General features: G+C 61.9%; 58 protein-coding genes, 3 tRNA genes and 1 pseudogene. 31 read left to right on the top strand and 31 right to left on the bottom strand.

Annotated features, from left to right (window positions below):
• The 4 genes from Q0R02_RS11280 to Q0R02_RS13835 all read left to right on the top strand — a co-directional run.
• Positions 1-222: TrbG/VirB9 family P-type conjugative transfer protein (locus Q0R02_RS11280; protein ID WP_293883570.1), on the top strand; the 222-nt coding region annotated here is incomplete at its 5' end.
• The gene (locus Q0R02_RS11275) at positions 219-1,511 is read left to right on the top strand and encodes a TrbI/VirB10 family protein (RefSeq protein ID WP_293883568.1); all 1,293 of its coding nucleotides are present in this window, start codon (positions 219-221) and stop codon (positions 1,509-1,511) included. The genes Q0R02_RS11280 and Q0R02_RS11275, both read left to right, overlap by 4 nt.
• A 9-nt stretch (positions 1,512-1,520) precedes the next feature.
• Positions 1,521-1,757: a DUF2274 domain-containing protein gene (locus Q0R02_RS11270; RefSeq protein ID WP_293883566.1), complete on the top strand. Its 237-nt coding sequence runs from the start codon at positions 1,521-1,523 to the stop codon at positions 1,755-1,757.
• Between the two features lie 118 nt (positions 1,758-1,875).
• A complete protein-coding gene (locus tag Q0R02_RS13835; RefSeq protein WP_367271462.1) occupies positions 1,876-2,001 on the top strand; it encodes a helix-turn-helix transcriptional regulator in 126 nt (41 codons plus the stop codon).
• Positions 2,002-2,378: 377 nt separating this feature from the next.
• Here the strand turns inward: Q0R02_RS13835 and Q0R02_RS11260 are convergent.
• The 3 genes from Q0R02_RS11260 to Q0R02_RS11250 form a co-directional block, all read right to left on the bottom strand.
• A tRNA-Thr gene (locus Q0R02_RS11260) sits at positions 2,379-2,454 on the bottom strand.
• Positions 2,455-2,478: 24 nt separating this feature from the next.
• The gene (locus Q0R02_RS11255; RefSeq protein WP_293883564.1) at positions 2,479-3,345 is read right to left on the bottom strand and encodes a hypothetical protein; all 867 of its coding nucleotides are present in this window, start codon (positions 3,343-3,345) and stop codon (positions 2,479-2,481) included.
• Complete coding sequence (locus tag Q0R02_RS11250; RefSeq protein ID WP_293883562.1) at positions 3,342-4,658, bottom strand: replication-associated recombination protein A; 1,317 nt, start codon at positions 4,656-4,658, stop codon at positions 3,342-3,344. The genes Q0R02_RS11255 and Q0R02_RS11250 overlap by 4 nt, the downstream gene beginning before the upstream one ends.
• Positions 4,659-4,831: 173 nt before the next feature.
• On the opposite strand from Q0R02_RS11250, the gene Q0R02_RS11245 reads away from it, so the two are divergent.
• Both Q0R02_RS11245 and Q0R02_RS11240 read left to right on the top strand, forming a co-directional pair.
• Positions 4,832-5,359 (top strand): PadR family transcriptional regulator, encoded by a 528-nt coding sequence (locus Q0R02_RS11245; protein ID WP_293883578.1) that lies wholly within the window; start codon positions 4,832-4,834, stop codon positions 5,357-5,359.
• Positions 5,359-5,682, top strand: coding sequence for a DUF2218 domain-containing protein (locus tag Q0R02_RS11240; protein WP_293883560.1), 324 nt, complete (start codon positions 5,359-5,361; stop codon positions 5,680-5,682). The genes Q0R02_RS11245 and Q0R02_RS11240 overlap by 1 nt, the downstream gene beginning before the upstream one ends.
• A gap of 130 nt (positions 5,683-5,812) precedes the next feature.
• On the opposite strand, the gene Q0R02_RS11235 is transcribed toward Q0R02_RS11240, so the two are convergent.
• From Q0R02_RS11235 to rplJ, 8 genes are all read right to left on the bottom strand, one after another.
• Positions 5,813-6,994, bottom strand: a complete 1,182-nt coding sequence (locus Q0R02_RS11235) for a glycosyltransferase family 1 protein (protein ID WP_293883558.1) — start codon at positions 6,992-6,994, stop codon at positions 5,813-5,815.
• 49 nt (positions 6,995-7,043) lie between these two features.
• Positions 7,044-7,736, bottom strand: coding sequence for an endonuclease/exonuclease/phosphatase family protein (locus Q0R02_RS11230; RefSeq protein WP_293883556.1), 693 nt, complete (start codon positions 7,734-7,736; stop codon positions 7,044-7,046).
• A gap of 45 nt (positions 7,737-7,781) precedes the next feature.
• On the bottom strand, positions 7,782-8,558 hold the full coding sequence (locus Q0R02_RS11225) for a sulfite exporter TauE/SafE family protein (RefSeq protein WP_293883554.1): 777 nt from the start codon (positions 8,556-8,558) through the stop codon (positions 7,782-7,784).
• Positions 8,559-8,758: 200 nt separating this feature from the next.
• Complete coding sequence (gene rpoC, locus Q0R02_RS11220) at positions 8,759-13,024, bottom strand: DNA-directed RNA polymerase subunit beta' (RefSeq protein WP_293883552.1); 4,266 nt, start codon at positions 13,022-13,024, stop codon at positions 8,759-8,761.
• A 161-nt stretch (positions 13,025-13,185) separates the two neighbouring features.
• Positions 13,186-17,337: a DNA-directed RNA polymerase subunit beta gene (rpoB, locus tag Q0R02_RS11215; RefSeq protein WP_293883550.1), complete on the bottom strand. Its 4,152-nt coding sequence runs from the start codon at positions 17,335-17,337 to the stop codon at positions 13,186-13,188.
• A 362-nt stretch (positions 17,338-17,699) separates the two neighbouring features.
• Positions 17,700-18,383, bottom strand: coding sequence for a 5'-methylthioadenosine/S-adenosylhomocysteine nucleosidase (locus Q0R02_RS11210; RefSeq protein WP_293883548.1), 684 nt, complete (start codon positions 18,381-18,383; stop codon positions 17,700-17,702).
• A 207-nt stretch (positions 18,384-18,590) separates the two neighbouring features.
• The gene (gene rplL / locus Q0R02_RS11205; RefSeq protein ID WP_293883546.1) at positions 18,591-18,962 is read right to left on the bottom strand and encodes a 50S ribosomal protein L7/L12; all 372 of its coding nucleotides are present in this window, start codon (positions 18,960-18,962) and stop codon (positions 18,591-18,593) included.
• Between the two features lie 46 nt (positions 18,963-19,008).
• Entirely contained in the window at positions 19,009-19,524 is a 516-nt protein-coding gene (gene rplJ / locus Q0R02_RS11200) for a 50S ribosomal protein L10 (protein ID WP_293883544.1), read from the bottom strand.
• Positions 19,525-20,088: 564 nt separating this feature from the next.
• Here rplJ and Q0R02_RS11195 point away from each other — a divergent pair.
• Complete coding sequence (locus tag Q0R02_RS11195) at positions 20,089-20,667, top strand: hypothetical protein (RefSeq protein ID WP_293883542.1); 579 nt, start codon at positions 20,089-20,091, stop codon at positions 20,665-20,667.
• Positions 20,668-20,907: 240 nt separating this feature from the next.
• Here the strand turns inward: Q0R02_RS11195 and rplA are convergent, their stop codons facing one another.
• The 7 genes from rplA to Q0R02_RS11160 form a co-directional block, all read right to left on the bottom strand.
• Positions 20,908-21,600 carry a 50S ribosomal protein L1 gene (rplA, locus tag Q0R02_RS11190; protein ID WP_293883540.1) on the bottom strand — a complete coding sequence of 231 codons (693 nt, stop codon included), beginning with the start codon at positions 21,598-21,600 and terminating at the stop codon, positions 20,908-20,910.
• A 4-nt stretch (positions 21,601-21,604) separates the two neighbouring features.
• A complete protein-coding gene (gene rplK, locus Q0R02_RS11185; protein WP_293883538.1) occupies positions 21,605-22,036 on the bottom strand; it encodes a 50S ribosomal protein L11 in 432 nt (143 codons plus the stop codon).
• A gap of 82 nt (positions 22,037-22,118) precedes the next feature.
• Positions 22,119-22,655 carry a transcription termination/antitermination protein NusG gene (gene nusG, locus Q0R02_RS11180; protein WP_293883536.1) on the bottom strand — a complete coding sequence of 179 codons (537 nt, stop codon included), beginning with the start codon at positions 22,653-22,655 and terminating at the stop codon, positions 22,119-22,121.
• 9 nt (positions 22,656-22,664) lie between these two features.
• Positions 22,665-22,862 carry a preprotein translocase subunit SecE gene (gene secE, locus Q0R02_RS11175; RefSeq protein ID WP_293883534.1) on the bottom strand — a complete coding sequence of 66 codons (198 nt, stop codon included), beginning with the start codon at positions 22,860-22,862 and terminating at the stop codon, positions 22,665-22,667.
• Positions 22,863-23,018: 156 nt separating this feature from the next.
• A tRNA-Trp gene (locus Q0R02_RS11170) sits at positions 23,019-23,094 on the bottom strand.
• A 68-nt stretch (positions 23,095-23,162) separates the two neighbouring features.
• Positions 23,163-25,508 carry an EAL domain-containing protein gene (locus Q0R02_RS11165; RefSeq protein WP_293883532.1) on the bottom strand — a complete coding sequence of 782 codons (2,346 nt, stop codon included), beginning with the start codon at positions 25,506-25,508 and terminating at the stop codon, positions 23,163-23,165.
• A gap of 148 nt (positions 25,509-25,656) precedes the next feature.
• The gene (locus Q0R02_RS11160; protein ID WP_293883530.1) at positions 25,657-27,459 is read right to left on the bottom strand and encodes a fatty acyl-AMP ligase; all 1,803 of its coding nucleotides are present in this window, start codon (positions 27,457-27,459) and stop codon (positions 25,657-25,659) included.
• Positions 27,460-27,534: 75 nt separating this feature from the next.
• Here Q0R02_RS11160 and Q0R02_RS11155 point away from each other — a divergent pair, with 75 nt between their 5' ends.
• The 5 genes and pseudogenes from Q0R02_RS11155 to Q0R02_RS11135 all read left to right on the top strand — a co-directional run.
• The gene (locus Q0R02_RS11155) at positions 27,535-28,068 is read left to right on the top strand and encodes a RecX family transcriptional regulator (RefSeq protein WP_293883528.1); all 534 of its coding nucleotides are present in this window, start codon (positions 27,535-27,537) and stop codon (positions 28,066-28,068) included.
• 76 nt (positions 28,069-28,144) lie between these two features.
• Positions 28,145-28,720 carry a cold-shock protein gene (locus Q0R02_RS11150; RefSeq protein ID WP_293883526.1) on the top strand — a complete coding sequence of 192 codons (576 nt, stop codon included), beginning with the start codon at positions 28,145-28,147 and terminating at the stop codon, positions 28,718-28,720.
• Positions 28,720-29,184, top strand: a complete 465-nt coding sequence (locus Q0R02_RS11145; protein WP_293883525.1) for a DUF192 domain-containing protein — start codon at positions 28,720-28,722, stop codon at positions 29,182-29,184. The genes Q0R02_RS11150 and Q0R02_RS11145 overlap by 1 nt, the downstream gene beginning before the upstream one ends.
• 39 nt (positions 29,185-29,223) lie before the next feature.
• Positions 29,224-29,619, top strand: a complete 396-nt coding sequence (locus Q0R02_RS11140) for an NADH:ubiquinone oxidoreductase subunit NDUFA12 (RefSeq protein WP_293883576.1) — start codon at positions 29,224-29,226, stop codon at positions 29,617-29,619.
• A pseudogene (locus tag Q0R02_RS11135) lies at positions 29,616-30,041 on the top strand (DUF2155 domain-containing protein); the annotation flags it as partial. The gene Q0R02_RS11140 and the pseudogene Q0R02_RS11135, both read left to right, overlap by 4 nt.
• A 35-nt stretch (positions 30,042-30,076) precedes the next feature.
• Here the strand turns inward: Q0R02_RS11135 and aat are convergent.
• The 6 genes from aat to aroQ all read right to left on the bottom strand — a co-directional run bounded on the left by aat (position 30,077) and on the right by aroQ (position 34,339).
• Positions 30,077-30,802 carry a leucyl/phenylalanyl-tRNA--protein transferase gene (gene aat, locus Q0R02_RS11130; protein ID WP_293883574.1) on the bottom strand — a complete coding sequence of 242 codons (726 nt, stop codon included), beginning with the start codon at positions 30,800-30,802 and terminating at the stop codon, positions 30,077-30,079.
• Between the two features lie 8 nt (positions 30,803-30,810).
• Complete coding sequence (locus Q0R02_RS11125; RefSeq protein WP_293883523.1) at positions 30,811-31,551, bottom strand: ParA family protein; 741 nt, start codon at positions 31,549-31,551, stop codon at positions 30,811-30,813.
• A gap of 74 nt (positions 31,552-31,625) precedes the next feature.
• Positions 31,626-31,976, bottom strand: coding sequence for an arsenate reductase (glutaredoxin) (arsC, locus tag Q0R02_RS11120; protein ID WP_293883521.1), 351 nt, complete (start codon positions 31,974-31,976; stop codon positions 31,626-31,628).
• An 81-nt stretch (positions 31,977-32,057) separates the two neighbouring features.
• On the bottom strand, positions 32,058-33,419 hold the full coding sequence (gene accC, locus Q0R02_RS11115; protein ID WP_293883519.1) for an acetyl-CoA carboxylase biotin carboxylase subunit: 1,362 nt from the start codon (positions 33,417-33,419) through the stop codon (positions 32,058-32,060).
• The gene (gene accB / locus Q0R02_RS11110) at positions 33,419-33,877 is read right to left on the bottom strand and encodes an acetyl-CoA carboxylase biotin carboxyl carrier protein (RefSeq protein ID WP_293883517.1); all 459 of its coding nucleotides are present in this window, start codon (positions 33,875-33,877) and stop codon (positions 33,419-33,421) included. Before accB ends, accC begins: the two co-directional genes overlap by 1 nt.
• Positions 33,878-33,907: 30 nt before the next feature.
• Positions 33,908-34,339, bottom strand: a complete 432-nt coding sequence (aroQ, locus tag Q0R02_RS11105; protein WP_293883515.1) for a type II 3-dehydroquinate dehydratase — start codon at positions 34,337-34,339, stop codon at positions 33,908-33,910.
• A 69-nt stretch (positions 34,340-34,408) separates the two neighbouring features.
• Here aroQ and thiS point away from each other — a divergent pair, with 69 nt between their 5' ends.
• The gene (thiS, locus tag Q0R02_RS11100) at positions 34,409-35,416 is read left to right on the top strand and encodes a sulfur carrier protein ThiS (protein ID WP_293883513.1); all 1,008 of its coding nucleotides are present in this window, start codon (positions 34,409-34,411) and stop codon (positions 35,414-35,416) included.
• A 78-nt stretch (positions 35,417-35,494) separates the two neighbouring features.
• Positions 35,495-35,677, top strand: a complete 183-nt coding sequence (locus Q0R02_RS11095; RefSeq protein ID WP_293883512.1) for a CsbD family protein — start codon at positions 35,495-35,497, stop codon at positions 35,675-35,677.
• A 76-nt stretch (positions 35,678-35,753) separates the two neighbouring features.
• Here the strand turns inward: Q0R02_RS11095 and Q0R02_RS11090 are convergent, their stop codons facing one another.
• Entirely contained in the window at positions 35,754-37,415 is a 1,662-nt protein-coding gene (locus Q0R02_RS11090) for a thiamine pyrophosphate-binding protein (protein ID WP_293883510.1), read from the bottom strand.
• 135 nt (positions 37,416-37,550) lie between these two features.
• On the opposite strand from Q0R02_RS11090, the gene Q0R02_RS11085 reads away from it, so the two are divergent.
• The 14 genes from Q0R02_RS11085 (at position 37,551) to Q0R02_RS11020 (ending at position 48,215) form a co-directional block, all read left to right on the top strand.
• Entirely contained in the window at positions 37,551-38,258 is a 708-nt protein-coding gene (locus Q0R02_RS11085; RefSeq protein ID WP_293883508.1) for a CoA transferase subunit A, read from the top strand.
• The gene (locus Q0R02_RS11080) at positions 38,258-38,893 is read left to right on the top strand and encodes a 3-oxoacid CoA-transferase subunit B (RefSeq protein WP_293883506.1); all 636 of its coding nucleotides are present in this window, start codon (positions 38,258-38,260) and stop codon (positions 38,891-38,893) included. The genes Q0R02_RS11085 and Q0R02_RS11080 overlap by 1 nt, the downstream gene beginning before the upstream one ends.
• Before the next feature lie 132 nt (positions 38,894-39,025).
• Positions 39,026-39,850 carry an alpha/beta hydrolase gene (locus Q0R02_RS11075; RefSeq protein ID WP_293883572.1) on the top strand — a complete coding sequence of 275 codons (825 nt, stop codon included), beginning with the start codon at positions 39,026-39,028 and terminating at the stop codon, positions 39,848-39,850.
• 64 nt (positions 39,851-39,914) lie between these two features.
• The gene (gene leuC / locus Q0R02_RS11070; protein WP_293883504.1) at positions 39,915-41,354 is read left to right on the top strand and encodes a 3-isopropylmalate dehydratase large subunit; all 1,440 of its coding nucleotides are present in this window, start codon (positions 39,915-39,917) and stop codon (positions 41,352-41,354) included.
• Positions 41,351-42,214, top strand: coding sequence for an N-acyl homoserine lactonase family protein (locus Q0R02_RS11065; RefSeq protein ID WP_293883503.1), 864 nt, complete (start codon positions 41,351-41,353; stop codon positions 42,212-42,214). Before leuC ends, Q0R02_RS11065 begins: the two co-directional genes overlap by 4 nt.
• Entirely contained in the window at positions 42,214-42,804 is a 591-nt protein-coding gene (gene leuD / locus Q0R02_RS11060) for a 3-isopropylmalate dehydratase small subunit (RefSeq protein ID WP_293883502.1), read from the top strand. Before Q0R02_RS11065 ends, leuD begins: the two co-directional genes overlap by 1 nt.
• Positions 42,805-42,808: 4 nt before the next feature.
• The gene (locus tag Q0R02_RS11055) at positions 42,809-43,810 is read left to right on the top strand and encodes an NADPH:quinone oxidoreductase family protein (RefSeq protein ID WP_293883500.1); all 1,002 of its coding nucleotides are present in this window, start codon (positions 42,809-42,811) and stop codon (positions 43,808-43,810) included.
• A 63-nt stretch (positions 43,811-43,873) separates the two neighbouring features.
• Positions 43,874-44,197: a DUF1476 domain-containing protein gene (locus Q0R02_RS11050; RefSeq protein WP_293883498.1), complete on the top strand. Its 324-nt coding sequence runs from the start codon at positions 43,874-43,876 to the stop codon at positions 44,195-44,197.
• Positions 44,197-44,430 (top strand): BolA family transcriptional regulator, encoded by a 234-nt coding sequence (locus Q0R02_RS11045; RefSeq protein ID WP_293883496.1) that lies wholly within the window; start codon positions 44,197-44,199, stop codon positions 44,428-44,430. Before Q0R02_RS11050 ends, Q0R02_RS11045 begins: the two co-directional genes overlap by 1 nt.
• Before the next feature lie 10 nt (positions 44,431-44,440).
• Entirely contained in the window at positions 44,441-44,764 is a 324-nt protein-coding gene (gene grxD, locus Q0R02_RS11040) for a Grx4 family monothiol glutaredoxin (protein ID WP_293883494.1), read from the top strand.
• A gap of 272 nt (positions 44,765-45,036) precedes the next feature.
• Positions 45,037-45,900: an MBL fold metallo-hydrolase gene (locus Q0R02_RS11035; RefSeq protein WP_293883492.1), complete on the top strand. Its 864-nt coding sequence runs from the start codon at positions 45,037-45,039 to the stop codon at positions 45,898-45,900.
• Positions 45,893-46,573, top strand: a complete 681-nt coding sequence (locus Q0R02_RS11030) for a DUF4230 domain-containing protein (RefSeq protein WP_293883491.1) — start codon at positions 45,893-45,895, stop codon at positions 46,571-46,573. Before Q0R02_RS11035 ends, Q0R02_RS11030 begins: the two co-directional genes overlap by 8 nt.
• Before the next feature lie 111 nt (positions 46,574-46,684).
• Positions 46,685-47,674, top strand: a complete 990-nt coding sequence (nadA, locus tag Q0R02_RS11025; protein WP_293883489.1) for a quinolinate synthase NadA — start codon at positions 46,685-46,687, stop codon at positions 47,672-47,674.
• A 220-nt stretch (positions 47,675-47,894) separates the two neighbouring features.
• A complete protein-coding gene (locus Q0R02_RS11020) occupies positions 47,895-48,215 on the top strand; it encodes a hypothetical protein (RefSeq protein ID WP_293883487.1) in 321 nt (106 codons plus the stop codon).
• A 9-nt stretch (positions 48,216-48,224) separates the two neighbouring features.
• Here the strand turns inward: Q0R02_RS11020 and Q0R02_RS11015 are convergent, their stop codons facing one another.
• Entirely contained in the window at positions 48,225-48,953 is a 729-nt protein-coding gene (locus tag Q0R02_RS11015) for an energy transducer TonB (RefSeq protein WP_293883485.1), read from the bottom strand.
• 58 nt (positions 48,954-49,011) lie between these two features.
• Here Q0R02_RS11015 and nadC point away from each other — a divergent pair, with 58 nt between their 5' ends.
• Complete coding sequence (gene nadC, locus Q0R02_RS11010; protein WP_293883483.1) at positions 49,012-49,887, top strand: carboxylating nicotinate-nucleotide diphosphorylase; 876 nt, start codon at positions 49,012-49,014, stop codon at positions 49,885-49,887.
• A complete protein-coding gene (locus Q0R02_RS11005) occupies positions 49,817-50,563 on the top strand; it encodes a ribonuclease T (protein ID WP_293883481.1) in 747 nt (248 codons plus the stop codon). The genes nadC and Q0R02_RS11005 overlap by 71 nt, the downstream gene beginning before the upstream one ends.
• On the opposite strand, the gene Q0R02_RS11000 is transcribed toward Q0R02_RS11005, so the two are convergent.
• From Q0R02_RS11000 to Q0R02_RS10990, 3 genes are all read right to left on the bottom strand, one after another.
• Entirely contained in the window at positions 50,550-50,975 is a 426-nt protein-coding gene (locus Q0R02_RS11000; protein ID WP_293883479.1) for a DUF4112 domain-containing protein, read from the bottom strand. The genes Q0R02_RS11005 and Q0R02_RS11000 overlap by 14 nt on opposite strands.
• A 62-nt stretch (positions 50,976-51,037) precedes the next feature.
• Positions 51,038-52,426 (bottom strand): ABC transporter substrate-binding protein, encoded by a 1,389-nt coding sequence (locus tag Q0R02_RS10995; protein ID WP_293883477.1) that lies wholly within the window; start codon positions 52,424-52,426, stop codon positions 51,038-51,040.
• Positions 52,427-52,497: 71 nt separating this feature from the next.
• A tRNA-Leu gene (locus tag Q0R02_RS10990) sits at positions 52,498-52,584 on the bottom strand.
• A gap of 102 nt (positions 52,585-52,686) precedes the next feature.
• Between Q0R02_RS10990 and Q0R02_RS10985 the strand changes: the two genes are divergently transcribed.
• Complete coding sequence (locus tag Q0R02_RS10985) at positions 52,687-53,631, top strand: radical SAM protein (RefSeq protein ID WP_293883475.1); 945 nt, start codon at positions 52,687-52,689, stop codon at positions 53,629-53,631.
• A gap of 74 nt (positions 53,632-53,705) precedes the next feature.
• On the opposite strand, the gene Q0R02_RS10980 is transcribed toward Q0R02_RS10985, so the two are convergent.
• Together Q0R02_RS10980 and Q0R02_RS10975 are read right to left on the bottom strand one after the other, a co-directional pair.
• A complete protein-coding gene (locus Q0R02_RS10980; protein ID WP_293883474.1) occupies positions 53,706-53,984 on the bottom strand; it encodes an integration host factor subunit beta in 279 nt (92 codons plus the stop codon).
• Positions 53,985-54,107: 123 nt separating this feature from the next.
• A partial coding sequence (locus tag Q0R02_RS10975) for a 30S ribosomal protein S1 (protein WP_293883472.1) occupies positions 54,108-55,491 on the bottom strand: 1,384 nt, incomplete at its 5' end.

Below are 55,491 nucleotides of genomic sequence, written 5' to 3'. Positions count from 1 at the left end.
CCAGCCAGCCTGACTGTCGGCGAAGCGCCACCACTGTTCATTCGTGGGAGCAAGGGTGAGGCCGAGCTTGTCAACTATCGGGTCAGCGGCACCTATTATGTCGTCGACCGCCTGTTTGACGTCGCCGAACTGCGGCTCGGCACCAGGCACCAGCAAATCGTCACGATCAGCCGCGATAACGATGCTGGCGACCGGCGGCGCGGCAAGCGGAGGGCATCATGACCGATGCGCAAAAACCCGGTGGTCACAGGGATCCGGTTCCGTCTGTCGATGACAAGTCCGCAGCAGTCGAAACGCAACCAGGCGGGAAAAAGCAGGACGAGCAAAAATCACCGCCGAAAATGGACGCCGCTTTGGCGAACTTGCGTGGTCAACCGGCGAAGGTCGAACGCTTCAAGCGAGGCGCGATCATTGGTGCCAGCGGCGGCGTCGCTCTGGTGATCGTCGGTGTCGTGGGAATTGCGTTCACGCATCATGCGCCTTCTCTGGTCACCACCTCGGACCGCAGCGATGTTGATACCAAGGGGGCGGGGCAGACGCTTGCGAATGTGCCTTCGTCCTATGACGGTGTGACGCCCAGGCTCCGCGCGCCGCTGCCGGGCGATCTCGGCAAGCCGATCCTCGATCATGAACGCGGCCTCGACGGCATGGGTTCGATGACCTCATCATCGCAACCGCTGGTCGATCAGGCGGCCGAAACCGAACATCAAAGACTGATGGTCGAGCAAATGTCGGCGCGGACGTCCGCCGTCATGATCACAACCCAGAATGGCAATCGCGTGGCCGAAGCGACAGCGTCCGCGGCGACGGCGCCTGCTGGCGCAAGCGAGCCTGGCAAGCTTGCGATCGACGCGGATCACGATCCCAATGCGCAACAGCGCAAAGCCGACTTCGTCGGTACAAGCGACCGGGGCGGGGACGTCAATCCTCATGCGCTCACTGCGCTCGTTTCGCCTTACACGCTGTCCGCCGGCAGCGTCATTGCCGCCAGCCTGATCACCGGACTTCGATCGGATTTACCGGGACTCGTCACGGCGCAAGTGACCGAGCGCGTTTATGACAGCCCCACCGGCCAAATTTTGCTGATCCCGCAGGGTGCAAGGTTGATCGGGAGCTATGACAGCGTCGTCGCCTTCGGTCAGCGTCGTGCGCTTGTCGTCTGGCAGCGCATCGTTATGCCAAATGGAAGTTCGCTCACCATCGATAACGTGCCTGCGACCGATGCCTCGGGCTATGCGGGGCTGGCTGATAAGGTCGATTTTCACACCTGGTCGCTCCTCAAGGGCATGGTGATGTCGACGATCCTCGGCGTTGGTTCGAGCCTGACCTTCACTGGCGAAAGTGACCTCGTCCAGGCGATCCGGGAATCCACGCAACAGAACGTATCGCGTGCAGGTGACCAGATCACCTCGCGCAACCTGCAGATTCAGCCGACGATCACGATCCGGCCCGGCGCGCCGGTGCGGCTTGTCATTCACCGCGATTTGATCCTCGCCCCGTGGCATGATTAGGAGACGATAATGCCCAGCCTGAAACTTACCCGTTTGCCCGATCGGGTTCCGGTCAAACTGGCGCTTCATGTGCTTCCCGACCTTTACCAGGCTCTGACCGAATACGTCGTGATGTACGCGGAAGCCTATGGTGAGCAGGTTCGGGTCGAAGACCTCGTCCCGGCCATGCTGGCCAGCTTTCTCGAAAGCGACCGTGGGTTTGTCGCTGCCCGCGCGGAACGCGCCAGAATCGCTCCGCCGCGATAGATCAAGATATCTTCTTTTTCGTCAGTTCTCATTTGAAAGGTCCGAAATGGCTTCGCAATTGGACAGATTTCTTCGGTTACACTCCGTATTGGAGCTCACCGGGCTCAGCTGATCGACATTGTTGAGGCGCGTCGAAGACGGTTCTTTTCCTCAACAAGTGCAGATCAGCAAACGCTGTATGGCGTGGCGTGAATCATCAGTCAGAGCCTGGCTTGCGAACCCATCGACATATCGAGAGCAATAGCTTGCACTAGTTCAGGATACTGACGAGCTAAAGCAGAATCCGGTCCGATTGCATCGGATCGACTGCTTTCGATTTGACGGGTTTTCGCAAGGGCAGCAGACGATTCTCCCTGCTTCGAAAACGCTCTGGCCGTGGACATTGTTCTTCGAGCTGTGTTGAGTCGCTTCTTGTGACCAGAGAAACGTCGCGAATCACCATATATGAAGCGCGCGAAAACGGCGTCAAATCTGACCGTCCGCAGCCAAAACGTCGAAAATAAATTTGGGCCAAACTTTTCTCGGGTAAAATTTACCCTCGTCAGCTGTTGCCCACTTTGTTGCCCAGTTCGCAAATCTTTAAGAAAAGTTTGAGATAGTCTGTCTAAGTCATTGATTTTATGGTGCCGGCTGCAAGGTTCGAACTCGCGACCCCCTGATTACAAATCAGGTGCTCTACCAACTGAGCTAAGCCGGCACATCGTGCGGCGCCTCCTTTGCGTCAGCGGACGCCGAAGGTCCAGCCCTCTGTTTCGGCGACGGCGGACAAGCCCTGTGGATTCCAGAGATTTTCGTTGTCGGCAACCGTGCGAAGCCAAGCCGAGGTCAGGATCGCGTCGGTGGCATGGTCGGTGTAACGAGGCATCGGTTCATGAGGGCCACACCCGATCCGCATCAATGCCGTGTCGAGCGCCGCGGCGTCGCGCATCTTTGTCCTCCCCTTCGGCAAGCCCGCCGCGACGGCTGCAAGGCTGGTATATATTTCCACCACGACAGAACCATTGTCCGGCACCATCGCGAACGGCCATAGGGTCAAATGATTGGCGATCCGGTGGAGCAGGCGCATGCCCGTCAGGCTCGACTTTCCGACCTGGGCCGCCCCGACAAGATTGAAATTGCTGTATGGATTTAATCCCTGCGCGCGCTGTGCGGTCTCGGTCACGCGCAATCGCCCTGCCGTGCCTGCAAAAAGATCACCAGTCCGCCCGCCATGGCGACGAAAATGGCGCGATGCTTCTGCATGGTCGACGAAACTCGATGCGCCGAGGTTGGGGTCATCACTGGCAATGCGATCGACCAAGGCCCAAAGCGAACAGGCGTCGGCCGGACTATCGTTCCAACCCGGAAAATAAGCGCCACAGTCGGCAAAGGCGAACCCGGCACTCAAATCCAGACCGACCAAACTATCATCCGGTAGCGACTCGATCAGCCAGTCCAGCACGTCGTCGCGGGACCAGACATGGCCGGGTCGAATCAATGTCGGTGCCGCCGCGCCATTTGCGCATACCGCAACCGCAATTCCGGGCTGTCTCGGGCCGACCGCACCCGACCAGTCGATCCCGACATAATGCTCAAACCTGCGCGTCAAGGTGAGTTCCGCTCACCCCTCAGCCGGTCCCAATGGGCCATGCGTTCAGCGATTTTCGCCTCAAAACCGCGCGGGGAGGGGGTGTAATAGTCCTGCGCGCCCAACCCATCGGGCCAGTAGTTCGCGCCTGAGAACCCATCGGGAGTGTCAGGGTCATAGGCGTACCCCTTGCCATAGCCCAAGGTCTTCATGAGTTTGGTCGGTGCATTGACGATCGTCATTGGCGGCATCAACGACCCGGTATCCTTTGCGCTGCGCCAAGCCGCTTTCTGCGCGGCATAGGCGGCATTCGATTTCGGCGCAGTCGCTAAATAAAGGCACGCCTGCACAATCGCCAATTCACCTTCGGGTGACCCCAGGAAATCATAGGCATCCTTGGCGGCCAGGCACTGGATCAACGCCTGCGGGTCGGCGAGCCCGATATCTTCGCTGGCAAATCGCACCAGGCGGCGCAGCACGTAAAGCGGTTCCTCACCCGCGACCAACATCCGCGCCAGATAATAAAGCGCCGCCTGAGGATCAGAGCCGCGCAGTGATTTGTGGAGCGCGGAGATAAGATTGTAATGCCCCTCCCGATCCTTGTCATAGACAGGCATCCGGCGATGCAGCAGTGCAGATAGCGCCGCCGGATCGAAAGGTTCGGCAATCGTGATCGAAAAAAGCGTCTCTGCCTGGTTGAGCAGGAATCGTCCGTCGCCATCCGCGCTTGCAATCAACGCGGTGCGGGCATCGGCGGTGAGGGGCAGGCTGCGCTCCTCAACGCGTTCGGCGCGATGCAGCAACTCGTCGAGAGCGGCCGCGTCTAGCCGGTGCAATACCAGCACCTGGGCTCGGCTGAGCAAAGCGGCGTTCAATTCGAAGCTCGGGTTTTCGGTGGTGGCTCCGATCAGGGTGATCGTGCCGTCCTCGACATAAGGCAGGAAGCCGTCCTGTTGGGCACGATTGAACCGATGTATTTCGTCGACAAACAGCAATGTTCGCTGTCCCAGCTTGGCGGCTTCGCGTGCAGCCGCAAAGACACGCTTCAAGTCAGCGACTCCGGAAAACACCGCCGAGATACTCTCGAACCGCAAACCCACCGCATCAGCCAGTAGGCGCGCGATCGTCGTCTTTCCCGTTCCAGGGGGACCCCACAAAATCATCGACGCGAGCTTGCCCGCCGAAACCATCCTGCCGATGGCGCCCTCGGGGCTGGTCAGGTGATCCTGTCCGACGACCTCGCCAAGGCTGGTCGGGCGGAGAAGATCCGCAAGGGGCGCGGTGTCGCCATGGGGAAGTTCGCCGGGAAGGGCGGCTGCAAACAGGTCGGTCATCGTTGCAAGATAAGGCGTCGTACAAAAAAAACACGCGACGCTCTTGCAACACTCAAGATATATCTTAGATAGGCTTTGTGATTACAGAAAAGGAATTAGAATTGTTTCACATACATTCACATCATGAACATGGTCACCGTCACGGCCATGGACGTTTCGCCATCTTCGGCGAAATGGGTCGCGGCGGTCGCGGCGGCTTTGGTCCGCGTGGCTTCGGCGGCCGGGAAGGTGGGGGCGGTCGTCGACGCGTCTTCGATTCAGGAGAGCTTCGACTTGTGCTCCTGAAATTGATCGAGGAGCAGCCGCGCCATGGCTACGACCTGATCCGCGAGATAGAGGATCGCACTGGCGGGGCCTATACACCCAGTCCCGGTGTCATCTATCCGACGCTGACCCTGCTCGACGACATGGGCCTGATTGCCCAGGCGGTCAGCGAAGGCGCGAAAAAGCAGTTTGCCATTACCGAAACCGGTGCCGCCGAATTGCTTGCCAAGGCCGACGAAGTGACTGCCCTTTTCCAAAGGCTGTCCGAACTGGGGGCCATGCGTGAGAAAACCGATGGTTCGACAATGCGTCGGGCGATGGGTAATTTGCGCATGGTGCTGGCGAACCGGCTTTCTGCCGATGACGTCACCACCGATACCTTGCATCAGGTGGCCGCGCTGCTGGACGATGCCGCGCAAAAGATCGAGCGTCTCTGATGGCGATTGCGAGCACCGCCCAGGTGCCGACCACCAGCGGCAGTCGTTATCTGCAACAGCTTTGCAAACATTGGGCGCATAATCTCAAGGTCGATTTCACGTCGGAAGTTGGCAGGGTCATATTTCCGCGTGATGCGCGGGGAAGTGACTGGCCGGCAGATGGGCTGGTTACGATGACGGCCCATGCCGAAACGCTGGAATGCCGGATTGAGGCGAGTGCAAAGGGGCAACTCGACGGGCTGAAGGGCGCCTTGTCCCGCCATCTGGATCGCTTCGCATTCCGCGAGGCACCACTGACGTTCGACTGGAACGACGAGACTTGAAGACGAAGACTACGACCACGAGACAATTGATACTCTCACGACCTGCTCCGCCGCCGCTCCATCCCCGCAGGCCGCATCTGTGGAGCCCTGTAACGATCGCGGAACGTCGGCGGCCACAGCTTGCGTTCAACTAGGGAACCGGGCTCGGTCTTGGCGGGCCACCACCGGCGGCACGCTGACGGACGATGCGCAGATAAGTGTTGGCCAGTGTGCCATTGATCGCATCCCAGCTATATCGGTCCGCCGCGCGCGCCCCGGCCTGACCCGCCGCGGCGCGCTGTTGGGGGTCGGTGGCATAGTCTTGCAGCGCGTCGGCAAAACGCGAAATAGCGCCCGGGCGGATCAGCCGCCCGGTGACGGCGTCGGTGACGAGACTTTCGCTGCCGGTCGCGATTGCCGCGACCACGGGCAGGCCGCTCGCCATCGCTTCCAGTGTCACATTTCCGAAAGTTTCGGTCACGCTCGGGTTGAACAGCAGGTCCATCGACGCGACCGCGCGGCCTAGGTCGGGTCCAGCCTGGAACCCGGCGAAAACTGCGTTGGGCAACCGTCGTTGGAACCATTCGCGTGCCGGACCTTCGCCAATCACCAGCACGCGGTGTCGGACTCCACGCTGCTCCAGCTGCTCGATGGCGTCGGCAAAGACGTCCAGGCCTTTTTCCATGACGAGTCGCCCGACAAATCCGATCACAACGTCATCATCGGCGATGCCCAGGCTACGACGCCATTCAAGGCTGCGTTTCTCGGGCGAAAATATCTCGCGATCGACACCGCGTGACCAGATGCCGACGTCGTAGTTCATCCGCTGGTCGCGCAACAATTGGGCCATGGAATCCGATGGCGCGACGATGGCGTCGCAACGGCGGTAGAACCGTCGCAACAGGGCGGTCACGGCAGGTTCGAGGAATGCCAGCCCATAATAGCGTGGATAGGTCTCGAACCGCGTGTGGACCGATGCGATGACTGGAAGGCCATTACGGCGTCCAAAGGATACGGCACTGTGACCCAGGATTTCGGGCGCCGAGACATGGATCAGATTGGGCGCGAAACGGTGCAGATCACGCTTTGCCCGGGGCGACAGCATCAGTGGAACGCGATATTCGGCACGGCCCGGGATGGGCAGGGCGGGCACCCCGACCAGGTCGCCGGTCGCGGGAAAGGCCGGACTGTCGACCTTCGGCGAATAGACTCGCACTGCCGCGCCCTGCTTTAGCAAATAGCCGACCAGACGATTCAGCGCCTGGTTCGCGCCGTCGCGTACATAATTATAATTTCCGCTGAACAGGGCGATACGCAGGTCTGTAACATCCATGAGCGGTCGATAAGCGCGGCGGGGCGAAATGCCAAATTCTCTCCCCGATTCAGCCGGTCTCGAGCCGCGCCCAGATCGGAAGGTGATCGCTCGCATGGCGCGCACGCACACTATGATGAACGCCGCAGCCTGAGAAATGCAGCGACGGATCGACCATGATCCGGTCGAGCCGTGCCACCGGGCGTTGGGCGTGAAAGCTTTTTCCCGTTGGGGCAAAACGATAATGCCGGCCGAAGTCGTGGAGGCAACCACTTTCCCTCCGCCATTCGTTCAGGTCGCCCATCAGCACCGTTGGCAGTGGCCGTCTTTCATCCAACGCTGCGACGATGGCGCGTGCCTGCTTGCGTCGCCACAGTCCCGACAGGTCTAGGTGCATGGTAACGACCCGCAACCGAATGCCGTTGATACGGATCTCGGCCATGACCGCGCCGCGCGGTTCCAGCGTCGGCAGGTCGATGCGGGCTTGCGTCAGGATTTCGGTGCCCTTGCGAACCAAAATTGCGTTGCCATGCCAGCCGATACTGTCGGGCCGCAGTCCTATGGGGACTGCAACATAGTCGCTGTGGTCGGCAATCATCTGGACGGGCAGGGCGGATACGCGATCGCCAAACCGTCGGTCGGCCTCTTGCAGTCCCACGACATCGGCGTCGATTTCGGACAAGACGTCCAATATCCGCTCCGGTCTGCGCAGTCGATCCGAACCGACGCCCTTGCGGATGTTATAACTCGCAACCTTGATCATCGGGTTGTGCTTAGCCGAACCGCACCGCCGGTAAATGCCCGATTTTCAAGTCAGCAATTTAATGCCGACGATCAGCAGGACGATCGCGAGCACGGGGCGCAGGATCCAATCGGGCGCGCGGCTTCCCAGCAGGCTACCGATAATCACGCCGGGGATCGATCCGATGAGAAGCGCACCCAGCAGCGAGAAGTTGACCGACCCGATATACCAGTGGCCAAGACCGGCGATGAGCGTCAGCGGTACAGCATGGGCAATGTCGCTGCCCGCGATTCGGTTGATGGGCGCGGTCGGGTAAAGGATCAGCAGCGCGGTCACGCCGAGTGCGCCCGCGCCGACAGACGAGATCGAGACAAGCACGCCCAGTGCGGCACCCAGAATGATCGTCCACCGCGCGGTGTCGCCATGGGAGATGCCCTCAAGCCTTGGCCCCGCCCATGCCAAAATACGCGGGCGAAACATGATGGCGAATGCGGTCGCGACGAGGGCCCCACCCAATACCACGGTGATGACACCCGCGGTCTTGGGCCCCGGCGTGCCTTCATAGGCAAGCACCAGCAATGTCAGGATCGTCGCGGGGATGCTGCCCATCGCCAGTCGCCGGACAATTTGCCAGTCGACGGTGCCGCGTTTGCCGTGGACGACGGTGCCGACGCTTTTGGTCGCCGCTGCGTAAAGCAGGTCGGTGCCGACGGCTGTTGCAGGATGGAAGTTGAACATCAGGACAAGCAGCGGTGTCATCAACGACCCGCCGCCGACGCCGGTCAATCCGACCAGCACCCCGACAAGAAAGCCCGCCAGCGAATAAAATGGATTATAGTCCAATGTGCTGCCCCTCGAAGTCCGGGATTCGCTGTAGCAGGACAATCGGCGGGGGGAAGCAAGTGTTGCTTGTGCGGGCGCAAGCGGAAGTCGGGGCAGGGCTCACCGCGATCCTGTCACCCTCGCACTCGCCCGGATGATGATACGCAAAAAGGCCTCCCGGATCGCTCCGAAAGGCCCTTGTTCGCTATCGAGATGTTCTTTTACGAGTTCAGATAATCTCCGGCATCGGCATCAGTGCCGGTGCCCGATGTCACGACCTCGGCCAAGGCATCGTTGCCCGTGTCCGCCTCGACCGGTTGCTTCAGCTCAGCGGCATGCTCTTCAGCAGCCGAATTCGGAGCGATCAGCGAAGCCTGCCAGTCGCGCTGCTGCACGCGAAGTGCCGCGTCACGGCTGGTCGCGGCGATCCGCATGCGGTTGATACCCGCACCCGTACCCGCCGGGATCAGGCGACCCACGATCACGTTTTCCTTCAGGCCCGTCAGCGTGTCCTTCTTACCCTGCACCGAAGCTTCGGTCAGGACGCGCGTGGTTTCTTGGAACGATGCCGCCGAGATGAAGCTGCGGGTCTGCAGCGACGCCTTGGTGATGCCGAGCAGGATTGGCTTGCCTTCAGCAAGAGGCGAGCCGGCAGGCAGCTTCTCATTGATTTCGTCCATTTCCGTGCGATCGACCTGCTCACCAACCAACAGGGTGGTGTCGCCGGAGAAGGTGATCTCGACCTTTTGCAACATCTGGCGAACAATCGTCTCGATGTGCTTATCGTTGATTTTCACACCCTGAAGTCGATAAACTTCCTGGATTTCGGCAACCAGATATTCTGCCAGTGGCTCGATGCCGAGCACTTCCAGAATGTCATGTGGATCGGGTGAACCACCGATCAGGTTGTCGCCGCGCTTGACGTAATCGCCTTCCTGAACGTCGATAACTTTCGACTTCGGGATCAGATAATCAACGACCTCGCCGCCATCCTCGGGCTGGATGCCGATCTTGCGCTTGGCTTTGTAGTCCTTGCCGAACACGACCCGACCACTGACCTTTGCGATGATCGCATTTTCTTTCGGCTTACGCGCTTCGAACAGTTCGGCAACGCGCGGCAGACCACCGGTGATGTCGCGCGTCTTGGCAGCTTCGCGACTGACGCGGGCAAGAACGTCGCCACCGAATACGGTAGCGCCATCATCGACCGACAGGGTCGCACCGATTGCCAGCATATAGCGGGCAGCATCGGCCGCGTCCTCACCCAGCAGGGTCAGGCGCGGACGCAGATCCTCCTTGGTGCGGCCCTGACGATATTCGGTCACGACCTTGTTCGTGATGCCGGTTGCTTCATCGACCTGCTCGACCATCGTCTGACCTTCGATCAGATCCTGATACTTCACGATACCGCCGGTCTCCGTGATCACCGGCATGGTGAAGGGATCCCATTCGACCAGACGATCACCCTGTTTCACCTGGGCACCGTCGTCGAACAGCAGATACGCACCATAGGGAATACGGTGGACAGCGCGTTCGCGGCCCTCGGAATCCACGATGGCGATTTCACCCTGACGTGACAGCGAAACGCGACGTCCGGCCTTATCCTTGATGATTCGCAAGTCGCGGTATTCAAAGCTGCCGTCTGACAAAGCATCGACGCTCGACTGCTCGTTCAGCTGAGCCGCACCACCGATGTGGAACGTACGCATCGTCAACTGAGTGCCGGGCTCACCGATCGACTGTGCGGCGATAACGCCGACAGCTTCACCGATATTGACCGGCGTACCGCGCGCCAGATCGCGACCATAGCAAGCGCCACAGACGCCACCCTTTGATTCGCAGATCAACGGCGAACGGATCTTGACCGCCTGCGTCCCGATCGCTTCGATCGTCAGAATCATCGCCTCGTCCAGCAACGTGCCCGACAGGATTGCGACCTCGTTGGTCTTGATATCGACGATATCTTCGGCCGTGGTGCGACCGAGGATACGTTCGCCCAGCGATGCGATCACCGACCCGCCTTGCACGATCGCCTTCATTTCCAGCGCGCGTTCGGTCCCGCAATCCAGTTCGACGATGACGCAATCCTGCGACACGTCGACCAGACGACGCGTCAGATACCCCGAGTTCGCCGTCTTCAACGCCGTATCCGCAAGACCCTTACGGGCACCGTGGGTGGAGTTGAAATATTCCAGGACGGTCAAACCCTCCTTGAAGTTCGAGATGATCGGCGTTTCGATGATCTCGCCCGACGGCTTGGCCATCAGGCCACGCATACCGGCAAGCTGCTTGATCTGCGCCTGCGAACCACGAGCACCCGAATGCGCCATCATGTAGATGGAATTGATCGGAAGTTCGCGACCGTCTTCACCGATTTTCACAGCGCGGATTTCGGCCATCATGGCATTCGCCACCTGATCGCCGCAACGGCTCCACGCATCGATGACCTTGTTGTACTTTTCCTGCTGCGTGATCAGGCCGTCCTGATACTGCTGCTCGAAATCCTTCACGATGCCGCGCGTCTCATCGACGGTTGCGATCTTCGATTCCGGGATGATCATGTCGTCCTTACCGAACGAAATGCCTGCCTGGAACGCGTGACGGAAGCCCAGCGACATGATCGCATCGGCAAACAGCACAGTCTCTTTCTGCCCGGCGTGACGATAGACGATATCGATGACGTCACCGATTTCCTTCTTGGTCAGCAGCCGGTTGATGACGTCGAACGGAACTTTGTGGTTCTTCGGCAAAGTTTCGCCCAACAGCAACCGGCCCGGTGTCGTTTCATAACGCTTGAGGTAGATGTTGCCGTCTTCGTCAGCTTGTGGAACGCGGCTGATAACCTTCGTGTGCAGCGTCACGGCCTTGGCATGCAGCGCAGCATGAACCTCTGGCATATCGCCCAGCAACATGCCCTGACCGGGCTCGTTTTCCTTCAACATCGACAGATAATACAGGCCCAGGACCATATCCTGCGAAGGCACGATGATCGGCTTGCCGTTGGCTGGCGACAGGATGTTGTTCGTCGACATCATCAGAACGCGTGCCTCCAGCTGGGCTTCCAGCGAGAGGGGAACGTGGACGGCCATCTGATCGCCATCGAAATCGGCGTTAAAGGCCGAGCAAACCAGCGGGTGAAGCTGGATCGCCTTACCCTCGATCAGGACAGGTTCGAACGCCTGGATGCCAAGACGGTGGAGCGTTGGCGCGCGGTTCAGCATCACGGGATGTTCGCGGATGACCTCGTCCAGAATGTCCCAGACTTCCTTGCGCTCTTTCTCGACCCACTTCTTGGCCTGCTTGAGGGTCATCGAAAGACCCTTTGCATCAAGACGTGCGTAGATGAACGGCTTGAACAGCTCGAGCGCCATCTTCTTTGGCAGGCCGCACTGGTGAAGTTTCAGTTCAGGACCGGTCACGATGACCGAGCGACCCGAATAATCGACGCGCTTGCCCAACAGGTTCTGACGGAAGCGACCCTGCTTGCCCTTCAGCATGTCCGACAGCGACTTCAGCGGGCGCTTGTTGGCACCCGTGATCGTACGACCGCGACGACCGTTATCGAACAGCGCGTCGACCGATTCCTGCAACATCCGCTTTTCATTGCGGACGATGATGTCCGGCGCACGAAGCTCCATCAGGCGCTTCAGGCGGTTGTTACGGTTGATGACGCGGCGATACAGGTCGTTCAGATCCGACGTCGCGAAACGGCCACCGTCGAGCGGCACCAGCGGGCGCAGTTCGGGCGGAATGACCGGCACGACTTCCAGGATCATCCATTCGGGGCGGTTGCCCGAATCGATGAAGCTCTCGACAACCTTCAGACGCTTGATGATCTTCTTGGGCTTCAGTTCCGACTTAGTGACGGCCAGCTCGTCCAGCAGGTCCTTGCGCTCACCCTCGAGATCGAGTTCCTCGAGCATGCGACGGACGGCCTCGGCACCGATCCCGGCACTGAACGCATCTTCGCCATATTGGTCCTGCGCTTCGAGCAACTCGTCTTCGGTCAGCAGCGAATATTTCTCAAGCGGGGTCAGGCCCGGCTCGATGACGATATAGGCTTCGAAATACAGGACGCGCTCGAGCTGCTTCAACTGCATGTCGAGCAGCAGGCCGATACGCGATGGCAGCGACTTCAGAAACCAGATGTGCGCGACGGGAGCGGCGAGTTCGATATGGCCCATCCGCTCACGGCGGACCTTGGACACCGTGACTTCGACACCGCACTTCTCGCAGACGATGCCCTTGTACTTCATGCGCTTATACTTGCCACACAGGCACTCGTAATCCTTGATCGGACCGAAAATGCGCGCGCAGAACAGACCATCGCGCTCTGGCTTGAACGTGCGATAGTTGATGGTTTCCGGCTTCTTGATCTCACCAAACGACCACGAACGAATGCGTTCGGGCGAAGCGATACCGATCTGAATCTGGTCGAATGTTTCCGGCTTGGCGACCGGATTGGCGAAATTGGTCAGTTCGTTCATGGGTACGGACCCTTCCTTAGAATTCTGCCCTCTCCCGTTAGGGGGAGAGGAGGGACCCATCGTTCTTCACGATGGGAGGTGAGGACGCTTTTGCTTTCCAGCGGAACGGAACCCTCACCCAACCCTCTCCCCCGAAGGGTGGAGAGGGCTGACGAGCGGCGTTATTCGGCGGCGATGGCGGGCAAATCGTCCTCGGGCACGACGTCGGCGCTATTCAGCTCGACGTTCAGACCCAGCGAACGCATTTCCTTGACCAGCACGTTGAAGCTTTCAGGGATACCGGCCTCAAACGTGTCGTCACCCTTGACGATCGCCTCGTAAACCTTGGTGCGGCCGACGACGTCATCGGACTTCACCGTCAGCATTTCCTGCAACGTGTAGGCGGCACCATAGGCTTGGAGTGCCCAGACTTCCATTTCACCGAAGCGCTGTCCACCGAACTGCGCCTTACCACCCAGCGGCTGCTGAGTGACGAGCGAATACGGCCCGATCGAACGCGCGTGGATCTTGTCATCCACCAGATGGTGCAGCTTGAGCATATAGATATACCCAACCGTCACCTTGCGATCGAACAGGTCGCCGGTGCGTCCGTCGAACAGTTCGGACTGGCCCGACGTATCGAGCCCCGCCAGTGTCAGCATTTCGGAAACATCGGCTTCGCGCGCACCATCGAACACCGGCGTCGCCATCGGCACGCCGTTCTTCAACAGTCCCGCCATCTCGACGATTTCATCGTCCGACCGCTCTCCGATCTCGGCATGATATTTCGCGCCATAAACCGTCTTCAGCCGCTCACGAACCGCGTCGGGCGCCTTGCCCGCCTTTGGATCGGGATTGGCTTCACGCCACGCTTCCAGTTCCTCGGTGATCTGGCGACCAAGACCGCGCGCGGCCCAGCCCAGATGCGTTTCGAAAATCTGTCCGACGTTCATGCGTGACGGCACGCCAAGTGGGTTCAGCACGATATCGACCTGCGTTCCGTCGGCGAGGAACGGCATGTCCTCGTTCGGCAGAATGCGACTGATAACGCCCTTGTTCCCGTGGCGTCCGGCCATTTTGTCGCCCGGCTGCAGCTTGCGCTTCACTGCCACGAACACCTTGACCATCTTCAGCACGCCCGGTGGCAGTTCGTCGCCGCGCTCCAGCTTTTCGACACGATCCTGATACTTCGCATTGATCAGGCCGACCGCCTCGTCATATTGGACCTTGACCGCTTCCAGGTCGGTCTGGCGCGCGTCGTCCTCGACCGCGAACTTCCACCAGTCGAACTTCTCGACGGTTTCCAGCAGGGCGGCATCGATCTCGATGCCCTTCTTGATCCCCTTGGGGGCTGCGGTCGCGGTCTGACCGAGCAGCATTTCGCGCAAACGCGACCAGCTGGCACGGTTCAGGATCGAACGCTCGTCGTCGCGATCTTTGCCAAGGCGATCCTTTTCCTCGGCCTGAATGGCGCGGGTACGATCGTCGATGTCGATGCCGTGACGGTTGAATACGCGCACTTCGACCACCGTTCCGGCCACGCCGGGTGGCAGGCGGAGCGACGTATCGCGCACGTCCGAAGCCTTTTCACCGAAGATCGCGCGGAGCAGCTTTTCCTCGGGCGTCATGGGCGATTCACCCTTCGGCGTAATCTTGCCCGCAAGGATATCACCCGGCTCGACTTCGGCACCGATGTACACGATGCCCGCTTCGTCGAGGTTGCGAAGCGCTTCCTCGCCGACGTTGGGAATATCGCGCGTGATATCCTCCGGCCCCAGCTTGGTATCGCGCGCCATCACTTCGAACTCTTCGATGTGGATCGACGTAAAGATGTCGTCCTTCACGATGCGCTCGGAGATCAGGATCGAATCCTCATAGTTATAGCCGTTCCAGGGCATGAACGCGACGAGTACGTTACGACCCAGCGCAAGCTCGCCCAACTCGGTCGAAGGACCGTCGGCAATGATCTGACCCTTTTCGATCGCATCGCCCACCTTCACCAGCGGACGCTGGTTGATGCAGGTGTTCTGGTTCGAACGCTGAAATTTCTGCAACGTATAGATGTCGACGCCCGAATGGCCGCTGTCGATCTCGCCGGTTGCCCGGATGACGATGCGGGTGGCATCGACCTGGTCGACCACGCCCTGACGCTTGGCACCGATGGCGGCCCCAGAGTCACGCGCAACGGTTTCTTCCATGCCGGTGCCGACGAACGGAGCCTCTGCCCGCACCAATGGCACGGCCTGACGCTGCATGTTCGACCCCATGAGCGCACGGTTGGCGTCATCGTTTTCCAGGAACGGAATGAGCGATGCCGCGACCGAAACGAGCTGCTTGGGGCTGACGTCCATCAGCGTGATGATGTCGCGCGGGGCCATCAGGAATTCACCTGCCTGGCGTGACGAAACGATGTCCTCGACAAAGCCCTTGCTGCCATCCAGCTCGGCATTTGCCTGCGCGATAGTGTGCTTCACTTCTTCCATCGCCGACAGATACACGACGTCGTCGGTAACCTTGTGGTCGACGACCTTGCGATACGGTGTCTCGATGAAGCCGTATTTGTTCACGCGGCTGAACGATGCGAGCGAGTTAATGAGGCCGATGTTCGGACCCTCTGGCGTCTCGATCGGGCAGATCCGGCCATAGTGCGTCGGGTGAACGTCACGGACTTCGAAACCGGCGCGCTCGCGGGTCAGGCCACCTGGTCCGAGTGCCGAAACGCGACGCTTGTGCGTGACTTCGGACAGCGGATTGGTCTGATCCATGAACTGCGAAAGCTGTGACGAACCGAAGAATTCACGAACCGCAGCCACCGCAGGCTTCGCGTTGATCAGGTCGTTTGGCATTACCGTCGACACATCCACCGACGACATGCGCTCCTTCACGGCACGCTCCATGCGGAGCAGACCGACGCGATACTGGTTTTCCAGCAATTCACCGACCGAACGGACACGACGGTTACCGAGGTTGTCGATATCGTCGATGTCGCCCTTGCCATCCTTCAGGCCGACCAGTGTCTTCACAACCGCGAGGATGTCCTCGATCCGCAAAGTCGTGTGATCGTCCGGCGCGTCCAGCTCCAGACGCATGTTCAGCTTCACGCGGCCGACGGCGCTCAAGTCGTAACGGTCGGGATCGAAGAACAGGCCGGAAAACAGCGATTCAGCCGTCTCGCGCGTTGGCGGTTCGCCGGGGCGCATCACGCGATAGATATCGCTCAGCGCATGGTCGCGATCTTCGGCCTTGTCGGCCTTCAGCGTGTTGCGAATCCAGGGGCCCGTGTTGACGTGATCGATGTCGAGCAAGACGATGCTCTCGATCCCCGCCTTGTCGAGCAGTTCGAGATTCTCGGCCGAAACTTCGTCGCCGGCTTCGATGTAAATCTCGCCGGTCGATTCATTGATCAGGTCGATCGCAGAATAACGGCCGAAGATTTCTTCCGTCGGGATCAGCAGTGCTTCCAGGCCATCCTTGGCGGCCTTGGTGGCAGCGCGCGGCGAGACCTTCTGGCCAGCCGGGAATACGACTTCGCCGGTCTTGCCGTCGATGACGTCGAACGTCGGCTTTTGACCGCGCCAGTTTTCCGAAACGTAGGGGACTTTCCAGCCGCCATCGCCACGGACGTAAGTGACTGTGTTGTAAAATTCGGCAAGAATGTCTTCCGAAGTCAGGCCCAAGGCGAACAACAGCGCCGTAACCGGCAGCTTGCGCTTGCGATCGATCCGGACGTTGACGATGTCCTTGGCATCGAATTCGAAATCGAGCCACGAACCGCGATACGGGATGACGCGCGCAGCGAACAGATACTTGCCGCTCGAATGCGTCTTGCCGCGATCATGGTCGAACAGCACACCCGGTGAACGGTGCATCTGACTGACGATCACGCGCTCGGTGCCGTTGATCACGAACGTGCCGTTCTGCGTCATCAGGGGCATATCGCCCATGTAAACGTCCTGCTCCTTGATATCGAGCACCGACCGGGTGTCGGTATCGGTGTCCACTTCGAACACGATCAGGCGCAGCGTCACGCGCATCGGCGCGGCATAGGTGATCCCGCGCTGGCGGCATTCCTCGGTATCGTATTTGGGGTCTTCCAGTTCGTAATGAACGAAGTCCAGTTCGGCCGTGCCCGCGAAATCGCGGATCGGGAAGACGCTGCGCAGTGTCTTTTCAAGGCCGGAGACATAACCCGTGGCGGGGTCGGAACGCAGGAACTGTTCGTACGATTCGCGCTGAACCTCGATCAGGTTGGGCATCTGAACCACTTCGTGGATGTTGCCGAAAACCTTGCGAATGCGCTTCTTCGTCGCCGAAGTACCGAGTTGCGTCGCCATATATTATGCCGTCCTTGATTTGGAAGCCCGAGGACATCCACGAAAAAAAGTGCGTGTTTCCAAAAGGAAACCGCACGCTGGAGCGTTGAAACCTTGACCATGCCCCCAATTCGTCGCGGCACCTACGCACAGTGCCGTGTCCCGGGGGCGGGAAGGACGACCGCCCTCCGCGCGCGGGGCGTGGGAGGAGGTCGGGAATGTCGTGTGGATTGCATATAGGCGGGCGGGGCGAAGAAGGGAAGGGGGTTCGTTCAAGCAGAGCGTCACCCCGGCGCAGGTCGGGGTCTATACGGTTTTCGGGTCGGGGACATTTCTTTCGGACACCCGTATAGGCCCCGACCTGCGCCGGGATGACGGAATGGTTAGATCAACAATCCGATCGCCCGCTCCAGCGCCGCCGCTGCCAGCCCCGCGGCGCGCGCAAGGTTTGCGTTAAAATCATCCGCACTCTCGCCATTTGCATCGTCGGTCGTCGCCTTGATCGCCGCCCATGGCAGCCCGAGCCGAACCGCCGCCTGCGCCACCGCCGCCGTTTCCATATCGACCAGATCGCCACCGAGCCGGTCCCGAAGCCCCGCACCATGATCGGGGCATTCGACAAAGGCATCGCCGCTCACGATCCGGGCGCTCGGCAGGCCGACGTCGGGCAATGGTTCCGCTGCGAAATGCACGACTTTGGCAGGCCCGATCGGCCAGCTTCCAGCCGTGTAGTGCACAAACTCACCCGGTCTCTGTGCGCCATAGTCGCCCTGCGCGGCTTCGGTGATTATAAAACAATCGCCGGCTCTGGTGCTGAGTTTGCCGGCAGTCCCCACCACCAGCAGCATGTCGACTTCATATTTCAGGGCCAGCACCGTCGCGGCGACGGCGGCGTTGACCTTGCCGATGCCGGAATGAACCACGACAATCTCGCGCTTGCCCAGAGCCATTCGCGCGACCGACAGTCCGCCGACCTGATCGGTCGCAAACGCCCGCCCGCCCACAAAAGCCTTCGCCTCGGCCTCGACCCCGGTGATGATCCCGATTTTCTGAAAGCGTGATGTCATAGGCCTGCCTTTAAGGCTCCAACCTCACAACACAAACCGCTTCCCCGAGCGAAGCGAGGGGTCCTGTCGAGCGCAGCGAGGTTGCTCCGCTTTAAGCCGGGGTCTCGCGATGCTCGACGGGGCCCCTCGCTCCGCTCGGGGAAGGAGAATAAAAAAGGCGACCCCTTGCGAAGGCCGCCCTTTTCTCAAACCAAAGTTAGCCGAAGCTTATTTGAGTTCGACAGTACCACCGGCAGCTTCGATTTGAGCCTTCAGCTTGGTGGCTTCTTCCTTGTTAACGCCTTCCTTGACGGCCTTTGGCGCCGATTCAACGAGCGTCTTCGCTTCGGTCAGGCCAAGACCTGTGATCGCGCGGACTTCCTTGATGACGTTGATCTTCTTGCCACCGTCGCCGGTCAGGATCACGTCGAACTCGGTCTGCTCTTCAGCAGCAGGAGCGGCAGCAGCAGCTGGGCCAGCGGCAGCAGCAGGAGCAGCAGCCGAAACGCCCCACTTTTCTTCAAGAAGCTTCGAAAGCTCAGCAGCTTCGATAACGGTCAGAGCCGACAGGTCGTCGACGATTTTGTTCAGATCAGCCATGTTATATTCCTTCGTAGATTAAATGTAGTGAAACAAACCCAAAGACTTACGCGGCTTCCTTCTCGGCATATGCCGAAAGGACGCGGGCAAGTTGCCCGGCCGGTGCCTGGACGATCCGAACGATCTGCGTCGCGGGGGCCTGGATAAGGCCCACGAGCTTGCCGCGCAGGGCATCCAGCGAAGGCAGACTTGCGAGTGCCTTCACGCCATCGATGTCGAGCAGTGTTGCGCCCATCGCGCCGCCCACGATTTCGAACTTGTCGTTCGTTTTCGCGAAATCCACGGCAACCTTGGCGGCTGCAACGGGGTCGGTCGATGTGGCGAATGCCGTCGGGCCGGTCAGCAAATCGCTGAGCGACGCATAAGGCGTTCCCTCGATCGCAAGTTTGGCGAGCTTGTTCTTCGTGACTTTATAGCTGGCGCCGGCTTCACGCATCTTCGTCCGCAGATCGGTCGACTGGCCGACCGTCATCCCGAGGTTCCGGGTGACGACGACCACGCCCATCGTGGCGAGGCTTGCGTTCAGTTCGGTGACCAGATCCTGTTTTTCAGCACGATCCATGCTAGTCTCCTGCGTTTCAGCTTCGCCAACGTGACGAAACTGTGGTGAGCCGCAAAAGGTCTGGGGTGGCCCATGACGGGCGTCCGGGCCTGATACGGCCCGTCCTATGGGGTCTGGTTACCCGCCTGCCTGATCGAAACCGGCAGGATGAAACTGTTCCCCGTCTCGGCAGGAAATTAAGTCGGGACAAACTCCCGACACCCACTGTCTCGGACGGACGCCCATGGGCGAACCCATGAAGCGAAGACCGGTGCCCATAGCGACACCGTCACTCAGGTCAAGCTATTGATGCGCCCGCAGCGTGATCCCGATCGAACAAGCGTCAGCTTCAGTCGACGGACCTCTCGCTTGACGTCGTCCAGACCCTGCTGCGTACACCGAACCGCTACCCGATGGCGACCGATGTGGTCGCTGGGCTCAGCGTTCCAGGGTTTGATGCTCTAGCAGCGATGCGGGCCCGCAAGCTCGCGCCCTTCAGGCGAGTTGTTCTTTTTGCCTGTGAAACAGCCCGGCTATCCTGGCGCTCAGGCCGCGAGTTATCATCAGCTGATGCACGACCGAGTCGTGGAGCTTCAAGAGGATGAACCGGTCTCGCTCACGCTTGCCTATTTCGACTATGGTGATCCTGGTACCGTCGCTTTTATCAAGGCGTTCGCTCCCTTTGCGTTGGTGCGGCTGATACGTCCGATAACGTCAGAATTCGCCGCGACGCCGTCGTCGAGAGAGGTGCGTGACTATCGGGATTACCTCGCCGACGAGGCGCAGGAACTGCGTAATCGCGCCAGCCGGGTCAGCGAGTTCACGAATATTTGCGATCTCGCGCCGTTCCTCCTGCCAAGCACCAATTTTGCGTCACGCCGCCATCACAAGCTGATCAGCCTGCTATTCGGGCGGCTTGGGACGGCGCAGGACGTATCCCAATTGTTGCGGCTGGCCAGCAACAATTTCGAGCGCCATCATCCCCGCGTCAAGCCGCTGACCAGTAACCACAGTTGCTATTCGGACAAGCATCTCTTTTTCTGTAGCCCCGGCGGCGATCGGCACGGCTATTTTTCGCCACCACGCAAAGGGGCACGCACCGACCTGCGTGCTCGCCGCACGCAGCCGTTTCGGCGGGAGCTACGCGCACGATCTCCATTATGATTGCCAGCCCGTGACTTTGCTCGCTGCCACCTATCCTAATTGTCACGGCGAGGGCACGCCGTCCAAGGCAGCGCATGTAAACATCTGCCCGAACGATTACATCGTTAAGGAGGATGCCGCCGGGAGCGAATGGCTCACCAGCGGCTGATTTCGCCGCCGGCGGCCTGAACCACTACCCCAACGAAAAGGGCCGGGGCTTTCACCCCGACCCTCGAATCTTCAAACCTAAACCGAAAAGCTTCAGGCAGTAACTTCGGCAACGTCGATCTTGATGCCAGGGCCCATCGTCGAGCTGAGCGCAACCTTCTGCAGGTATTTGCCCTTGGCACCCGATGGCTTGGCCTTGGTGACGGCATCCAGCAGCGCATCGAAGTTCTTGCGCAGGTCTTCGGCGGTGAAGCTGGCCTTGCCGATGCCCGAGTGGATGATCCCGGCCTTTTCGACGCGATACTCGACCTGTCCGCCCTTGGCAGCCTTGACGGCTTCACCGACGTTCATCGTCACGGTGCCGAGTTTCGGGTTCGGCATCATGCCCTTTGGCCCGAGAATCTTGCCGAGACGTCCGACCAGGCCCATCATGTCCGGGGTCGCGATGCAGCGGTCGAAATCGACCTTTCCGCCCTGAACAATTTCCAGCAGGTCTTCGGCACCGACGACGTCGGCACCAGCCGCCGTTGCTTCATCGGCCTTGGCACCGCGGGCAAATACGCCGACGCGGACATTCTTGCCGGTGCCACTGGGCAGGGTCACGACGCCGCGAACCATCTGGTCGGCGTGACGCGGATCGACGCCCAGGGCAAGCGCAACTTCGATGGTTTCGTCGAACTTCGAGGTCGCATTTGCCTTCGCCAAAGCGATTGCTTCATCGATGCCGTGCAGCTTTACGCGATCGATTGTGGCCAGAACCTTGGCCTTTTTGGTCAGCTTTGCCATGTCCTTAACCTTCCGTCACTTCGAGGCCCATCGCGCGGGCGGAACCTTCGATGATCCGCGTCGCGGCTTCGATGTCGTTGGCGTTCAGGTCCTTCATCTTGACCTCGGCAATCTCGGTCAGCTTTGAACGGGCGATCGACCCGGCACTGATCTTGCCAGGCTCCTTTGAACCCGACTTCAAATTGGCAGCCTTTTTAATGAGATAGCTGGCAGGCGCGGTCTTGGTCGCGAACGAAAAGCTGCGATCCGCATAGACGGTGATCACCGTCGGGATCGGCATGCCCTTTTCGACATCGCCGGTCGACGCGTTAAACGCCTTGCAGAATTCCATGATGTTGACGCCACGCTGCCCAAGCGCGGGTCCGATTGGTGGAGACGGATTTGCAGCGCCCGCGGGCACCTGTAATTTGATATATCCGGTAATCTTTTTAGCCACTTAGTCACCCTTTCTCAGGTTTAGCGGTAATCACGGTAGTTGATAAAACCACCTCCCGCACGGTGTAAACGAGATGCTCTACCTACTTGCTGCGCTCGACTTGCTCGAACTCCAGTTCGACCGGGGTAGCCCGGCCAAAGATCGATACCGAAACCTTGACGCGGCTGCGGTCGAAATCCAGTTCCTCGACGATACCGTTGAAACTCGCGAAGGGACCGTCGAGAACCTTGACCGAATCGCCGATTTCGTAATCGACCTTGATCTTTGTCTTCGGTGCCGCTGCGGCCTCTTCCCGCGTGTTCAGGATGCGCGCGGCCTCGGCTTCGGAAATCGGCTGCGGCTTGCCCATCGACCCCAGGAAGCCGGTCACCTTCGGCGTGTTCTTCACCAGGTGATAGACATCGTCGTTCATGCTCAATTTAGCGAGTACATAGCCGGGGAAGAATTTCTTTTCCGACTGAATCTTCTTGCCGCGCCGGACTTCCGTCACGGTCTCGGTTGGGACCTCTACGGATTCGACCAGCGCTTCAAGGCCGAGGCGCGTCGCGTCCGCCATGATCGCGTCGCGAACCTTGTTCTCAAAGCCCGAATAGGCGTGGATGATATACCAGCGCGACATTCTAATCCTTTAATCGAGCAGCTTCAGCAGTTGCTTGACGATCGCGGCAAAACCGCTGTCGAGCCCCAGGAAGAAAAGCCCAAGCACCGTGGTCATGATCACGACCATCAGCGTCGTCATCATCGTCTCACGTGTGGTCGGCCAGACGACTTTCGCCGTTTCTGCCCGAACCTGCCGGATGAATTCACCTGGGGAAACGCGTGCCACGTTGTTCAGCCTTTTAATTTGTCTCGCTTCACCGGACAGCCACCCGGCCCCGGGAGTCCGGATGGGGAGAGTCGCCGATAATTGCGAAGCTGCGCGCTTAGCGTCGCTGAAACATTCATGCAACCTTTGCGGCCAAGAAAGCAAACTGGCCAAAGCTGGCAGGAGTGAGGGGACTCGAACCCATGGCCCTCGGTTTTGGAGACCGATGCTCTACCAACTGAGCTACACTCCTGCATGCTCGGCCCGCGCCCTTACCCCTAGCGGCGCGCCGGTGCAATGCCGATCAGGCCGTTCGCCGTGTCAGGCGACCGCGCGATCCACGTCGAACAGCCGCCGGGCCTCCGGGGCGGGCATGGGGCGTCCGAACAGATAGCCCTGGATCTTCCGACACCCAAGCTTTCGAATGATGGCAAGTTCCTGCTCGGTCTCGACGCCCTCGGCCGTCGTCGCCATCCCCAGACTGTCCGCCATCGCAACCACGGCGCGAATGATCGCAAGCGCCTCGGGCGCGTTCTTGGAAGCGCCCTGGACAAAGCTGCGGTCGATCTTGATCGTGTTGAATTTGGTCTTCGACAGATAGCCCAGCGACGAATAGCCGGTTCCGAAATCATCGAGCGCAAGCCGGACGCCGAGTGCCAGCAACTGGTCGAGCACGGCCACCGCCCCGGTCCCCTCCCGCATGAAGACACTTTCGGTGACCTCAAGCTCGAGCCGGTGCGCTGGCAATCGGCTGTGCGACATGGCCGAGATCACCGAGGTCACGAAACCCGGCTGGCCAAGCTGCTCGGCCGATACGTTGACGGCGATCCGGATATGGTCGGGCCAGCGCATCGCCTCTTGGCACGCGGTCCGCAACACCCATTCACCGATCGGTCCGATCAGGCGCGCGTCTTCGGCAACGGGCACGAAACGCGCGGGACTGACGTTGCCCAAATCGGGGTTATTCCAGCGCAGCAGGGCCTCGAAACTTTCGATGATGCCGCCCTCGGCGCTGACGACCGGCTGATAGTGAACGGTGAACTCGTTGCGCTCCAACGCCTTGCGCAGTGCGATCTCAAGAACGCGCCGTTCCTCGGCATGCACGTGAAGCTGTGGTTCGTATGCGTTATGCGCACCGCCGCCCTGGTCCTTCGACCGGTACAATGCCAGATCGGCCGACCGGATGAGCATCTCGACCGTGCGCCCGTCGCGCGGCCCGATGGCAGTGCCGACGCTGGCACCAATGTAAAGCGTGTGCTGGTCGACCTCGTAGGGCTTCGACAGTGCTTCGATGATCTCGCGAGCAATGCGGTTCAGACGGGCAGGATCGCTGGCATCCCGCACCACCACGCCGAATTCGTCGCCGCCCAGCCGTCCGCACAATTCCTTGTCGGTCATTAGCCCGCGCAACCGTTCGGCCACACGGGTCAGCAGGCGGTCCCCAATCGGGTGGCCGAGGGTATCGTTGATCGCCTTGAACCGATCCAGATCGATCATCATGAAGGCGCATTTGCTGCGCCAGCGGTCGGCTTCCGACATTGCCTCGCCCAATGCCTCGGTGACCTGCAGACGGTTGGGGAGGCCGGTCAACGTGTCGAATCGCGCCATATGGTTGATTTTGTCGGCCGAACGACGCTGTGCGGTCACGTCGGAACCAACACCGCGAAAGCCGAGGAACGACCCGCGATCGTCGAAACGCGGTGAGGCAGACAGTTCCCACCAGTGAATCTCCGTGCCGATCGTTACCGGCAAGATGAGGTCGGAAAAACTCTCGCGCATCTTCAGTCGCTCGGCCAGTTCGCGAAGGCCGGCCGAAAAATTGCCTGCCTCCCACGCGTTTCCGGCGAGAATCTGGAGCAGTGGCTTGGTATCGAGCATCTCGGTATCCATGCCCAGCGCAAAAGCGAAGCGTGGTGAGACGTGGGTAAGACATTTGGACGCATCGGTCTGCCACATCCAGTCGCCCCCCGAGTCGTCGAATTCGCGTAACAAAAGGCTGACGACTTCATTCTTTTCAGCGAGTGCCAGGCCAGCGGATGCATGGACAACGAAGGTGCGCCCAGCGGCGAGGCAAGCCAGCGTCATGATGCCGCCAAAAAGCGCGGCAACGGCTGCGACCCAGACCAGGCCGATGCTCCACATGGCGAGCGCCAGGCTGGCTGCCATCACGACGATATAGGAGCCGGTCGCGAGCGGCAGCGCCGACAGGCCAATCGCCGAACTTGCGATCAGGGTCGTGCAAAGCGCCCAGATCATCAGCAAGTCGGCCGAATTGCAGTAGCGGCTGAACATCAATGGCGCGGCGCCCCAGCTGACCGCAGTGAGTGTCGACCACAGGGTCTCGCGGTGCAACTCGCCCCGGGTGATGGTCTGGACCTGCCAGCCACGATTGCGACTCTGGCCGTGCGCCATCAGGATCGCAAAGACGGTGCAAAGACCGCCCCAACCGTATAGTAGAGCCGATGGTGCCAAGCCGCGAAGCATCACGACTACCGCGGCAACGCCAACCAGGTTGACGACGAGCCGGGCGGGAGCCAACCGACGTCCGACGTTGATCTGAGCGGCCCGTACCCGACCCCAATCGATTTCACTGGGTTCCGTAAAGCCAAGGACGGTTCGCCAGTCGGGAACGACCGGTTGGGCGGATGTAGGTTTGGTGCTGCTCACGGGGGCTCTGCTACCGCAGAGAAGTTAGCGTTCGGTAAGCAAGGCGTTCATAAACCACAGCGGGGCAATTTTTGGAGTGCCCGGCCCGGAGGAAACGTCACGCCGGAATGCCGTCGTCCCGGCATTGCGTCGTGATGACAGATTTGGCTTATGCCGCCAAAGCGTAAGGCTGGATTTCGCCCGACAGATACAGGTTGCGCGCCTTTGCCCGGCTCAACTTGCCCGAGCTGGTGCGCGGCAGTGTGCGCGGCGGGACCAGTTCGATGACGCAGTTCATGCCCGTAATCGAACGGACCTTTTCACGGATCGTGTCGCGCAGGCGAGTGCGTTCGGCATCGTCGGTGGTCCGGCACTGGACCAGCACGGCGGGCGTTTCCTCACCTCCCGGTGTCGTGATCGCAAAGGCAGCAATGTCACCCGACTTGAAACCGGGAAGCTGTTCAACCGCCCATTCGATGTCCTGCGGCCAGTGATTCTTGCCGTTGATGATGATCATGTCCTTAGCCCGGCCCACGATATAGACATAGCCGTCAGACAAATATCCCATGTCGCCGGTGTCGAGCCAGCCGTCATGCATGCAGGCGGCGGTCGAGACGTCATCGCGGTAATAGCCGGTCATGATCGACGGTCCGCTCGCCCACAGCTTGCCGACCGCGCGTTCGGGCAGGACGGTGCCGTCCTCCTCGCGAATTTCGACACGCATATCGCGAACCGGCTTCCCACAATTGACGATGGCGCGAAATCGCTGCGGGCGCCCCTTGTCGACGTCTTGCCCCGACAACTCGGTTTCCTCGACCAGTTCGACGACGATGCCTTCGCCGGGGGGCATGATCGATACCGCCAGCGTCGCCTCGGCAAGGCCATAGCTCGGCAGGAACGCCCGGGCCTGGAAACCGGCGTCGGCAAACGCATCGACGAACGACTGCATCACGTCGGGCCGGATCATGTCCGCACCATTGCCAGCGACGCGCCAGCGCGACAGGTCGAAACGGTCCGAAGCCTTGGTCTGCGACGACATGCGCCGCGCGCAAATGTCATAGCCGAACGTCGGCGAATAGCTGAGCGTCGTCCCGGGATTGCGGCTGATGAGGTCGAGCCAGGCGAGCGGGCGGCGGGCAAAATCTTCGGTCTTCAGATAGTCCGCCGAAACCTGGTTGGCGACTGGCGACAACAGGCAGCCAACCAGTCCCATGTCGTGAAACCAGGGCAACCACGACACGCAGCGATCGTCCGGTTGCAGATTCATGCCGTGGGAATGTGCGGCAAGATTGTTCAGCAATGCCGAATGAGTCACCGCGACGCCGTGGGGAAAGCGGGTCGATCCGCTCGAATACTGGAGATAGGCGATCTCATCGGTGGTCGCATCGGGCAGCTGACATTTGGCAGCAGGCCGCATCGCAAAGTCTTCCCAGCCGATCGCCGCCGTTCGGGTTATTCCGGCGGCAGCATCTGCCATCGATCCCAGTTCCAGGGGGTGAAACAGCAATACCGGATCGGAGCTTTTGATCTGGACCGCAAGCTGATCGACATAGGCATCGCGCCCCCCGAACGATGTCGGCAGGGGCAGCGGCACCGGCCATGCGCCCGCATAGACACACCCGAAAAACAAGGCCGCAAATTCGGGACCGGTCTCGGCGATCAGGGCGATCCGGTCACCCGGCGCAATGCCTTGCGCGATCAGCCGATACGCCATCGCCAGCGCGTCGTCGCGCAATTCGGAATAGGGGTAGGGCCGCGCCAGCTTGCCACGCGGATCGTGAAAATTCAGGCCGCAGGCACCCGCCGCTGCGTGATCAAGGGCCTCGCCCAGCGTTGCAAAATCCGAAAAACGGCGCGGCCGGCCGTCGATGGTCGCAGTTGGCACGAGCGTGTCCGGCAATGTCTTGTCTTCAGCCTCGTCCAGCACCCATCCAACTCCGTGTTCAATCCGTGGCGCCGTGTTGGTGGTCATTGGCGACGGGTTCATCTTTGTAAAACGCAGACCGTGCGTTCTAAATCCGTCCGGACTGTGGCACAAACGTGGCGCATGAGGCCAAGCCCGCGAAACGTGACCCGATCGCCCCTTGATGCAGCGGCCCTGAACCGCTTTGCGCTGGCCTATGTCGGCCGGTACGCGACAACGCAGGCAAAGCTCGCAACCTATTTGCAGCGCAAGCTTCGCGAGCGCGGTTGGGAGGGGGAAGGCGACCCGCCCCTGGACGCCGTAGTCGCGCGGATCGTGGAGGCAGGCTATGTCGATGACGCCGCCTTTGCCGCTGCGCGCAGCGGGACGCTGACTCGGCGCGGCTTCGGGTCACGGCGGATCGGGCAAGCCTTGTCCGCCGAAGGGATCGACCGCGAGCTGGCTGCATCGTTCGACCATGACGCTGACGCAGCCTTCACGGCAGCGGAGACCTTTGCCCGACGCCGTCGGATTGGGCCTTATGCCATCGCAGCCGCCGACGATGCTGCCCGGCGAAAGGCGCTGTCGGCAATGGTTCGGGGCGGGCACGGCTTTGCCTTGGCGCGGCGCTTTGTGGATTCAGCGCCGGGGGAAGTCCCTGATCGGGAAGATCGTTGAGGCCGAACGACAATTTCCCATCGAAATCGCTGACAGTCGTGTTAAGTGTCGCGGTAACCCCGGGGGGCTGAGGTGCATGAGTGCGTTTGACAAGGGAAGCGCGGCCGATTTCGCTGCGTTGAATGATGACGATATCGCCGCCGGACCATCGGGCGAACGCTATTCGGGCGTCGTCAAATGGTTCGACGCGACGCGCGGGTTCGGGTTTGTCGCGACCGACGTTGGCGACGTACTGATCCACTTTTCGCTGTTGCGCGATCATGATCGCCGAACCCTGCCCGAAGGAGCTGGCGTGATTTGCCTGGCAATTTCGGGAACCCGTGGCCTCCAGGCAACCGAGGTGCTGCAAATCGACCTGTCCACCGCAATCGGCCCCGATGTCGATGCGCTGGCCGCAGAACGCCAGCTTCGGCCCGACCCTCATGCGCTGCTGCAGGCGGCGGGTGACTTCGAACCGGTGGTCGTCAAATGGTTCAACCGCCTGAAGGGCTATGGCTTCGTCGTCCGACCGGGCGCTGTCGGGGACATTTTTATTCATATGGAAACGCTGCGCCGTGCGGGGTTGATCGAGATCGAACCCGATCAGCCCTTGCGCGTGCGGGTTGCTGCGGGCGATAAAGGGCCCTTGGCAGTCGAGGTGGAGCCGGTTTGATGCGTTGCATATTTATGGTCGGGACCATGATCGCCCTTGCGGCAACGACCGGCTGCACGACCGGGACCGCCGTGACCGGCACGGCGACTGCCGCCGCCACGGTGCCGTTGACGATTCGGTCGGCCAAGGGCGCGCATCGTTTCAATGTCGAGGTCGCAAGCACCGTGGCAGAACAGGCGCGCGGGCTGATGTTCCGGCCGCACATCGACCCCGATGGCGGGATGATCTTTCCGATGAAACCGCCCCGCTACGCCAGCTTCTGGATGAAGAACACGGTCTCGTCGCTCGACCTGCTGTTCATCCGGCCCGACGGGACAATCGCGCGGATTGCGGCGGACGCGGTGCCTTACTCGCTCGACCCGATCGAATCGGGCGAGCCGATCGCCGCCGTGCTGGAGTTGGCGGGTGGACGCGCGGCCCAGTTGGGGATCGCAGAAGACGATAAGGTCGTCTGGACGCACTAGGCGTTGCACCGGCGCGATCCGACGCCTAATCGGTGCGGCATGGGCATGCTCGGCAAGATATTCACCTGGTGGGATGGCGCGACCATCGGCACGTCGTTGGGGCTGCGGGGCGCGAACCGCGTCGGCCAGGATGCGCTCGGGAATGTGTATTACACCGGCAAGGCGCTGCCCGACGGCCGCCTGCGCCGCTCGGTTATATATGTGGGTGCGAACGATGCGAGTCGGGTGCCGCCCGAATGGCACGCCTGGCTGCATCACAGCATCGTGGATTTGCCCGATGAGAGCCTGCCGCCGGTACGCCGTTGGGAAAAGGAGGCTAGGCCCAACCTGACCGGCACCACTGCCGCCTATCGTCCCGCCGGGGCGCTAGAGCAGGGCGGCAAGCGCGCTGCCGCAACTGGCGACTATGAGGCGTGGAGCCCGGACGCCGCATGAATCGCTGGGCAGTCGGCGCAGTGCTGGCGGTGATCGGTCTCGCTGCCGCCGCTTCCGCGCTTCAGGGCGTGGTCGAAGGGCAGGCGGGGGAAGCCCCGATCGTTGCCGACAATTTGAGCATTGCCGCGCCCGTCGTGCCCCAGGCCGCACCGAAAGCATCGCCCGCCGAAGTTCGTGCCGCGACACCGATGGCCGAACGCGTCGCGACCGTCGGCATATTGAACAAGCGCAATGGCCTGTCCCGCGACCTCCGGATGCGGCCCGGCGATGCGGTGCATATCGGCGACGCCGTGGTCCGGCTAAAAGCCTGCGACCAGACGGAGCCGTGGGAAAAGGACCAGCTGACCGGAGCCTTTGTTCAACTGATCGTTCACGGGGCCGACGACAAATGGCGCAAGATCTTTTCTGGCTGGCTGTTTAAGGAATCGCCGTCGCTGAACGTCGTCCAGCACCCGGTTTATGACGTGTGGGTCAAGGCCTGCACGATGCGCCATCCCGATGTCGGCCCCAACACCGTTGTGCTGTCGGCCGAACCCTCAGGCGCTGGGATGCGTTCGAAGGCGCGGAAGTCCGCACCCGCCGACAATCCCGCTGATGAACCGGAAGCGCCGCCCACCGCGACGGCGAGCAACGCCATATAGGATTCGCGGCTGACCTCAACCGCGCCCATCGATTGCAGATGGTCGGTCATGAATTGGCAGTCGAGCAGCATGAACCCGCCGCACCGTAACCGCGCCAGCAGGTGCGCCAGTGCCACCTTCGACGCGTCGGTCGCGCGGCTGACCATGGATTCGCCGAAGAACGCGTTACCGAGCGAAATGCCGTAGAGGCCGCCGACCAGTTCGCCGTCGCGCCAGGTTTCGATCGAATGAGCATGACCCGCCCGGTGCAGCACATCGACCACATGGGCGATCTGGTGATTGATCCAGGTGTCGGGCCTGTTGTCGGCCGACTCCGCACAAAGTGCGACGATTTCGGAAAATGCCTGGTTGGCGGTGGTCTTGAACCGTTCGGACAAGAGCGTCTTTTTTAACGATCGCGACAAATGGAAATCATCGAGCGGCAGGATCGCGCGTTCCTTGGGCTCGACCCAATATACTGACGGGGCGTCATGGCTGTCGGCCATCGGGAACACGCCGGCCGCATAGGCGCGCAACAGCAGCTCGGGATCGAGCGGCGGGATGCGCCGGGTCACCCCGTCCGGACGCGGGCCAGCTTACGCTCAATGCCCGTCCACAGGCTGGCAAATGCCTCGCCCGCAGGGGATTTTGGGGCGTAGCTGCCGATCGGGGCGCGGCGGACAGTCATTTGCTCGATCGCGCTCGCCATCGGGATCACCGGCCAGTTGGGGTTTGCTTCGATAACCTCGCGGTGCAGCGCGCGCCTGCGATCGACCATTGAGAATACCGGCAGGATCGGTGCATGACCGCCACTTTCGCGGTCGAGATAGGCTACTACGTCGTCCAGCGCGCGCCGCGACAAGGGCGATGGGATCACGGGCACCAGGATCAGATCGGCGGCGCGCATCACCTGTTCGCTGGTTTCGGTGAGGCCGGGCGGGCAGTCCAGGATGATCCGGTCGTAAGTTTTCCCGAGACCCTCCAGCAGTTTGGCTAGCCGCTTGCGCTTGCCGAGCGAGAAAAAGAAATGGTCGAGGCTGCGCAACGATGTGTCGGCCCGAAGTAGGTCTAGTCGGTCGATTTCGGTCGCCGCGATCAGCCGTTCGGGCGCAAGATCCTTGGCGAACACGGCGTGCGCTGCATCCTTGCCGTGACTGTCGCCGCCCAACAGCCAGCTCGAGGCCGCCTGGGGGTCGAGATCCCAGGCCAGTGTCCGCCGTGCGGACTGGATGGCCGATGACCACGCCAGATTAACCGACATCGTGGTCTTACCCACCCCACCCTTGAGACTGTAAACTGCGATTGTCGCCATCCGCACCCCTTAGCGCGAGAAACGGCAAATTGCGAACTGGCTCTTCAGCGCCGGGCGGATGACTGATGTCGCTATTATAGGATCTCGCGCACAATTTCCTTCGGACGGCACAGGCGGACACCCTTGCCGGTCTCCACCAGCGGACGATTGATCAGGATCGGATGCGCCATCATGGCATCCAGTATCATATCGTCCGTCACGCCCGGATCGGTCAGACCAAGTTCCTCGGCCGGCGACCCCATGATCCGCATCCCCTCGCGCGGCGTTATCTCCGCCCGTGCGTAGAGCCCGGCCAGTCGCTCGCGAGTCAGTGGCGTCTGCAGATACTCGACGATCCCCACCTCCAAGCCCGGCCTTTCCTCGAGGATCGCTAGGGTCTTGCGCGACGTCCCGCAGGCCAGATTGTGATAGATGATTGCTTTCATTACGTCGGTTCCTTCAACAATCAGCCGCTGAGGTAAGCCCGCAGTCTTTGGGAACCGGTGTATTCGATAGGTTGCTTGCGCTTATTTCTCGCTGGCGGCTTCCCTGGCCAGCCATTCCTCGAGCCACTTGATCGAATAGTCGCCGTTCTGGATGTCGGGCTGCTGCAACAACGCCTGATGCAGCGGAATCGTGGTTTTCACGCCCTCGATCACCGTTTCTTCCAGAGCCCGCCGCAGCCGCATGATACACCCTTCCCGGGTGCGGCCATAGACGATCAGCTTGGCGATCATGCTGTCGTAATAAGGCGGAATCCTGTAGCCCGCATACAGGCCGCTATCCATGCGAACGTGCATGCCACCCGCTGCGTGATAGGCCTTTACCATACCCGGCGACGGCGCGAACGTACGCGGGTCTTCGGCATTAATCCGGCATTCGATGGCGTGGCCGGAAAATTCGATCTCGTCCTGCGTGACCGACAGGGGCAACCCTTCAGCGATACGAATCTGTTCGCGGACCAAGTCGACGCCGGTGATCATCTCGGTCACCGGATGCTCGACCTGCAACCGGGTATTCATCTCGATGAAGTAGAACTCACCGTCTTCCCACAGGAACTCGATCGTTCCGGCGCCGCGATAGCCCATGTCGGCCATCGCCTTCGACACGATGCCGCCCATCCGCATGCGTTCCGCCGTGGTGATGACGGGCGAGGGGGCTTCTTCCAGCACTTTCTGATGGCGGCGCTGCAATGAACAATCGCGTTCGCCCAGATGGATCGCATTGCCCTTGCCGTCGCCGAAGACCTGGAATTCGATGTGACGCGGGTTCCCGAGATATTTCTCGATATAGACGGTCGCGTCACCGAATGCCGCTTTCGCTTCGGACCCGGCCTGCGACATCAGCGTTTCAAGGTCTTCCGCGCGCGTGACAACTTTCATGCCGCGCCCGCCACCACCGCTGGCGGCTTTCACGATAACGGGATAACCGATTTCGCTGGCGATCCTGCGGGCTTCCAGCGGATCGGTGACGGCACCGTCGGATCCAGGAACCAGCGGCATGCCCAGTGCACCGGCAGTTCGCTTGGCCTCGACCTTGTCGCCCATCGTCCGGATATGTTCGGGCTTTGGCCCCACAAAAATGATGCCATGCTCTTCGACGATGTCGGCAAAACGCGCGTTTTCGCTGAGGAAGCCGTAGCCCGGGTGAATTGCGTCCGCGCCTGAGATTTCGGCAGCGGAGATGATCGCCGGCACGTTCAGGTAGCTGTCGGTCGCGGACGGCGGCCCGATGCAGATCGCCTCGTCAGCCAGCCGAACATGCATGGCATCGCTGTCGGCGGTGGAGTGCACCGCGACCGTCTTGATCCCCATTTCATGGCAGGCACGGTGAATACGCAGCGCAATTTCGCCACGATTGGCAATAAGCAGCTTTTCGATTGCTGCCATCAGTCGATGACAATCAGGGGCTGATCATATTCGACCGGCTGGCCGTTCTGGACGCAGACGCGCGCAACCTTGCCCGCCTTCGTGGCGAGGATCGGGTTCATTACTTTCATTGCCTCGATGATGACGAGCGTCTGGCCCTCGCTGACAACATCGCCAACGGCGGCAAACGGACGTGTGCCGGGTTCGGATGACAGATAAACCGTGCCGACCATCGGCGACTTGATCGCATTGGTATTGTCGGGACCTGCTGGCGCTTCGGGAGCGACCGCTGCTGCGACCGGTGGAGCCGCCGCGGCAAGGGGTGTCGCCTGCGCCGCGACCGTCACGGTGCGCGCCACGCGGATGCGCCGTTCCCCATCCTGGACCTCGATTTCGGTAAGCTTGTTGTCGTCGAGCAATTCGGCGAGCTGTTTGACGAGCGCGGCATCGACCTGCATCGCGCTTGAGTTATCGGTCATGAGACCCCCTGTTGATTTTCTTGCCAAATGTCAGAGCTTGGCCGCCGCGTCCAGCGCCAGCAGATAGGATTGCGCGCCGAACCCGGCAATAACGCCCTTTGCCGCCATGCCGACAAAGCTTTTATGGCGAAATGTTTCCCGCGTGTGCGGATTCGACAGGTGAACCTCGATCACCGGGATTGTGATCGATTTGATCGCATCGTGCAGGGCAACCGACGTGTGCGTCAGCGCGCCAGCGTTCAGCAGGACCGCCTTGGCCCCCTCTGCCGCAGCCTCGTGCAACCAGTCGACCAGATGCCCTTCATGGCTTGACTGGCGAAAATCGAGCGTCATTCCAAGCCCGCGCGCCCGCTTGTCGAGCATGTCCGCGATGTCGTCGAGCGTGTCCGACCCGTAGATTTCGGGTTCGCGCGTGCCGAGCAGGTTCAGATTGGGTCCGTTCAGCACAAATATTGTCGGCAAGGTGTTGGCCTTTCGCGGGCAGGGTCACCCTCCTATATGCGCGTCATCCAACACACGCAAAGGCAGGCAATGACCGCAGACGGCACGATCAGTATCCGCGTCAATGGTGAACACCGGCGGGTCAATTCCGGGATCAGCTTTGCCGATCTGGCCAACGAACTCGGTCTGGACCCTGCGAGGGTCGCGGTCGAGCGCAACGTCGCGATCGTGCCGCGCTCGACGCTGGCCGATGTCCTGGTTGAGGATGGCGACGAAATCGAGATCGTGCATTTTGTCGGCGGCGGCGATCATCAGGCAACCGACATGCTGGCCGATCGCTGGTCCGTCGCGGGCCGCACCTTCACGTCCCGGCTGATCGTCGGCACGGGAAAATACAAGGATTATGCCCAGAACGCCGCTGCCGTCGCCGCTTCGGGCGCGGAAATCGTCACGGTTGCGGTACGGCGGGTCAATATCTCTGACCGCAACGCGCCGATGCTGACCGACTTCATCGACCCCGCGAAGATCACCTATCTTCCCAACACCGCCGGGTGCTTTACCGCCGACGATGCCATCCGGACGCTACGACTGGCGCGCGAGGCCGGGGGCTGGGACCTCGTCAAGCTAGAGGTGCTGGGCGAGGCCAAGACGCTGTATCCCGACATGATCGAGACGCTGCGCGCGACCGAGGTGCTGGTAAAGGATGGTTTCCTGCCCATGGTCTATTGTTCGGACGACCCCATCATGGCGAAGCGGTTGGAAAATGCGGGCGCGGTAGCGATCATGCCGTTGGGCGCGCCAATCGGGTCGGGGCTTGGCTTGCAGAACCAGGTGATGATTCGCCTCATCGTGGAGGGCGCGACGGTGCCGGTGCTGGTCGACGCCGGGGTCGGGACGGCTTCAGATGCGGCGGTGGCGATGGAATTGGGCTGCGACGGTGTCCTGATGAACACCGCGATTGCCGAGGCGAAGGATCCGGTGTTGATGGCGGCGGCAATGAAGGCGGCGACATCGGCGGGGCGGCTGGCTTATCTGGCGGGCCGCATGGGGAAACGGCGTTATGCTGACCCGTCATCGCCGCTTGCGGGGCTGATTTAGTCGGTTTCGCCGGGAACCTGGTTGGACCACTGTCGTTATATTCTCCGGAGCATCTGAACCCCGCAAAGGAGAATTTCGATGGGTGAATTTACAGACAAGGTTGCAGGCCACGCCAACGAGCTGGCTGGCAAGGCAAAGCGCGCATTGGGCGACGCGACCGATAACGAGAAACTGATCGCAGAAGGCGACGCGCAGGAAGCCAAGGGCGACCTGCAAAAAGACGTCGGCGCTGTCAAAGGTGCGTTCAACGACAAGATCTAAGCTGCTTGTTGGTTGAGCGAGTGGGCCGTCCCGGGCGACCGGGACGGCCTCTTTCGTTTTTCAGGGCGACGGAAGGTTAACCAATTGATCGCGCCCTCAAGGCCGCGATCGTCGTTCCTGCTGAAATCCGCTCAACATCCGTCTTCATGTGCAAAAGTCGCACCCCGGTTTGCGCCATTGCCCGGTCCAATGCAGGTGCGAAATCCGCCGTGGCCTGCACCGTTTCGGCCCAACCGCCGAATGCCCGGGCAAGAGCGGCAAAATCCGGGTTTCGTAAAGACGTCCCGCTCAACCGCGCCGGATATTCACGTTCCTGGTGCATCCGGATCGTCCCATAAGCACCATTGTCGATCACCAGCACCAGCAGGTCACAGCCATATTGGACCGCCGTCGCCAGTTCCTGTCCGTTCATCAGGAAGTCGCCATCGCCCGCCAACGCCACCACCTTGCGCTCGGGATGCCGCAGGCACGCCGCTACCGCCGCCGGGACGCCATAGCCCATCGCACCTGCGGTCGGGGCCAGTTGGCAGTTCGGCCCGGCATAGCGCCAATACCGATGCCACCACCCCGAAAAATTACCCGCACCGTTGCAGATGAACGTGTCCACCGGCAGCCGATCGCGCATCGCGGCGACGCATTGCCCCAGGTCCAACGGGGTGTCGAACGGGGCAGGGGTCGCCCATTCCAGCCAGTCGGCATGCGCCTGCGCGCCGTCGGCAAACGCCAGTATGTCGTGATCCCACAGCGCCGCGCCTTCGCAAAATTCGCGCATATCCGCACAGATGCTCAAATCGGTGCGATAGACCCGCCCCAGTTCGTTAGGGTCGGGGTGGATGTGAACCAGCAACTGCCCCGGATGGTCGGGGGTAATCAGCGTATAGCCATCGGTCGTCGCCTCTCCCAGCCGCGCCCCGACGGCGATGATCAGATCGGCCGCCTTCACTCGCTCGACCAGCTTCGGGTTGGGACCGTATCCCAGGTTTCCTGCGTACACCGCGCAGTCGTTGGCAATCGCATCCTGCCGCCGGAACGCAGTGGCCACCGGCAACCCGACCGCGCCTGCGAATTCAGCGAAATAATGCGCGGCCCCGGCATCCCAGCCCGCCCCGCCGACAATCGCGATTGGCGCGCAGGCGTCCTTCAGCAACGCCATCAACGTGCCCATCGCTCCCGAACATACCGGCTGGACCACAGGCACAACACGCGGACGATTTGCCGCCTCAACGACATCGCGCAACATGTCTTCGGGAAGGGCTAGGACAACCGGCCCCGGGCGACCCGACATCGCCACCGAATACGCCCGCGCCACATATTCGGGGATGCGCGCGGCATCGTCGATCCGGCTCGCCCATTTGCACAGCGGCGCAAACATGGCGGTGAAATCGACTTCTTGAAACCCTTCCCGGTGGCGTTCCGCACGCGCGACGTCGCCGATGAACAGGATCATCGGCTGCGAATCCTGCATCGCCACATGAACGCCGATGCTGGCATTGGTCGCCCCCGGTCCGCGCGTAACGAACGCCACGCCGGGGCGGTTCGTCATGGTTCCGTCGGCACAGGCCATAAACCCGACGCCACCCTCCTGACGGCAAACGACGGTCTGGATTTCAGGCGTGTCGTGCAGCGCATCCAGCACCGCTAAGAACGATTCTCCCGGCACGGTGAAGATTCGTTCGCACCCTTGGGCCACCAGCTGATCGACCAGGACGCGCCCGCCTGTGCGTAAGGTTTCGCTCACAAACTCTCCGTGTTTTCAAGTTGGCTGACAGGCTGCGCTTCTCCCACGCCCGATGCAATGCAGGCAAGCCCGTCGACGGCTTGCCGATGGAATTGCCAGCGGTTAAGCGCGTCGAATAATGGAGACCGCCCGTTCATGAAAAAGCTTTATCCCGACGCGACATCTGCCCTCGAAGGACTTCTCCACGACGGCATGACGATTTGCTGCGGGGGTTTTGGCCTGTCGGGAATGCCTGAACGCTTGATCGACGCGATCCAGGCTTCCGGGGTGAAGGACCTGACCATCGCCTCGAACAACGCCGGGATCGACGGCGTCGGCCTTGGCAAGTTGCTGCGTTCGCGCCAGGTCAAGAAAATGATCTCTTCCTACGTCGGCGAGAACAAGGAATTCGAACGCCAGTATCTCAGCGGCGAACTGGAAGTCGAATTCAGCCCACAGGGAACACTCGCCGAACGCTGCCGGGCAGGGGGCGCGGGCATCCCCGGTTTCTACACGAAGACCGGCGTTGGAACGCTGGTCGCAGAGGGCAAGGAAGTGAAGGATTTCGACGGCGAGGACTATATATTGGAGCGCGGCATCGTCGCCGACCTGTCGATCATCAAGGGCTGGAAGGCCGATGAGGCAGGCAATTTGATCTTTCGCAAGACCGCGCGCAACTTCAACCAGCCGATGGCCACCGCCAGCCATCACACGGTTGCCGAGGTCGAAGAGATTGTTCCTGTCGGTAGCCTCGATGCGGACACCATCCATGTCCCCGGCATCTATATCAAGCGCCTGCTCTGCGGCGCGCCCTACGACAAGCGCATCGAGTTCCGAACCGTGACCGCAAGGGAGGCTGCATAATGGCATGGACCCGCGACGAAATGGCCGCGCGCGCCGCTCGCGAACTGAAGGACGGTTATTACGTCAACCTGGGCATTGGCATTCCGACGCTGGTTGCCAATCATATTCCGGCAGGCGTTGAAGTCACGCTCCAGTCTGAGAACGGCATGCTCGGCATCGGCCCGTTTCCCTATGACGAGGACGTCGATGCCGATCTCATCAACGCGGGCAAACAGACGATCAGCCAGTTGCCATCGTCTTCCTTTTTCTCTTCGTCGGACAGCTTTGCCATGATTCGGGGCGGTCACATCGACCTGACCGTGCTCGGCGCAATGGAGGTCGCAGAGAACGGCGACATCGCCAACTGGATGATTCCCGGCAAGATGATCAAGGGCATGGGCGGCGCGATGGATCTGGTCGCCGGTGTGAAAAAGATTATCGTGGTGATGGAACACAATGCCAAGGACGGCAGTGCGAAGTTCATCCCCGAATGCACCCTGCCGCTGACCGGCAAGAATGTCGTCGACATGATCGTCACCGACCTCGCCGTGTTCGCGCGCCCCGACCACGCCTCCCCGTTCAAACTGATCGAGACTGCGCCCGGAGTAACCGCCGAAGAGGTGGCGGCGAAAACGACGGCACACTATACGGCCTGAATGCTTACGCCGCGATCACCCCAGCCCCTCTTCCCGCGAAGATTATATGCTAGATTTGTTGATCCCCGGCCATGGCGGGTCGTCCTCGGGTTGATATTTGTCACCCTCGTTTCGGCCTGCTCGCCGCCGGGGATGCTCAACGCGCTCGACCGGGGCTATGGGTCATCGGGAGCCGGGCGCGTCGCCACGGCGGTGGCGTTTGGTACGCATGGGCAGACGCTCGACGTGTGGCGACCGGTAGGCAACGCGACCACGCCGCGCCCGGTGGTCATCTTCTGGTATGGCGGCGGCTGGGTCAACGGCACCCGGCAGGACTATGGGTTTGCCGCGCGCGCCTATGCGTCGCAGGGGTTCGTGGTCATCGTTCCCGACTATCGTAAGGTTCCGCAAATCCACTTTCCCGCCATGCTCCAGGATGGCGCGGAGGCCGTCAAATGGACGCGCGATAATGTTGCCCGGTTTGGCGGCGACCCCGACAGGATTGCCTTTTCGGGGCATTCCGCAGGGGCCTATACCGTCGCGATGCTGGCGCTCGATACCCAATGGCTAAAGGCCGTGGGCGTCGATCCGCATATCGTAAAGGCGGCGGTCGGGCTGTGTGGGCCCTATGACTTTTACCCCTATACCGGCCGCGCGATCGAGGCGATGAGCCTGTGGCCGCGCCCGATGGAAACCCAGCCGATCAACTTCGTGCGCCCCGACGCGCCCCCGATGCTGCTGGTAACCGCCACGAACGATACCCAGGTTCGTCCGCGCAATGCGATCAACTTGACTGCGGCGCTGAAAAAGGTTGGCGCGCCGGTGGTGTTCCGCAATTACGATGGGCTGACCCACGAGAACGTCGTCATGGCGCTCTCTCGGCCTTTCCGTGGCAAGGCGCCGGTGCTCGACGATAGTGTTGCCTTTATCGAGGGCGCGCTGGCGCGCCATGCGCGGCGGCAGCCTCGGGGCGAGTGACGCAAGCAATCCTCACACCACATCGCAAACTAGCAAATCCTCCTTCGTCGCGCTACGGAACCGCATGGCCAGCAGACCCCGAACATTATACGAAAAAATCTGGGACGATCACGTCGTCGAACGTCGCCCTGATGGCACATGTCTGATCTATATCGATCGGCATCTGGTCCATGAGGTCACCAGCCCACAGGCGTTCGAGGGGCTTCGGCTGGCTGGGCGTCCGGTCCATCGGCCCGACCTGACGCTCGCGGTTCCCGACCATAATCTGCCGACGACGCCGCGGGTTGGACCCGATGGCCAGCGCTTGCCGATTGCCGACCGCGAAAGCGCGCTGCAACTGGCGACGCTTGAGGCCAATGTCGCCGAATTCGGTGTCCCTTACGTTGACGCGATCGCGGCGGCGCAGGGGATCGTTCATGTCGTCGGCCCCGAACAAGGGTTCACGCTTCCCGGCACCACGCTCGTTTGCGGCGACAGTCATACCGCAGCCCATGGCGCATTGGGCGCACTGGCGTTCGGCATCGGCACCAGCGAGGTCGAACACGTCCTGGCGACACAGACCCTGCAACTGAAGCCAGCCAAGACGATGGAAGTCCGCGTCGATGGCATATTGGGCTTCGGCATCAGCGCGAAAGACGTCGTGCTCGCCATCATAGGCAGGATCGGCGCGGCGGGCGGCACGGGCTATGTCATCGAATTCACCGGCTCGGTCATCCGCGACCTCAGCATCGAGGGTCGCCTGACCGTCAGCAATATGGCGATCGAGGGCGGCGCGCGCTCCGGCCTGATTGCCCCCGATGACAAGACCTATGCCTATCTCGCGGGTCGCCCGATGGCGCCGCAGGGTGCCGACTGGGACGCAGCACTTGCCTATTGGCAAACCCTGCCGACCGACGCAGGCGCAACCTATGACAGCACGATCATCCTCGATGCCGCCGACATCGTGCCGAATGTCACCTGGGGGACCAGCCCGGAGGATGTCGTGGCGATCACCGGCGTCGTTCCCGATCCGATGAGCTTTGCCGATCCCGGCAAGCAGCAGGCGGCGGTCAAGTCGCTGGCCTATATGGGGCTGACCGCGGGCATGCGCATGGCCGATGTGCCGGTCCAGAATATCTTTATCGGCAGTTGCACGAACAGCCGGATCGAGGATCTGCGCGCCGCCGCCGCCGTGCTGAAGGGTCGCCACAAGGCGGACAGCGTCAAATGGGCGATCGTCGTGCCGGGTTCGGGGCTGGTGAAGCGCCAGGCCGAGGCGGAGGGCCTGGACCGCGTCTTCATCGACGCCGGTCTGGAATGGCGCGAACCCGGTTGTTCGGCGTGTCTCGGCATGAACCCCGACAAGGTTCCGCCCGGCGAACGCTGTGCTTCGACCAGCAACCGCAATTTCGTCGGACGGCAAGGGCCGGGGGCGCGCACCCATCTGTTGTCACCCGCGATGGCGGCGGCGGCGGCGATCACCGGGCGCCTGACCGATGTTCGTGATTTAATGGAGAAAGCATGATGAAACGATTTGCCAAGCTGGTCGCCGTTGCCGCCGGGCTGCTGTCCGCGGCCGCCGCCATTGCGGCCCCTGCGCCCTCCGCCGTCGCGGCACCTGCAACAGCCGACAAATTGTGGCGGCTCGATTGCGGTATCGTCCATGTGAACATGCTCAACGCTTTTTCGGACACGCGATCCTATCCCGGCCAGTCGCGCGACCTCGTTGCCAGTTGCTATCTAGTCAAACACGGCACCAGCTACTTGCTGTGGGACACCGGCCTGCCACTGGCAGTCAAGAATACCCCGAACGACGTGGCCAAGCCGATGAGCCCGACCCTGCGCCTGTCGATCGTCGAACAGCTTGCCACGATCGGCGTGAAGCCCGGACAAGTGTCGCTTGTCGGTATCAGCCATTATCATTTCGACCATATCGGCCAGGCCGCCAGCTTTGCGCAGGCCCGGTTGTTGATCGGGCAGGGCGACTATGACTCGCTGAAAATGGGCAGCAACGGGGCCGATGCCAAACCGCTCGCGCCGTGGTTCGGCGGCGGTGCTGCGGTCGAGGGCGTCTCGGGCGACAAGGACGTGTTTGGCGACGGCAGCGTCACGATGATCGACTTGCCGGGCCATACGCCCGGGCATCACGGCCTGCTGATCAACCTTGCCCACACGGGTCCGGTCCTGCTGTCGGGCGACGTTGCGCACTTCCGCGAAAATCTCGACATGGGCGGGGTGCCCGGCTTTAACTTCAATCGCGCCGATTCTCTGGCTTCGATGGACCGGTTCCGCAAGCTGGCCGCCTCGTTGAAAGCGGTGGCAATCATCCAGCACGACCCGCGTGACGTGGCAAAGCTGCCCGCCTTCCCGGCTGCGGCGGATTGATGGACCGGCTCACGACCATCGATGGGCGCGCCTATCCGTTCGGGCGCAAGAACGTCGATACCGACGTCATCATCCCCGCCAAATGGTTAAAGACCGTGACGCGTTCGGGGCTGGGCCAAGGCGCGTTCGAAAACGTCCGGGTCGAGGATGGCAACGTCTTCGACGATCCCGAATATGCCGGTGCTCCGACGATCATCGCCGGGGACAATTTCGGCTGCGGGTCGAGTCGCGAACATGCGGCATGGGCGCTGGACGACATGGGCGTAAAGGCGGTGATCGCACCGTCCTTTTCCGATATATTCTCTGGAAACGCCTATAAGAACGGCATCCTGACCGTGGTCTTGCCCCAGGCGGCGATCGACCGGTTGATGGAGGTCGCGCTGACTGATCCGATACACATCGACTTGCAGGAACAGTCGGTGACGACGCAGTTCCAGGATCGGTTCACTTTCGAGATCGATCCGTTCCGCAAGGAGTGTTTGCTGAACGGCACCGACGAGATCGGATTGACGCTGGCATCCGCGGCGAAAATCACCAATTATGAGGATGTGGTGGCCAACGTTCGGCCATGGCTGCGCAGGAAAGGCTGAAGGCATGAGGGCGTTGTTGTCGAACACTGTGGGCGGCCCCGAGATGCTGGTGATGAGCGAGATCGCCGCGCCGGTCGCCGGGCCCGGCCAGTTGCTGGTCGCGGTGAAGGCGTGCGCGATGAATTATCCCGACGTCCTGATCATCGAGGACAAATATCAGATGAAGCCTCAGCGCCCCTTTGCGCCGGGTTCGGAAATCGCCGGGGTGGTCGAAGGTTTGGGCGAAGGCGTCACCGGCTTTGCCGTCGGTGACCGCGTGATCGCCGTGACCGGCCATGGCGGGCTGGTCGAAAAGATCGCGGTTGCAGCCACTTCAGCCTACAAGCTGCCGACGGAACGCAGCTTTGAGGAGGGGGCGGCGTTCATGATGACCTATGCCACCTCGATCCACGCGCTGGTCGATCGCGGGCGCCTGAAAGAGGGGGAGACCCTGCTGGTGCTTGGCGCTGCGGGCGGCGTTGGCCTGGCTGCGGTCGAACTAGGCGTCGCCTTTGGCGCGCGCGTCGTCGCTGCGGTTTCCAGCGCGGAAAAAGCCGTCGCCGCGCGTACGGCTGGCGCGCACGAAACCATCGTCTATGGCCGCGCGCCGTTCGACAAGGATCAGTCAAAGGCATTGGCCGACCAGTTCAAGGCCGTCCTGGGCAAGAACGGTGCGGACGTCATCTACGACGCGGTCGGTGGTGACTATTGTGAACCAGCTTTGCGGTCGATCGCGTGGGAGGGGCGCTACCTCGTTGTCGGTTTCCCCGCTGGCATTCCCCGCCTGCCACTGAACCTGACCCTGTTGAAAAGTTGTGACGTGTGCGGCGTGTTCTGGGGCGCGTTCGCCGCGCGCGAACCTTCGGCACACGCCGCCCATATGGCACGCCTGTTCCGACTGTGGGCAACCGGCGAGATCAGCCCGGTGATCAGCGCCATCCTGCCCTTTGAACAGGGCGGCGAGGCGATTGCTCGCCTGGCGCGGCGCGAGGCGATCGGCAAGCTGGTCGTCAAGGTTGCGGACTGACATTGCGCAAGCAGGCGGCGCTGCCTATCTCTGGCACCTGACTGAACAGCGACGAGGGCCGCCATGACCACATTCGACGACCGCGAGCGCGCGTTCGAAACCAAATTTGCGCGTGACGAGGACATGGCCTTTCGCATCACTGCCCGGCGCAATCGGCTGGTCGGCGTCTGGGCCGCCGAGCTGATGAAGTTGACCCCTGAGGAAACCGGCTCCTACGCGACCAGCGTCGTCCAGGCCGATTTCGAGGAAGCGGGCGACGACGATGTCATCCGCAAGCTGTTGGGCGACATGCTGGCGGCAGGGGTCGAGACCGACGACGCGACCGTTCGCGAAGCCCTGTCCGCCAAGACGGTCGAGGCGCGCCGCCAGCTTATGGCGTCCGAATAATGCCAATGACGGCCACCGATATCGAGGCCATGATTGTTGCCGCGATCCCCGATGCCGCGGTCGAGATCACCGACTTGGCGGGTGACGGCGACCATTATGCCGCCCGCGTCACGGCGGCGAGCTTTGCTGGGATGCCGCGCGTCAAGCAGCATCAGGCGGTATATTCCGCGCTGGGTGGCCGCATGGGCGGCGTGCTCCACGCGCTTCAACTGACCACAGCCGTACCAGGATAAGGACCGAACCATGACCGACGAAGCCCAGGCGCGTATCGCCGATCTCGTAAAGACCAATGACGTCGTGCTGTTCATGAAGGGCACGCCGCTGTTCCCGCAGTGCGGCTTTTCCAGCAAGGCAATCAGCATCCTCGACCATCTTGGCGTCGATTACGAAACGGTCGACGTGCTGCAGGATCAGGGCATCCGCCAGGGCATCAAGCACTATAGCGACTGGCCGACCATTCCCCAGCTGTATGTAAAGGGCGAATTCGTCGGCGGCAGCGACATCATGATGGAGATGTACGAGGCCGGCGAATTGCACACGCTGTTTGGAAAGAGCGAGGCGGCCTGACCTGACGATCTGTCGATGAAGGCGGGAAAGTCCGGGCGAGGACGGGTCGGTTCGCGAGACCAGGGAAGCGGAACCGACCCGTCACTCAATTCGGTGGGGGACACCACCGTTGGGACGCGGACATAGATGCACACCTCGTGCCAGTTCACAAAATGCGCCAATTTCCGCGGCCCACGATGATTAACCGTAATTAACCCCGTCGCGAAGTGTCAAGAAACCCGACACATTGGCGCGGGATTGCACACCGCGGCTCCACACGCCACATGCACTGCATGGACCCGCAGGCCACCGACATCGCCCAGACCCTCAGCCCGCTGGTCCGCCGCCTGCTCGCGCCCAACCCTTCGCCGTTCACCTATACGGGCACCCAGACTTATATCGTCGGCACCGGCGACGTCGCGATCATCGATCCCGGCCCGGCCGACCCCGACCATATCGCCGCCATTCTGACCGCCACGACCGGTGCGCGCATCACCGCGATCGTCTGCACCCACACCCACCGGGACCATAGCTCCGGCGCCCGCCCGCTCAGTGCCGCAACCGGAGCTCCGATCATCGGCTGCGCCCCGCTCACCATCGACGACACCGGCCCCCGCGCCGACGCATCGTTCGACCCGGATTATGCACCCGATCGTGTGCTGGTCGACGGCGAACGGCTGACCGGCCCCGACTGGACGCTCGCAGCGGTCGCGACGCCCGGCCATACCTCCAACCATCTCTGCTACGCGCTGGTCGAGGAAGACGCGCTGTTCACCGGCGATCACGTCATGGGCTGGTCGACCACCGTCGTCTCGCCCCCCGACGGCGACATGGCGGACTATATGGCGAGCCTCGACAAGCTCATAGCGCGCACCGACGCCATCTATTACCCCGCGCATGGCGAACCCGTCACCAACCCCCAGCGTTTCGCGCGCGGCCTTGCCGGACATCGCAAACAACGTGAGGGCCAGATTCTGCGCCTGGTCGGACAAGGCGTGCGGCTGATCGAGGACATGGTGCCGCGCATGTACGCGGGCGTAGACAAGCGGCTGTATCCGGCGGCGGGCCGGTCAGTGCTTGCCCATCTGATCGAGCTCGAAAATCGCGGGAAGACCGCCCGCGACGGGTCGTCATGGCGCGTGGACAGCAATGCCTAAAACCCTGACATTCATTGTCATTCTGGCAATTCTGACCGTCGGGGGCTATTTCGGTTACGAGCGCTATGTCGAACGCTACACCATTGCCCGCGACGATACGCTGGCCCTGTCTAAAGTCGTCACCGCCACGTTCGGCAAGACGAGCGCGCTAAAGGTCGGCACGTTGTCCGGCACCGTCCAGGCCGTCGCGACCGACCGCCGTGGTTTCGGCCTGCTCAATTCGGACCAGGTCATCAAGGCACCCTATTCGGTCGATTATTTCGTCGATCTGTCCACGCTTTCGCTCCAGAGCTACATCTGGAACCCAAAGTCGCGCACCCTGTCGATCCGCGTTCCCGAAGTGACCGTTGCGCCCGCCAACGTCGATGAGACACGAATGATGGTGCGTCGCCGGGGCATCTTCATAACGTCGGCGGCCTATGATGCGATGAGCAGGATGTCATCGACCCAGGCAGTCAGGGTCGCACAAACCGCCGCCACCAAGCCCGAGAACCTGTCAAAGGCCCGTGACAATGCCCGCGTCGCGCTGGCCGCGTTGCTGCGGGCACCGCTGGCCGCGGCGGGGATTGGCGACGCAAATATCGTCGTTCATTTTCCCACCGACGGGGGCGTGTCGAACGAACGCTGGGACGAAAGCCGATCGCTGGCGCGCGTGCTGGAGGATGTGCGGTAATCGCGCAATTTCGTCACCCCGGCCTTCGCCAGGGTGACGAATATCGCAACACCCTTTCCGAACCGCACCGGACCCCCTAAATCGACCCCCCTACACACGGGACGACACGATATGAACGCAATCACCGGAACCCCCGCGGGCCTTGACCTCCGCGCCGAGATCGAGCGCCTCCGCAAGGAGAAGAACGCCGTCATCCTCGCGCATTATTACCAGCGCCCCGAATTGCAGGACCTTGCCGATTTCGTCGGTGACAGCCTCGACCTCAGCCGCAAGGCGCAGGGGACCGACGCCGATGTCATCGCTTTTTGCGGCGTGCGTTTCATGGCCGAGACCGCAAAAATCCTGTCGCCCCAGAAAATCGTGGTGCTGCCCGACATGGACGCCGGTTGCAGCCTGGAGGATTCATGTCCGCCCGCCGCCTTCGCCGCGTTCCGCGCCGCGCACCCCGATCACATCGCGCTGACGTACATCAACTGTTCGGCAGAGGTGAAGGCGCTGTCCGACATCATCGTCACCAGCTCGTCCGCCGAAAAAATCCTGGCGCAGATCCCGAAGGACCAGAAAATCATTTTCGGTCCCGACAAGCATCTCGGCGGTTATCTGGCGCGCAAGACGGGGCGCGAGATGCTGCTATGGCCCGGCGTCTGCATCGTGCACGAGGCATTCAGCGAGACTGAATTGCTGAAGCTGAAGGCTCAGCATCCGGGGTCGCCGGTCGCCGCCCATCCCGAATGTCCGGCGCATATCGTCGACCATGCCGATTACGTCGGCTCGACCAGCGGGATCCTCGACTATGCTAAGTCGATGCCCGGCGACACGCTGATCGTCGCGACCGAACCCCACATCATGCACCAGATGGAAATCGCGTTGCCGCACAAGCATTTCATCGGCGCGCCGGGGGCCGACGGGAATTGCAACTGCAATATCTGCCCGTACATGGCGTTGAACACGATGGAGAAACTGTACGTCGCGCTCCGCGACCTGGCACCCCGCATCGAGATGGAAGAGGGGCTGCGGCTGCGGGCAAAGAGGTCGCTCGACCGGATGCTGGAAATGGCGGGCGCGACGGTCGGGCAGGGTGATCTGGGTGGGCCGCGATAAACGCGTCAACGTAGGCCACCAATCCCGTCACCCCGACCTGCGCCGGGGGTGACGAACGGTGGCGGACGATACCCAAACAAAACTTCCCCTACTAAAACCATTCGGTTGACCTAAACGCTCGACAACGACACGTTCAGCTTGGAGATACCGTAACAGTTGCAACTCAACCCCCCGACGGGACGTTTCGTCATCGTCATCTTTGTCAGAACAGGATTCAACTATGCGTAAAATTATCCTCAGCCTCGCCGCGCTGGCCGTTTCGGTCCCCGCCGCCGTCGTCATGCCGATCGGCCCGGGCCACAATGTCGCCGAAGCAAGGGCAAAGGTCTATCGCGGTCGTGACGGTCGCTATTACAACCGCACGCGGAGCTGCCGTCATTCGAGCGGAACAACCGGCTTGATCGCTGGCGGCGTCGGTGGTGCTGTGCTCGGTAATGCCGTCGGCGGTGGACTGCTCGGCACGATCGCGGGTGCCGGTGCCGGTGCACTGGGCGGCCGTGCCATCGACCGCACGATCACTGCCAAGAATCGCTGCCGTTAAGTTGACGACTTAATCGCTGGGCCGTTCAGCATGCTGGACGGCCCAGCTATGATTTTCGACGATAGTCGAATCGACCGCATTTCCACGCGCATCGCGCGACGGTGAAAAGCGGAACCGCTCCTCGATCAGGCGGCATGTCGTCCGGTCGAGTTCATCATTCCCCGACGATCGCGTGACCGAACACCCCGTCGCGCGCCCCTTGCTCGTCACTGTATATTCCACCGATACCGTTCCCCCTCGGCCTGCTTCGAACGCGGCGCGCGGGAAGTCCGAATCCTTGATGCGTCCGCTGCGGTGTTCGGGTGGGGTTTCGCCGCCGTCGCCGTCGCCGTCCCCATTGCCGTTGCCGCCGCCACCATCGCCGGGGCCTGCCTGCGACGATGCGCCCTGCGAACTGGCGGCACCGACCCCCGGTGTTTTCGCAACCGCGATCGCCGGCACCACGGGCAGCAGCGGCGGCGGTGCGACGATCTCGGTCGGTTTCGCGCGCAGGGCCGGCGCTCCCGACGCACCATCCTTATGGGCGCGCTTTGGCGGTGGCGGTTTGCGGACCGGGGGAACCGGCGGTTCGGGCATGATATTGAATACGTCCAGTTCGCGCACCGATGGTTGGGCGGGGACCACGCCGAAGCCCGCCAGCAGCGCATAGCCCAGCGCCGCGGTGATCAGCGCCGACCCGCAGGCGGCCATAATGCGCGGCCTGATTGCCGTTTGATCCGATTGTTGCGATGTCAGCATGTCGATACAGCGTTTCGCGGGATTGCGGGTTCCCCATCGTCCACGCTAAGCGGCGCGCATGCAAGCCGCCGCTACGCCCGCCCGCCGTCCCGCCTTTCACCTCGACCGCTTTGACCTGTCGGCATTCGTCGCGGCGACGCTTGCCGAAGACCTTGGCGATCATGGCGACATTACCGCCGCCGCGGTCATTCCCGCCGGCGCGCGCTTCAGCGGCGTGATGGACAGCCGCGACCCGATCACCGTTGCCGGGTTGCCGTTGGCCGAGGCGTTTTTTCGTGCGCTCGACCCGGCGGCGGACATCGCAATATTGGTCGGGGAGGGCGCGCAGGTTGCGGCCGGAACCGATCTGATGCGCGTGGGCGGCAATGCGCGCGCGCTGCTGACCGCCGAACGGTCGGCGCTCAACACTGTTCAGCACCTGTCGGGCATCGCGACGATGACGCGCACTTATGTCGATGCGATTGCCGGGACGGGCTGCATCCTGCTCGACACACGCAAGACCATTCCGGGCCTGCGCGTGCTGGAAAAATATGCGACGCGCATGGGCGGTGCGACCAATCACCGGATGCGGCTGGACGACGCGGCGATGATCAAGGACAATCATGTCGCCGTCGCCGGTTCGGTCGGCGAAGCCACCCGCCGCGCCGTCGCCGCCGGGATTGTCCGGGTCATTGTCGAGGTCGACCGCATCGATCAGGTTGCCGAGGCCATTGCCGCGGGCGCGACCCACCTGCTGCTGGACAACATGAACCCCGCGACCTTGCGCCAGGCGGTCGCACTGGTCGCAGGTCGTGTTCCCACCGAAGCCTCGGGCGGCGTCCGTCTCGACACCATTCGCGCCATCGCGGAAACAGGAGTGACCTATGTATCGGTTGGACGTCTCACGCAAAGCGCCCCGGCGGCTGATATCGGTCTGGACTTCGCTCTGGCTTAGTCTGGCAATCCCCACGGTGGCGCTGGCCCAGGCGGTCAGTTGCGCGGTGCCCGCCGCCGTGCCGCGTCCGCATGCCGACACGCCTGACCAGGACACGCCGCGCCGCGTGCTGCCGATCGCCAGCTACACGCTGGCGCTGACCTGGGGTCCGCAATATTGCAAACGCGGCGATCCGATGTCTTTCCAGTGCGGGTCCGATAACCGCTTCGGCTTCACGCTGCATGGCCTGTGGCCCGATGGCGCGGGCAAGGACTGGCCGCAATATTGCCGGGCGGTGCCGCTGCTGTCAGAGGCGACGATCCGCGCGAACCTGTGCGCCACGCCGTCGGCGCAGTTGTTACAGCACGAATATGCCAAGCACGGCAGTTGCATGACCGGCAGCGCGGACGATTATTTCCGCACCTCGACGCGCCTGTATGCGGCATTGCGCTATCCCGACATGAACCGCCTGTCACGCCAGTCGGGACTGACCGTCGGCCGGTTCGCGTCCGCGTTCGCGCGCGCCAATCGCGGGCTGACACCCGATGCGGTACGCGTCACGACGACCAGGGATGGCTGGCTCGACGAGATCTGGCTGTGTCTCGACACCCGCTTTCGCACCCGACGCTGCGAACAGGGCGGGGGTCAGGCGTCAGGCTTGCCCCTCAAGATCTGGCGCGGCGCTACCCGTCGATAATGGCGGTGCTGGGGTGGTGGCGGTCGAGGTGTTTCTTGATGATCTTCAGGTTGCGGGTGTTCGACCGAAAGAAGAAATCGGGGATCGCGCCGACGAATGGGATGATGCCGAATAGCGCGTCCAGCCCGACATTGCCCGCCATCCGCGCATAGGCGTGCTTGGGCATGCCCAGGTTGCGCGCTTCCCAGACCATATAGCCGCCCATGATCGCGCTGATCACGCCGCCGCCGACGGGAATGATGTCGAGGATGACGTCCAGCCCCAGCCGTTGCTTGGTGCCGGGAATGACGAAGAGACCCTCCAGCAGGTGCTCCAGCTTCTGGATGCGGTTGCGGACCGAGGCAGGGTCGGTCCCGCCCAACCCGATTTTGCGGGTCAGTGCGTCGAAATCGGGCATTCTCGCATCGGCCATAACAATCTCCCAGCACCGTATATAAGGGGTCAACGCGTCGCCGCCAGATCGGCTGCGTCGGGTCAGTTCCGGGGCAGCCGCAGTTCAGCGAGCGGATGGACCGCAAAGCTGTTCTCATGGAACCCCGTCAGCGCTGGATCGACCAGCGACCAGCGCACCGGCGTCGCCAGTGGAATATAGGCCGCCGCTGCCGCCGCCGCCGCGTCCGCCGTGGCAATCTGCACCGCCCGCCCGGCCAGATCGGGGGCCGCGCGCGACGCCTTCAGCGCGGCATCGACGCCCGTGTCGCAGGCCAGCCCGGCATCGCAGCTTGTTCGCGTCAGATACCAGTTCGCACTGGCGTTGGGCGCAACCTCGTCGATCAGGCGCAGGTCGGCATCGGCATTGGCGGCGACCCGCACTACCGAGACCCCAATGGCGCGCCAGTCCGCCGCCAGTCGCGCAAACAGCACTGTCATCCCCGGTCCTGCGGGCAGCGCCACGCGCAGCACCGGCACTGCGGCGGCCTTTGCCACCAGGCGTCGCGCCTCGATCCGGCGATCGACCAGCGACGCCGTGCTCCACGCAGGCGCGGCGGGCAATTGCGCGCTGTCCATCTGGGTCGGCAGCAGCCGGTCGATCGCCCGCCAGCGCCCCGCTCCGGACCCGGCCAGGCCAAACCCCGTCACCAGCGCCTCGCGGTTGATCGCCATCGACAGCGCATTGCGCAGGGCGGCATCCTGCAGGGCCGGTGACCCGCGCATCACCGCCAGCCCAAACAGCCCCTCCGCGGGATCGAACCTGACCACGCCCGACTTCAATCCCGCGGCCTGAGCCACCGGCCAGTTGCCCAGCGTCCCCCCCGTCACATACCCGCCGCGCGCCGCCATGAAGCGCGCAATCGCGACGCCCGCACGCTCTCCGCGCAGCAAGACCTCGCGGATCGGCGGCATCACGATTTCGTCGGTCGCAGGGTCATCGTCATCCTTGACCGGACGCAGCCGCACGCCGTGGGGAATCGCGTCCACCATCACCCACGGCCCGGTCCCTGAACCGCCCCGACGAATCGCCAGTTCGGGCTGGGCCAGCAGTTCCAGAAGATTGGGGCGCGGCACCTTCAGCCGGATTTCGACGACGCGATCGGTCATCCCGATCACCGTTTCGACCGAAGACAACAATGGTTTCAGTGTGTTGCGGCTGTTCGATGCTATCGCCCGGTTCAGGCTCGCCGCCACCTCGCGCCCCGTCACCTCGCCGCCATTGGCCCAGCGCAACCGCCGCAATCGAAAGATCGCACTCAGGCCATCCTTGGTAAAGGTCCAGCTTTCGGCAAGCGCGGGTTCGACCTGGCCATTGCCGTCAAACGCGACCAGCCCCTGCCGCGTCGCGCGGATCAGCACCGTACTGGACGGCGTGAGCCTGGCGCGATCAGGGTCAGCCACGCGCGGCACGTCGCCGATGACGCTGGCCACCAGTACGTCGTCCCGATGACTGCCCCCGCAGCCCGTCAGCGCCAGGGCAAGCACTAGCCCGGCGCAGGCACTGGTGCGGACGGCGGGACTTGAACCCGCACTTCCATACGGAAAGCAGATTTTAAGTCTGCTGCGTCTACCGATTTCGCCACGTCCGCGCATGGCGACAGAAGGGGCCGACCAGCGTCCGCGTCAACCCCTGAAACGGAATTACCGGCAAAAGTGCGGCGCACGCTTTGCCAATGTGATACGCACCCATAATGAAATACGACATCGAGGCGGACTGGAAGCTGCTCGACAGCTGCAACTACCGCTGCGGCTACTGCTTTTTCTCGCCCGAATCGCTGGGCGCGAAAATCAAGGGCTTGCCGAGCGCCAGCGAATGGATCGATGCGTTCGACGGCACCGGGCGGACCTGGCTGTTGCACGTCACGGGCGGCGAACCGACGCTCTATCCAGAATTCACGCGGCTGTGCGTCGGCCTCAGCCGGAACCATTATCTGTCGCTCAACACCAACCTCAGCCAGCGGTCGATCCGGTCCTTTGCCGAACAGGTCGACCCCGCGCGGATCAGCCTGATCCATGCCGCGATCCATCCCGAACAGCGCATCCGGGGGCAGGGCTGGACTGTATTTCTGGACAATCTGGAACATCTCGCGAAGTTTCAGAGCGCCGTGATGGTGTCGGTCGTCGCGACGCCGGCGGTGCTCGCCGACTATGACACGATCGTGCGCGCCCTTGAGCCGTCGGGGTTTCGCCCCGTTCCAAAGATGCTGCGCGGCCCGGCCGAAGGCGGCATTTACCCCGATGACTATACCGACACCGAACGCTCGATATTTCGCGGAGCGGCGGCATGGGCGCGGCTGGGCTATGACCGGCTCGAAAATGACGTCAGCGAACAACCGACGATCTGGCCGCTCTACGACGACGAACTCCTCGCGCAGAAACGTCGTTTCGTCGGCCATGACTGCGATGCCGGGCACCGGTTCGTGGCGATCCAGCCCGATGGCGCGGTCCACCGGTGCAGCGCGCAGACCACGCTCGGCAACATTCTTTCTGGCGATTTCGCGGTTCAGTCGGGCCCGGCGCGATGCCACACGACTTATTGTTCCTATTTCTGCAACAAATACTCGCGGCGGACCTATTTCGACTTCGGCACTGTGGGTGCGCTGGCGGGCCCTGCGCTGGCGCAGGCGCGCAGCTAGCCAATTTCCCGTCACCCCGGCGAAGGCCGGGACCTATACGGGTGTCGGGGTACGCGCCCCTCTCCCGAACACAATCAGACGTTCAAACGTTCGCGCATTTCCTTGCCGGGCTTGAAATACGGCACGCGTTTGGCGGCGATGTCGACGGCATCGCCGGTGCGGGGGTTGCGACCGACGCGTTCGGTGCGCGCGCGGCTGGAGAAAGCGCCGAAGCCGCGGAGTTCGACGCGCCCGCCCTTGGCAAGTTGCGCGGAAATTTCGTTGAAGAACGACGTCACGATCCGCTCGACATCGCGCAGCGCAAGGTCGGGATGATCGGATGCAAGCATTTCAACGAGTTCGGAACGAATCACAGTCGTCTCCTGTCGTCGCCAAAACGGGCGAACTGATCCAGGTTAATACCATTGCAGTTCGAAATCTCAATCGAAAAACCCGGGCTTGTCTCGCAGATGCGAACAAACCCGGGCTTCGAAATCCTACTTCTTTTCGTCGCGTGCTTTCAATGCTTCGCCCAGAATGTCGCCAAGCGACGCACCCGAATCGGACGAACCGTATTGCGCGACGGCCTGCTTCTCTTCGGCCATCTGCATGGCCTTGACCGAGAAGTTGGGCTTCTTCGACCGGTCGAACCCGATAACCATGGCATCGAATTTCTGACCAGCCTGGAAACGCTCCGGACGCTGCTCGTCGCGGTCGCGCCCAAGGTCGGTGCGCTTGATGAAGCCTGTCACGCCATCGTCACCAGCCTGAACTTCAAGCCCGCCATCGCGCACTTCAAGGACAGTCACCGTGATGACCGAATTCTTGGCAAGACCCGAAGCCGCCGTCGTGCTGCCCACGGCAGGTGCACCCTTTTCAAGCTGCTTCATGCCGAGCGAGATACGCTCCTTTTCAGCATCGATGTCGAGCACGATGGCCGAAACCGTCTCACCCTTGCGATGCAGGTTCAACGCGTCCTCGCCCGAGATGCCCCATGCGATGTCGGACATGTGGACCATGCCGTCGACGTCGCCATCCAGGCCGACGAACAGGCCGAATTCGGTGGCATTCTTGACTTCGCCTTCGACGGTCGAACCGACCGGATGGTCGGCGGCGAACGCTTCCCATGGGTTCGAGATGGCCTGCTTGAGGCCAAGCGAAACGCGACGCTTTTCGCTGTCGACTTCCAGGACGATGACCTCGACTTCCTGGCTGGTCGATACGATCTTGCCAGGATGGACGTTCTTCTTGGTCCAGCTCATTTCCGACACATGGACCAGGCCCTCGATACCCGCTTCCAGCTCGACGAACGCGCCATATTCGGTGATGTTCGTCACCCGTCCGCTCAGCTTCGCGCCGATCGGATATTTGGCTTCTGCGCCCTCCCACGGATCGCTCTCAAGCTGCTTCATGCCGAGCGAGATGCGCTGCGTGTCCTTGTTGATCCGGACGATCTGGACCTTCACCGTGTCACCGATGTTGATCATTTCCGAAGGATGCTGGACGCGCTTGTAGCTCATGTCGGTAACGTGGAGCAGGCCGTCGATGCCGCCCAGGTCGACGAACGCACCGTAATCGGTGATGTTCTTGACCACGCCGTCGATGATCTGGCCCTCGGCCAGCGTCGAGATGAGACCGGTGCGGGCTTCGGCACGGGTTTCCTCAAGGATGGCACGACGCGACACGACGATGTTGCCGCGTTTGCGATCCATTTTCAGGATCTGGAAAGGCTGTGGAATGTCCATCAGCGGGGTGACATCGCGCACGGGGCGGATATCGACCTGGCTGCCGGGCAGGAACGCAACGGCACCCGACAGATCGACCGTGAAGCCGCCCTTGACGCGACCGAAGATGACGCCCTCGACGCGCGCCGACTTGGTG

Source organism: Sphingomonas sp. (genome assembly GCF_025353885.1).
In the GTDB taxonomy this organism is placed as follows: domain Bacteria; phylum Pseudomonadota; class Alphaproteobacteria; order Sphingomonadales; family Sphingomonadaceae; genus Sphingomonas_O.
Note: the sequence above shows the minus strand (reverse complement) of the source record. Positions and strands in the feature narration are given on the sequence as shown.

Excerpts from the sequence above, each read along its gene's own strand:
- Q0R02_RS11095 (WP_293883512.1), top strand. The coding sequence starts at position 35,495 with ATGGGTGAATTTACAGACAAGGTTGCAGGCCACGCCAACGAGCTGGCT.
- grxD (WP_293883494.1), top strand. The coding sequence starts at position 44,441 with ATGACCGACGAAGCCCAGGCGCGTATCGCCGATCTCGTAAAGACCAAT.
- Q0R02_RS11240 (WP_293883560.1), top strand. The coding sequence starts at position 5,359 with ATGGCGATTGCGAGCACCGCCCAGGTGCCGACCACCAGCGGCAGTCGT.
- Q0R02_RS11065 (WP_293883503.1), top strand. The coding sequence starts at position 41,351 with ATGATGAAACGATTTGCCAAGCTGGTCGCCGTTGCCGCCGGGCTGCTG.
- Q0R02_RS11075 (WP_293883572.1), top strand. The coding sequence starts at position 39,026 with ATGCTCAACGCGCTCGACCGGGGCTATGGGTCATCGGGAGCCGGGCGC.
- Q0R02_RS11145 (WP_293883525.1), top strand. The coding sequence starts at position 28,720 with ATGCGTTGCATATTTATGGTCGGGACCATGATCGCCCTTGCGGCAACG.
- Q0R02_RS11030 (WP_293883491.1), top strand. The coding sequence starts at position 45,893 with ATGCCTAAAACCCTGACATTCATTGTCATTCTGGCAATTCTGACCGTC.
- Q0R02_RS11020 (WP_293883487.1), top strand. The coding sequence starts at position 47,895 with ATGCGTAAAATTATCCTCAGCCTCGCCGCGCTGGCCGTTTCGGTCCCC.
- rplJ (WP_293883544.1), bottom strand. The coding sequence starts at position 19,524 with ATGGATCGTGCTGAAAAACAGGATCTGGTCACCGAACTGAACGCAAGC.
- Q0R02_RS11155 (WP_293883528.1), top strand. The coding sequence starts at position 27,535 with ATGAGGCCAAGCCCGCGAAACGTGACCCGATCGCCCCTTGATGCAGCG.
- Q0R02_RS11275 (WP_293883568.1), top strand. The coding sequence starts at position 219 with ATGACCGATGCGCAAAAACCCGGTGGTCACAGGGATCCGGTTCCGTCT.
- thiS (WP_293883513.1), top strand. The coding sequence starts at position 34,409 with ATGACCGCAGACGGCACGATCAGTATCCGCGTCAATGGTGAACACCGG.
- Q0R02_RS11245 (WP_293883578.1), top strand. The coding sequence starts at position 4,832 with ATGGGTCGCGGCGGTCGCGGCGGCTTTGGTCCGCGTGGCTTCGGCGGC.
- nusG (WP_293883536.1), bottom strand. The coding sequence starts at position 22,655 with ATGTCGCGCTGGTATATCATCCACGCCTATTCGGGCTTTGAGAACAAG.
- Q0R02_RS11005 (WP_293883481.1), top strand. The coding sequence starts at position 49,817 with ATGTATCGGTTGGACGTCTCACGCAAAGCGCCCCGGCGGCTGATATCG.
- Q0R02_RS11085 (WP_293883508.1), top strand. The coding sequence starts at position 37,551 with ATGAAAAAGCTTTATCCCGACGCGACATCTGCCCTCGAAGGACTTCTC.
- Q0R02_RS11000 (WP_293883479.1), bottom strand. The coding sequence starts at position 50,975 with ATGGCCGATGCGAGAATGCCCGATTTCGACGCACTGACCCGCAAAATC.
- Q0R02_RS11125 (WP_293883523.1), bottom strand. The coding sequence starts at position 31,551 with ATGGCGACAATCGCAGTTTACAGTCTCAAGGGTGGGGTGGGTAAGACC.
- arsC (WP_293883521.1), bottom strand. The coding sequence starts at position 31,976 with ATGAAAGCAATCATCTATCACAATCTGGCCTGCGGGACGTCGCGCAAG.
- leuD (WP_293883502.1), top strand. The coding sequence starts at position 42,214 with ATGGACCGGCTCACGACCATCGATGGGCGCGCCTATCCGTTCGGGCGC.
- rplL (WP_293883546.1), bottom strand. The coding sequence starts at position 18,962 with ATGGCTGATCTGAACAAAATCGTCGACGACCTGTCGGCTCTGACCGTT.
- Q0R02_RS11160 (WP_293883530.1), bottom strand. The coding sequence starts at position 27,459 with ATGACCACCAACACGGCGCCACGGATTGAACACGGAGTTGGATGGGTG.
- Q0R02_RS11015 (WP_293883485.1), bottom strand. The coding sequence starts at position 48,953 with ATGCTGACATCGCAACAATCGGATCAAACGGCAATCAGGCCGCGCATT.
- Q0R02_RS11140 (WP_293883576.1), top strand. The coding sequence starts at position 29,224 with ATGGGCATGCTCGGCAAGATATTCACCTGGTGGGATGGCGCGACCATC.
- Q0R02_RS11055 (WP_293883500.1), top strand. The coding sequence starts at position 42,809 with ATGAGGGCGTTGTTGTCGAACACTGTGGGCGGCCCCGAGATGCTGGTG.
- Q0R02_RS11150 (WP_293883526.1), top strand. The coding sequence starts at position 28,145 with ATGAGTGCGTTTGACAAGGGAAGCGCGGCCGATTTCGCTGCGTTGAAT.
- Q0R02_RS11210 (WP_293883548.1), bottom strand. The coding sequence starts at position 18,383 with ATGACATCACGCTTTCAGAAAATCGGGATCATCACCGGGGTCGAGGCC.
- Q0R02_RS11250 (WP_293883562.1), bottom strand. The coding sequence starts at position 4,658 with ATGACCGACCTGTTTGCAGCCGCCCTTCCCGGCGAACTTCCCCATGGC.
- Q0R02_RS10985 (WP_293883475.1), top strand. The coding sequence starts at position 52,687 with ATGAAATACGACATCGAGGCGGACTGGAAGCTGCTCGACAGCTGCAAC.
- nadA (WP_293883489.1), top strand. The coding sequence starts at position 46,685 with ATGAACGCAATCACCGGAACCCCCGCGGGCCTTGACCTCCGCGCCGAG.
- Q0R02_RS11035 (WP_293883492.1), top strand. The coding sequence starts at position 45,037 with ATGGACCCGCAGGCCACCGACATCGCCCAGACCCTCAGCCCGCTGGTC.
- nadC (WP_293883483.1), top strand. The coding sequence starts at position 49,012 with ATGCAAGCCGCCGCTACGCCCGCCCGCCGTCCCGCCTTTCACCTCGAC.
- Q0R02_RS11230 (WP_293883556.1), bottom strand. The coding sequence starts at position 7,736 with ATGATCAAGGTTGCGAGTTATAACATCCGCAAGGGCGTCGGTTCGGAT.
- accC (WP_293883519.1), bottom strand. The coding sequence starts at position 33,419 with ATGGCAGCAATCGAAAAGCTGCTTATTGCCAATCGTGGCGAAATTGCG.
- rpoC (WP_293883552.1), bottom strand. The coding sequence starts at position 13,024 with ATGAACGAACTGACCAATTTCGCCAATCCGGTCGCCAAGCCGGAAACA.
- Q0R02_RS11235 (WP_293883558.1), bottom strand. The coding sequence starts at position 6,994 with ATGGATGTTACAGACCTGCGTATCGCCCTGTTCAGCGGAAATTATAAT.
- Q0R02_RS11045 (WP_293883496.1), top strand. The coding sequence starts at position 44,197 with ATGCCAATGACGGCCACCGATATCGAGGCCATGATTGTTGCCGCGATC.
- leuC (WP_293883504.1), top strand. The coding sequence starts at position 39,915 with ATGGCCAGCAGACCCCGAACATTATACGAAAAAATCTGGGACGATCAC.
- rpoB (WP_293883550.1), bottom strand. The coding sequence starts at position 17,337 with ATGGCGACGCAACTCGGTACTTCGGCGACGAAGAAGCGCATTCGCAAG.
- Q0R02_RS11080 (WP_293883506.1), top strand. The coding sequence starts at position 38,258 with ATGGCATGGACCCGCGACGAAATGGCCGCGCGCGCCGCTCGCGAACTG.
- accB (WP_293883517.1), bottom strand. The coding sequence starts at position 33,877 with ATGACCGATAACTCAAGCGCGATGCAGGTCGATGCCGCGCTCGTCAAA.
- Q0R02_RS11050 (WP_293883498.1), top strand. The coding sequence starts at position 43,874 with ATGACCACATTCGACGACCGCGAGCGCGCGTTCGAAACCAAATTTGCG.
- Q0R02_RS11270 (WP_293883566.1), top strand. The coding sequence starts at position 1,521 with ATGCCCAGCCTGAAACTTACCCGTTTGCCCGATCGGGTTCCGGTCAAA.
- rplA (WP_293883540.1), bottom strand. The coding sequence starts at position 21,600 with ATGGCAAAGCTGACCAAAAAGGCCAAGGTTCTGGCCACAATCGATCGC.